Raw genomic sequence first — 55,383 nt, forward strand, 5'->3', positions numbered from 1 at the left:
ATCTTTCCGGCCCGCAGAGCCGGCGCGGCTTCGATGATCTGCGCCCGGCAGTCCATGAAGTCTCGGGCGTACAGATGCTCACCGGCAATGGCGAGTGGCTCTACCGGCCACTGAGCAATCCGGCCAATCTCCAGGTCTCGTCCTTCCAGGATTCGAACCCGCGTGGCTTCGGCCTGGTCCAGCGCGAGCGCGATCCCAACGCCTTCGTCGATGACGACCAGCGTTTCGAGCTCCGGCCCAGCGTGTGGACGGAACCGCTCGGCGAGTGGGGGCCGGGCTCGGTCCAGCTCATCGAGATTCCCAGCGAATCCGAGCTCAACGACAACATCATCAGCTATTGGCGTCCGCGCCAGCCGATCGCGGCCGGCAGCGAGACGATGGTCGCATATCGCCAAGCCTGGTGCTGGCAGCCGCCGGAGCGTCCGCCGCTCGCCATCGCCACCCGCATCCGGCAGGGCCGCGGCTCGCAGGCGCGCCGGCGCCGCTTCCTCGTCGATTTCACCGGCGACCGGCTCGGCGATCCCGCCCTCGTCGCCGCGATCCGCGCCAATGTCACGGCGACGCCGGGCACGATCCAGAATCTGCGGCTCTGGCCTTACCCCGAACGCCGGACCATGCGCGTCGCCTTCGAGGTCGACCCGGGTAGCGAGACGCTCTCGGAATTGCGCTTGGTGCTGGACGCCGGCGGCCAGCCGGTTTCGGAAACCCTGCTCAATCGGTGGACATGGTGACCGTGGACGCACTTGCCCGCCCGAGCGAGACCGAGGTCGCGACCGGCTGCCCCGTTCCGGTCGAGGCGACGCCGCCCGAAAGCCGGCTGGAGATGCCGGTGCAGTCCTTCCGCAGCTGGAAGGCTTCGGAGGGACGCAAGCCGGCTGCTCCGCAAGCCTGGCGCACGCCCTGGCTCGCGAGGGTCTTCGTCTTCGGGGGGGCCTGGGCGCTGACTGCCTATGGCGCCTGGGAAATGTACCATGTCGTGTCGGTCAGCCGCACGACCTTCCTGCAGTATGTGCTGCTCGTCCTCTTCACGGTGAACTTCTCCTGGATCGCGCTCGCCTTCACCAGCGCCATCCTCGGCTTCTTCGCTTTGCTCTTCCGGCTGGTGAAGAGCCCTCGCGCCGAGACGCTGACGCGGAAGACCGTCGTGGTCATGCCCATCTACAACGAATCGACGGCGCGGACCTTCGCGGCGGTGGCGGCGATCCGGGAATCGATCGAGGCGACGGGTCTGGGCGCCCATTTCGACTATTTCATCGTCTCGGACACCACCAATCCCGACATCTGGGTGGCCGAGGAACGGGCCTTCCTGGCGCTGCGCCAGCGCCTCGGCGCCGATGCGCGCATCTATTATCGCCATCGGCCGAAGAACCACCACCGCAAGGCCGGCAACATCGCCGATTTCGTCACACGCTGGGGCGGGCATTACGAGCACATGGTCGTGCTCGACGCCGACAGCCTGATGACCGGCACCTGCATCGTGCGCCTCGCCGCGGCGATGGAGGCCGACCCCGACGCCGGCATCATCCAGTCTCTGCCGTTGATCATCAACCGCAACACCTTCTTCGCGCGGCTGCAGCAGTTCGCGGCGCGGGTCTACGGGCCGGTGATCGCGACGGGCCTGGCGATCTGGTCCGGCCGCGACGGCAATTACTGGGGCCACAACGCGATCATCCGCACCAAGGCCTTTGCCGACCATTGCGGCCTGCCCGATCTCAAGGGCAAGCCGCCCTTCGGCGGCCATGTCCTCAGCCACGACTTCGTCGAGGCGGCGCTGATCCGGCGGGCCGGCTGGTCGGTCTACATGCTGCCCGACCTGACGGGTTCCTATGAGGAGAGCCCGCCCTCGCTGATCGACATCGCCACGCGCGACCGGCGCTGGTGCCAGGGCAATCTGCAGCATTCGCGCATCATCGGCGCCAAGGGCCTGAAGCTTTCGACCCGCCAGCACTTCGCCACCGGCATGATGGCCTATCTCGCCTCGCCCTTCTGGCTGATGCAGCTCGTGGTCGGCATCCTGATCGTGCTGCAGGTCAACTACGCCAGACCCGAATACTTCACCGAGGAGTTCAGGCTCTTCCCGGTCTGGCCGCGCTTCGACCCCGAGCGCGCGCTCAACCTCTTCGGCCTGACCATGGCGATCCTGCTGGCGCCGAAGCTGTTCGGCCTCTTGCTGACGCTGTTCGACGGCAAGCTGCGGCGCGCCTGCGGCGGCGGCATCCGCCTCATCCTGTCAGCCGTGCTGGAGATCCTGTTCTCGGCCTTCTTCGCGCCGATCATGATGGTGATCCAATCGGGCTCGGTCTTCCAGATCCTGGTCGGGCGCGACACCGGCTGGAATCCGCAGCGGCGCGACGACGGCTCGATTCCCTTCAAGGACATCGTCCGCCGGCACCGCGCCCATGTCCTGCTCGGCCTGGTCGCCGGCCTCTCGGCCTTCATGATCGCGACCTCGCTGTTCGCCTGGATGTCACCCACCATCGTCGGTCTCGTGCTGGCTATTCCGCTCTCCTGGGCCTCGGGCAACCTCGCGCTCGGCCTTTGGCTGAAGCGGCGCGGGCTGCTGATGACGCCGGAGGAAGGCGACCCGCCGGCGATCGCCCTGCGTGCCAATGCGCTGCAGGCCGAATTCGCGCAGGCCGGCTTCGACGATGCAGACGGTCTCACCGTGCTCCACGCCGACCCGATGCTGCGTGCGACCCACGAGGCAATGCTGCCGCATGCCCAGCCGCGCCGGCGCGGCGAAATCGAGCCCGACCGCGCCGTCGCGCAGGCCAAGCTGATCGACGCCGAGACGATCGCCGACGCGGCGATCTGGCTGAAGCCGAAGGAGCGCATGGTCGTGCTGCACGACCGCGCTTTGCTCGGCCTGCTGGCGAATCTGCCCCAAGGCCCGGCTCACGCCGGAGCCGAGGCGCCAGCGCGCTAGATCGCTTTCCGATCGCTGCGCCGTCATCGGTTCGGATGACTACGAGCCCGGCGGGCTCCCGCATTCTCCTCGCCATTCCAGCAAGGAGAATGTCATGCAACGCCGCCAATTTCTTCTCGGACTGCTCGGTATCGTGGCGGGCGGCGTGACGCTCACCCTGTCGCCACCCGTGCAGGCCGCAGCCGACCCGCTCGATCTCGACCGGGCCCTGGCAGCCGCCCCCGAAACCGATGCGGAATATTCGCTGCTGGTCGGGCGGCTGACGCATCGCCGGCGAGCTGGCGGCTGGTGGCGCATGCGCGTCGCCCGGGCGCGCGCCTGGGGGCGCAGGGGACGGCCGGGTCGGCGTTGATCGCGATGAGCGTCTCGACGCTCAGCCCATCTCGAAAACGATGGCGCAGCCGTACGCCGCACTCGCCGGAACGACGACGCGCGCTCCGTCCCGGTGATGAGCGATGCCGCGTTCAGCCAGGCGGGACCCGACGATATCGAGTTCTCGCACCGTGACCGCGAAGCCAGCAAAGCGGGCTTGTTCCGGCCTCGGGTCGCCGAGCATGGCCGCAGCGGCCTGCGGTGTCAGCACCTCAAGGCGCCCGCGCGGCAGCGGCAGGCGCAGGCCCGCCTCCGGCGTCGCGAAACTCGCGGCACCCGAAAAGGCGCGGAGGAAATCCGCCTGCGCAGCCGGCTCGGGCGTCACCAGGAACACGGCGGAAAGCGCGCTCGTACCGTTCTCGTGCTGCTGGAAGGCCGGGTTCCAGAAATTCTGCGGCTCGTGCTGCTGGCAGACGAAGAAGCCGCAATCCGGCGCAGCCCGATTGTCGGCGAAGGCGAGCGAGAACGCGACGCGGACTTCGCTGCCATCGGGCCGGCGCGCCTGCCGCTCGAAGAAGAAGGGCTCGAAATCGCCGATGCCCGCGCCGCGGAAGCCCTCGGCATCGCCAGTCGAATCGCGGCTCTCAAGAACCAGCATCGACATGCCCTCGCCTCGCCCCAGCGCATCGCGCACGAAGGCGCCGAACGAGAAGCTGCGCGGCGCATGCGGCGGGATCAGCGTGGCGTCGCCGACGGTGATCAATTCGAGGAAGGCGCCCGGGAACTGGACGATCCGGTTCTCGGTGCCCCAGGGATGGCGGTTGCGCGCGCCGACGCGGAAGCCGAGATCGGCGTAGAAGGCACCGGCCGCATCGAGATCAGCGACCCCGATCACCAGATGGTCGAGGCCGTGGGCGTTGGTTTCAGGCATGGTCGGACCGTAGGCTGGACGCGCTACGGCTCGATGAAATGCGGCACGAAGCGCGAGGTGTTCTTGGTGATCGGAGTCGTATCCTCGCGCACCCCCAGCCCGCAAGGCTGGGAAGCGACGAGCCAGGAGCCGAGCACCGGATAGTTGCCGTCGAAGTTCGGCAGCATCGCCATCGCCTGCAGGATGAAACCCTCGGCGCCATAGGGGCCGTCATCGCTGTCGCGCACTGCCCCGCCCTCGACCAGCGTCACATTGGCGCCCTCGCGCGAATAGAGCGGCTTGCGGACATGGTTGGCGCCGAGCTCGGCGCAACGCGGATCGTCCTCGAAAAAGGCCGGCAGAAGATTGGGATGGCCGGGCGCCATCTCCCACAGATAGGGCAGCAGCCCCTTGCTCGAGACGAGCGCCTTCCAGGGCGGCTCGACGAACTGGCAGCGCGAGCCGGCGAGCGCCGAGGCGTACTGCTCGCGGAACAGCCACTCCCAGGGATAGAGCTTGAATAGCATCTCGATCGGCAGGCTGGCGCCGTCGCAGAAGCGCCCGTCGGCGAGTAGGCCGATCTCCTCGATGAAGGTGAAGCGGGCATCGATCCCGGCCTGGCCGGCGCAGTCGATGAGATAGTCGACCGTACCCTTGTCCTCGGAACTGCCCTGCACGCAGGTGAAGTGCATGCGCTCGGGCCTGGGGTTGCGCAGCTCGCCGAAGGCCGCGATCAGGCGCTCATGCAGCGAGTTGAACTGATCGCAGCCGCGCGAGATCACGCCCCGCGCCATCGCCTGCTCGAGCCAGTCCCACTGCACCACGGACGCCTCGAACAGCGAGGTCGGCGTGTCGGCGTTGTATTCGAGCAGCTTGGCGGGGCTCTTGCCGTCATAGGCGAGGTCGAGGCGGCCATAGAGATTGCGGTCGCCGCGCTGCCAGCTGTCGCGGATCAGGCCCCATTGCGCCTCGGGGATGGCGAGCCGGCGCAGGATCGCCTCGTCCTTGAGCGCGCGCTCGACGAAGGCGAAGCAGAGGCCTTCGATCTCACTGGTCGGCGCCTCGACATCCTCCTCGATCTCCTTCAGCGAGAAGGCATAGGCGACGCTCTCGTCCCAATAGGTCTCGCCGTCGAGGGTGTGATAGGCGAAGCCGAGGCGCTCGACCTCCGCCTGCCAGTTCGGACGCGGTGTGGGGCGAAGCCGTTTCATCGGTCAGGAGGACGAGAACGAGGAGAAGGACCGCGAGGACGAACCGAATCCTCCCCGCGAGGCGACGCTCGGCGTGCTCGCCATCCCTGTCGAGGAGATGTTGCGGGCGACCATCGCCTGGCCCGAGGTCGTCGTATAGGCGCGCGAGCGGCTGCTGCTGCCGCCATAGTAGCCGCCTGAAGACGACGAGGACGAGGAACTGCGGGCCGGCTGCTCGCATTCGGGGCGACCTGAGCCGGGCTGGCGTGTGCCCGGCGGACAGGCCGAGCTGGTCGGCGGCAGAAGCGGCTGTGCCGCGCCGCCACCGGACATGAACTGGCGCGCCAGCATGATGCCGGCGAGCGCCGGGATGAAGACCTGGGCGTTGTTCCAGACGGCACTCTGGCAGCCGCTGGCGCCGAACTCCTGCTCGCAGGCGGCGCTGCTGGTGAATTTCTTGGCGTCGCGCAGATGGTTGGCCGAGGCCTCGTTGAAGCGCTGCTCGCACTGGCTGGCACTGAGCTGATTGGCGGCCCGGCAATCGGCGAGATTGTTGTAGATCAGCGAATCGTCGGTCTCGCCGCCGGAAAGCGACCAGTAGGTCGCCACCAGCACCACGCCCGCGGCGGCAAGCCCGATCTGGGTCGAGCGCTTCATCGGCCCCTCCTACAAGGTCATGCTGGCGGCGGCGAGCGTGCCGCTGAGGACCGCGATCACCGCCAGCATCGCCGCCGAGGGAATCCGGTCCTCCTCGATCTTGCGCGACAGATCGGGGATGACGATGCGGGCGAAGCCATAGGCGCCGAACTGGACGACCATGGCGATCACCGCCCAGATCACCAGGTCGGGAATGCTGGCCGCCTGCTCGATCGCCGTCTCCAATGGCACCGAAAAGCCGATCAGGTTGCCACCGAAGGCGATCGCGGCGGAGAGGTTGCCACCCCGGATCAGCGCGATCTCGTCATGAGCGGTGAGCCGCATATAGACCGCGGCGAAGCCGGCGATCAGTGCAAAACCGACGCAGAAATAAAGGATGAACGCCGGCAACCCGGCCATCGAGATCGTCATGCTGCCGCCCCTTGCATGCCATGATGGTCAAGGCGCTCACTATACGTCAGCGGCGCCGCTGCGCCAGACTGTCGCGGCGTGTGTTGTAGGCGCGCGAACGATGTCACGGAGAGCCCCATGAAGGAGAGACATGCCCAATGCTCTTGCGGGGCTCTGAGCCTGATCTGCCGCGGCGATCCAGCGCTCGTCTCGCTTTGTCATTGCCGGCAATGCCAGCGCCGCACCGGCAGCACCTACGGCATCGCCGCCTTCTTTCCGCGCTCGCAGGTCGAGATCGACGGCGAGGCGACGGCCTATCGCCGGCAAGCCGACAGCGGCTTCGACGTCACGCAGCACTTCTGCCCGCGCTGCGGCAGCACGGTCTTTTGGGAGGCTGCGCGCAAGCCCGAGATGATCGCGGTCGCGGTCGGCGCCTTCGCCGATCCGGAGTTCCCGGCGCCGGGCAAGCAGGTCTACACCCAGCATCGCCACCCTTGGGTCGCGGTGCCGATAGTGGCCCCTTCCGAACCCTCATACTGAGGAGCCGCGTAGCGGCGTCTCGAAGGCTGCTCCAGGAGGTTCCGGAGACATCTGGAGCATCCTTCGAGACGCGATCTGCGATCGCTCCTCAGGATGAGGGCTAAGAGTGCCCGCTCGTCCGTCAGACCAGGCGGCTCTGCACCACAGCCGCCTCGACGAAGCTGGCGAACAGCGGATGCGGCTCGAACGGGCGCGACTTCAGCTCCGGATGGTACTGCACGCCGATGAACCAGGGATGGTCGGGATATTCGACCGTCTCGGGCAGCAGCCCATCGGGCGAGACGCCGGAAAAGCGCAGACCCTTGGCCTCGAGCAGCTCGCGATAGCCCATATTGACCTCGTAGCGGTGGCGGTGCCGCTCGGATATCTCGGTCGAGCCGTAGATCTTGGCGATCTTGGTGTCTTCCGACAGCTTCGACTGATAAGCGCCGAGCCGCATAGTGCCGCCGAGATCACCGCCGGAGAAACGCTGCTCCAGCTCGTTGCCGCGCATCCACTCGGTCATCAGGCCGACGACGGGCTGCTCGGTCGGGCCGAACTCGGTCGAATTGGCGTCCTTGACGCCGGCGAGCGAGCGCGCCGCCTCGATCACCGCCATCTGCATGCCGAAGCAGATGCCGAAATAGGGCACCTTGCGCTGCCGGGCGAAGCTCGCCGCCTTGATCTTGCCCTCGGCCCCGCGATGGCCGAAACCGCCGGGGACCAGGATACCGTGGACATGCTCGAGGAAGGGCGCCGGGTCCTCCTTCTCGAACACCTCGGACTCGATCCAGTCGAGGTTGACCTTGACCCGGTTGGCGATGCCGCCATGGGTCAGCGCCTCGATCAGCGACTTATAGGCGTCCTTCATCCCGGTATACTTGCCGACGATGGCGATGGTGACCTCGCCTTCCGGGTTCTTGATCCGCTCGGAGATGCGCCGCCAGTTGCTGATGTCGGGCGGAGTCTTGTCGTCCATGCCGAACGCTGCGAGCACCTCGGTGTCGAGCCCCTCGGCGTGGTAGGACAGCGGCACGTCGTAGATCGAGGCGACGTCGCGTGCCTCGATCACTGCCGTCTCGCGGACATTGCAGAACAGCGCGAGCTTGCGCCGCTCCTCGACCGGGATCTCGCGATCGGTGCGGCAGAGCAGGATGTCGGGCTGGATGCCGATCGAGCGCAGCTCGGCGACCGAATGCTGCGTCGGCTTGGTCTTCAATTCGCCGGCGGTCGGGATATAGGGCAGCAGCGTCAGGTGCACGAAGATGCACTGGCCGCGTGGCAATTGCTGGCTGATCTGGCGGATCGATTCGAGGAAGGGCAGGCTCTCGATGTCGCCGACCGTGCCGCCGATCTCGACCAGCACGAAATCGTAGCCGTCATTGCCGGAGAGGACGAATTCCTTGATCGCGTTGGTGACGTGCGGGATCACCTGGATCGTGGCGCCGAGATAGTCGCCCCGGCGCTCGCGCGTCAGGATGTCCATGTAGATCCGGCCCGTGGTGATGTTGTCGCCCTTGTTGCAGGGCCGGCCGGTGAAGCGCTCGTAATGGCCGAGGTCGAGATCGGTCTCGGCGCCGTCGTCGGTGACGAAGACCTCGCCATGCTGATACGGGCTCATCGTGCCCGGATCGACATTGAGATAGGGGTCGAGCTTGCGCAGGCGGACCTTATGGCCACGCGCCTGCAGGAGAGCAGCCAGAGCCGCCGCCGCCAGGCCTTTGCCGAGCGAGGACACCACGCCGCCGGTGATGAAAACATACCGCGTCATGGGAGTTCACCTTTAACGCCTAGAGTTCGATTCGCTAAGCACGCCTGCGCAGGCCAGTCCTGTGCTCTGTGCTTGTCCACAAAAGAGAAGGGCCGGTTTCCCGGCCCCTGCCCTGTCGTCCCGGTCACCGTGTCGGTGTTCCCGGCTGAGGCGGCTGTGATCCGCCTTGGTTCTGCATCTGCCGGAGCTGATCGAGCACCCCGCCGGCATTCGGCGCCGAGGGCCCACTCGGGGCGGCCGGAGCGGTTGTGCCCGCCGGAGCCGGGGCACCGTCGATGATCGAGCGCTGCGTACGGCCATGCGTCGCCATGATCGCGAGCGCGATCGAGGTGATGAAGAACAAGCCGGCAAGGATCGCCGTGGCCCGGGTCAGCGCATTGGCCTGGCCGCGGCCGGTCATGAAACCGCCGACGCCACCGCCACCGCCGGAGCCCATGCCGAGGCCGCCGCCTTCCGAGCGCTGGAGCAGCACGACGCCGACCAGCGCGATCACGATCAGCAAGTGAATGACGATGAGAACGTTCTGCATGGCTCACGAAATGGGTATGGCGCGGGCGCCTGCCAAGATGGCGGCATCCCGCGGATCGGCGCTGCCCATAGCATGGGCTTCCCGCCCATGCCACCCGCGAATTTGATCTCCTTGATCAGATCAGGCGCAGGCGCGCGCGATCGCCAGGAAATCATCGGCCTTGAGGCTGGCGCCGCCGACGAGCGCGCCGTCGACATTGGCGACGTTCATCAATTCGGCCGCATTGCTCGGCTTGACCGAGCCGCCATAGAGCAGCCTGACGCCGGCTGCGCTCGCCTTGCCGAGGATGCGCCCGAGCTCGGCCCGGATCGCCTCGTGCATCTCGGCGACATCGGCCGCGGTCGGGGTCAGGCCGGTGCCGATCGCCCAGACCGGCTCATAGGCGACGACGAGCGAAGCCGCCGTCGCGCCGTCAGGCACCGAGCCGCGCAGTTGCTTCTTCACGATCGTCAGCGCCTTGCCGGCCTCGCGTTCGTCCTTGGTCTCGCCGACGCAGACGATCGGCGTCAGCCCCGCCGACAGCGCCGCCTCGGCCTTGGCCTTCACCCGCGCATTGCTCTCGCCATGCAGGGTGCGGCGCTCGGAATGGCCGACGATCGCATAGGTCGCGCCGGCATCGACCAGCATCGGCGCCGAGACTTCGCCGGTATAGGCGCCGCTGGCATGGGCGCTGCAATCCTGCCCGCCGGTGGCGATGCGCGAGCCGATCAGCGAAGCGCTCAGCGTAAACAGCAGCGTCGCAGGCGGGCAGATGGCGAGATCGACTGCGCGCCGCAAGGCGGCGTCGGCGCCCTTTGCGACCTCGGCCGCGATGGCGAGATCCGCCTTCAGCCCGTTCATTTTCCAGTTGCCCGCCACCAGCGGCTTGATCGTTCGCGTCACGGCTGCTCTCCAAATCTTGTCCATTCGGCTCTAGCAACGCAGTCACATGATCGCAATCGAGGCGGTTCGCAGCGATTGCCGGACGGCGTCGCTCTTCCTATAAGCGGCGCGCAGCGGCACGGCCGCGAGAGGATCGGAAAGACAGACCATGATGATGCAGGGCATCCGCAAGGCGGGGCAGAGCTTGATCGGCAAGCTCATCATCGCCGTGATGTTCGGCTTCCTGATCATCTCCTTCGCGATCTGGGGCATCGGCGACATCTTCCGCGGCTATGGCCGCAATGCCGTCGCGGTCGTCGGCAAGACCGAGATCGGCCTCGAGCAGGTCCGCACCGCCTATCAGAACGAGATCCAGCAGTTGCAGCGCCAGCAGCGCCGCCAGATCAGTCCCGATCTGGCGCGGGCGCTCGGCCTCGACCAGCGCGTGCTCTCGCGCCTCGTCACCGACGCGGCGCTCGACCAGACCGCGACGAAGATGGGCCTCGCCGTTTCCGACGAGACCGTGCGCAACATCCTGTTCGCCGATCCGAACCTGAAGAACGCCGCCGGCCAATTCGATCCCGCCCGCTTCAACGAATTGCTGCGTGCGATCGGCATGAACGAGCAGCAGTTCGTGCGCGAGCAGCGCGCCGCGACGATGCGCCAGGAGCTCGCGGAGATGGTGGTCGGCGCCGTCACTGCGCCGGCTGCGCTCCAGGAACTCGGCCACCGCCTGCGCCATGAGCAGCGCGAGATCGGCTACATCACCTTGCCCGAAAGCGCCGCCGGCGAGATCGCCGCCCCGGCCGAGGACGTGCTGCGCAAGTATTTCGACGAGCGCAAGGCCGCCTTCCGCGCCCCCGAATATCGCACCGCCAATGTCCTGGTGCTGACCGCCGCCGCCCTCGCCGATCCCGCCAAGGTCAGCGATGCCGACGCCCGCGCCCGCTATGAGCAGATCAAGACGCAGCGCTTCGGCTCGGCCGAGCGCCGCACCGTCCAGCAGATCGGCTTCCCCTCGATCGAGGAAGCCAAGGCCGCCAAGGCGAGGATCGATGCCGGCGAGACCTTCGAGGCGGTCGGCGCCAGCCGCAATGTCGCCGAGGCCGATCTGACGCTCGGTACCTTCACCCGCGAGGGCCTGTTCGACCCGGCCGTGCGCGACGCCGCCTTCGCCCTGGCGCAGGGCGCGGTCAGCGAGCCCGTGCAGGGCGGCTTCGGCGTCGTGCTGCTGCGCGTGCCGACGATCGAGGCGGCCCGGCTCAAGAGCTTCGAGGAGGTGGCCGACGAGGTCCGCCGCGACGTCGCGACGAGCCGCGCCGGCGAGCAGATGACCGAGCTGCACGACAAGATCGAGGATCAGCGCGCCTCGGCCAAGCCTCTGCCCGAGATCGCCAAGGAGTTCGGCCTCGCTTTGCGGACCTTTGGCCCAGCCGATTCTCGCCTCGGCAAGGCCGACGGCACGCAGGAGCCCACCCTTCCCGGCGGCGACGCGACGCAGCAGGCGCTCTTCCGCTCCGATATCGGCGTCGACAACGAGGCGATCCGCCTGCCGAACAATGGCGGCTATGTCTGGTTCGACGTGAGCAAGATCGATCCGCCGCGCGAGCGTAGCTTCGACGAGGTCAAGGCCGAGGTCGAAAAGCAGTGGCGCGCCGACGAGGTCGCCTCCCGTCTCTCGGCAAAGGCGCGCGAGATCGTGCAGAAGCTCGACGCCGGTGAAAAACTCGACGCGATCGCCTTCGCGCAGGGGCTCGCCTATGAGGACGCGACGCTCGGCCGCCAGGACCAGAGCGCCGCCCTGCCAGGCAATGTCGTCTCGCTGGTCTTCGGCACGCCTGCCGGCAAGGCCGGCTCGGCCGCCGTCGACAATGCCGGCCGCGTTGTCTTCCAGGTCAAGGCGGCGACGGTCAGCCCCTATGTCCGCACTACGGAGGATGCTGAGAACTTCGTGCGCCTGCTGGCCAACAGCATCAGCGAGGACCTGCTCGCCCAATATGTCGGCAAGCTGCAGAACGACCTAGGCGTCCAGGTCAACCAGGCGGCGCTGCGCAACGCCACCGGCGGCCAGAACTGAAGCAGGACGCATGGATCCGGCAGCCGATTTCGCCCGCTTCGCCGCCGCCTACGCGGCCGGCGAGCCGCAATTGCTGACGCTGTCGCTGGTCGGCGATTGCGAGACGCCGGTCGCCGCCTTCCTGAAGCTGCGCCATGCCTATAAGGGGCCGGCCTTCCTGCTCGAATCGGTCGAGGGCGGCGCCGTGCGCGGCCGCTACTCGATGATAGGGCTCGATCCGGACCTGATCTGGCGCTGCCATCGCGGAGAGGCTTCGCTGTGCCGCCTCGCGCAGGGCGAGGATTTCGTTTCCGATCCGCGCCCGGCCTTCGACTCCCTGCGCGCCTTGCTCGCCGAGAGCGCGATCCCCGATCGCGACGGCCTGCCGCCGATGGCGGCCGGCGTCTTCGGTTATCTCGGCTACGACATGGTGCGCCTGATGGAGCGCCTGCCGCAGCCCAAGGCGACTGGTCCAGGCGTGCCCGACGCCATCCTGACCCGGCCGACTTTGATGGTCGTGTTCGATTCGATCCGCGACGAGATCACGGTGGTGACGCCTGTACGCCCGCAAGCCGGCGTGCCTGCACGCGCCGCCCATGAGCGGGCGCAGGAGCGGCTCGATGCCGTCGTGCGGGCGCTGGAAGGTTCCCTGCCTGACGAGGCCGGCATCGATATCGCCGCCATTCCTCATCCGGAATCGACCTCGAACACCAGCGAGGCCGAATTCCACGCCATGGTGGCGCGGGCGCAGGAATATGTCCGCGCCGGCGACATCTTCCAGGTCGTGCTGTCGCAGCGCTTCGAGGCGCCGTTCGAATTGCCGCCCTTCGCGCTCTACCGCGCGCTGCGGCGGATCAACCCCGCGCCCTTCCTCTGCTATCTCGATTTCGAGGCTTTCCAGATCGTCTGCTCCAGCCCCGAGATCCTGGTCCGGCTGCGCGACGGCAAGGTCACGATCCGGCCGATCGCCGGCACAAGGCCGCGCGGCGCGACGCCTGCCGCCGACGCCGCCCTTGCCGACGAATTGCTGGCCGATCCGAAGGAGCGAGCCGAGCATCTGATGCTGCTCGACCTCGGCCGCAACGATGTCGGCCGGGTCGCGGAGATCGGCAGCGTCAGCGTCACCGATTCCTTCTTCATCGAGCGCTACAGCCAGGTGATGCACATCGTCTCGAACGTCGAGGGACGCATCTCCGGCGAGCATGACGCACTCTCCGCCCTCGCCGCCGGCTTCCCGGCCGGCACCGTCTCCGGCGCGCCCAAGGTGCGCGCCATGGAGATCATCGACGAGCTCGAAAAGGACGGGCGCGGCGCCTATGGCGGCTGCATCGGCTATTTCGGCGCCAATGGCGAGATGGACACCTGCATCGTCCTGCGCACGGCGGTCGTCCAGGACGGCCGCATGCAAGTCCAGGCCGGCGCCGGCATCGTCTATGATTCGAATCCGGCCTCCGAGCAGCTCGAATGCATCAACAAGGCGAAAGCCCTGTTCAAGGCAGCCGAAGAAGCTGTGCGCTTCGCGGCGCGCAGCCGGCGAGGACAGTGATACGGCAGCGTTCGTTCGCATGCGCGCTTCCCGCAGACGCATGCTCACTCACTTGCGCGGTGTGTTTTGGCCCGCGCATATTGCCGGTAGTCGAGAGCGCCGCTCCCTAGCCCTTGGGTTGCTTCGGACGGCCACTCAGCAATCACAACCGGCCCTGCCCGCTGGCGCGGATGCCTGACGTGGGCAGACAGGGCCCGGCGACAAATGGAGAGGAAACCATGCGTTTGCGCGCAACCATGATCGGCAGCAGTCTTGCCCTGGCGCTTCTCGCCGGAACGGCCGCCCTGGCGCAGCAGGCCCAGAAGGTGACGGTGGCGGTCACCGCCATCGTCGAGCATCCGGCGCTCGATGCCGCCCGCGACGGCGTCAAGAAGGCGCTGGAGGAGGCCGGCTACAAGGACGGCGCCAATCTCACCTTCCGCTATGAATCGGCGCAGGGCTCCCCGGCGACGGCGGCGCAGATCGCCCAGAAATTCGCCGGCGAGAACCCGAACGTGATCGTCGCGATCGCGACACCCTCCGCCCAGGCGGTGGTCACGGCGACACAGACGATTCCGGTGGTCTTCACCGCCGTGACCGACCCGGTTGCCGCCCAGATCGTCAAGGACAAGCAGGCGCCGGGTGGCAACGTCACCGGCATCTCCGACTTCTCGCCGCTGGAAGCCCAGTTCGATCTGATCAAGGAACTGGTCCCCGCGGCCAAGAAGATCGGCGTCGTCTTCAATCCCGGCGATGCCAACAGCGTCGCGCTGCTCAACGCGGTCAAGGCGCTGGCGCCGGCCCGCAGCCTGCAGATCGTCGAGGCCTCGGCCGGCCGCACCGCCGACGTCTCGGCCGCGGCGCAGAGCCTGGTCGGCAAGGTCGATGCGATCTACCTGCCGACCGACAACACCATCATCTCGGCGCTCGGCACGGTGCTGGCCGTCGGCACAGACAACAAGCTGCCGATCTTCACAGGCGACACCGAGTCGGTCCAGAAGGGCTCGGTCGCCTCGATCGGCTTCGACTATTTCCAGGTCGGCCTGGAGACCGGCGCCGTCGTGGCTCGGGTCCTCAAAGGCGAGAAGCCCGGTACGATCCCGGTCAAGAACGCCAGCGGCAGCAACCTCGTCATCAACGCCAAGGCCGCCGCGGCCATGGGCGTGACGATCCCGGCCGCCGTGCAGGCCCGCGCCAAGCAGGTGATCAACTGACCTGAAGCCGCGGCGGCGTCCTGCGCCGCCGCGACCGGCCGCCTACCCATTCCAGAACAGAACAAGGGCGACCGATGAGTCTCATCGCCACCCTGGGCGCCATCGAGATCGGACTGGTGTTCGCTCTCGTGGCGCTCGGCGTCTACATCACCTTCCGCGTCCTCGACTTCCCCGACCTGACGGTCGACGGCACCTTGCCGCTCGGCGCGGCCGTCGCGGCGGCGATGATCGCGGGCGGGGTCAATCCGCTTTTCGCGACGCTGGCGGCGATCGTCGCCGGCTGCCTTGCAGGCAGCGTCACCGCCTGGCTCAACATCCGCTTCGCGATCCTGCATCTCCTCGCCGGCATCCTGACGATGACGGCGCTGTTCTCGATCAATCTCAGGGTAATGGGCGTGCCCAATATCCCGCTGATGAACCGGCCGACGGTGATCGACTTCTTCGCCTGGCTGAACCCGCTGATCGCCGCCACCGGCCTGCCCGGCCGCCCGACGCTGCGCGTACTGGCGCTGCTGATCATCGTCACGGTGATCGCCGCCCTGATCGCGCGCTTCCTCAAGACCGAGTTCGGCCTGGCGATGCGCGCCACCGGCGCCAATCCGCGCATGGCGCGGGCGCAGGGCATCCGCACCGACATGCACGTCTATGTCGGCGTCGCCCTCTCGAACGGCCTCGTCGCGCTCGCCGGGGCGTTGTTCGCGCAGACGGCAGGCTTCGCCGATGTCAGCATCGGCACCGGCACCATCATCGCCGGCCTTGCCGCCGTCATCCTCGGCGAGACGATCTTCCGCACCAAGTCGATCGTCGTCGCGATCTTCTCCTGCCTGATCGGCGCCATCGCCTACCGGCTCGCCATCGCGCTCGCGCTCAACGCCGGCTGGCTCGGCCTGCGCGCCTCCGACCTCAACCTCGTCACCGCAGTGTTGGTCGGCATCGCGCTGATGCTGCCTGGCGTCGCCAATCCGCTGCGCAGCCTGTTCAAGCGGAGCGCGCCATGATCAGCGTCCGGGATGTCCACGTCACCTTCGGGCGCGGCACGCCGCTTGAGAACCGGGCTCTGCGCGGGCTCGATCTGACGGTGGCCGATGGCGAGTTCATCACCGTCATCGGCTCGAATGGCGCCGGCAAGTCGACGCTGCTCAACGTTCTCAGCGGCGACGCAAGGGCCGAGCGCGGCACGGTCGAGGTCGACGGCATCGATGTGACGCGCTGGCCGACCCCGAAGCGCGCCAGCCTGATCGCCCGCGTCTTCCAGGACCCGATGGCCGGCACCTGCGAGCGCCTGACGATCGAAGAGAACATGGCGCTGGCCCAGGCGCGCGGCCGCGCCCGCGGCCTCGGCGCGGCGCTCGACCGTTCCCGCCGATCCCTGTTCCGCGACAAGCTCTCGATGCTCGGGCTCGGGCTGGAGAACCGCCTCGGCGATTCGATGGGCCTGCTGTCGGGCGGTCAGCGCCAGGCGGTCAGCCTGCTGATGTCGACGCTGGCGGGCACCAAGACCCTGCTGCTCGACGAGCACACGGCGGCGCTCGATCCGCGCACCGCTGCTTTCGTGCTCGATTTGACCCGGCGCATCGTCGACGAACAGAAGCTGACCGCCCTGATGGTCACCCATTCGATGCGCGACGCGCTCGACCATGGCAGCCGCACCGTGATGCTGCACGAGGGCAAGGTCGTCTTCGACATCGCGGGCGAGCGTCGCAGGGCGATGGACGTTCCCGACCTGCTGCGTCTGTTCAAACAGGTGCGCGGCGAGGAGCTCTCGGATGACAGCCTGCTGCTGAGCTGAGTTCTACGGGCTGTAGAGTGTGGTGACTTCGCACGGAACCACTCTCGTCATCCTGGGCGAGCGAAGCTCGTCCCGGGATCCATCGTAGAGCTGCGGAGCCCTCCGATGGATCCCGGAGCTGCGCCGCTTCGCGGCTTGTCCAGGATGACGGTGTTGGTTCCCAGTAAAATCCCGGGACCCTAGGCCCGAATCTTCACATTCCGCGCCAGGAAGTCGATGAAGGCGCGCATCCGCGCCGGCACGAAGCCACCCTGCCCGAGATAGACGGCGTGGATGACTTCGATGTCACCGGGGTTGAAGTCGTCGAGCACCGTGACGAGCCGCCCCGCGGCGACCTCGGACTGGGTATGAAAGCGCCCCAGCCGCGCCAGGCCAACTCCGGCGACGGCGAGCTGGCGGGCGATCTCGCCATCGCCGACCTGGGTGTTGCCGACCGCGGCGATCGAGATCAGCGCGCCGTCGACCCGAAACGGCCAGCCCTCGACCGACCTAGCGAAGTTGAAGCCGATCAGATTGTGCTTCGCCAGATCGGCCGGCGTTTTCGGCTCGCCATGGCGGGCGAGATAACCGGGCGAGGCGACGACAGCGACGCCGCTCTCGCCGATCTTGCGTGCCATCAGTTGGTTGCCGCGCAGAGGCCCCGGCGCGACCCGGATCGCGATATCGGCCCGCTCCTCGATCAGATCGACAACCTGGTCGGTGAAGACGAGATCGACCGAGAGCTCGGGATGCTCGGCGAGGAAAGCCGGCAGCAGCGGCAGCAGAATTTGGTTGCCGAAGGCGACATTGGCATTGACCCGCACCCGCCCGCGCGGCGCCCGCCCGGCCGCCGCCTCGCACTCGGCTTCGGCGATGTCGGAGAGGATCGTTACGCAACGCTGGTGGAAGGCTTGCCCCTCCGCCGTCAGTTGCAGCTTGCGTGTCGAGCGATTGATCAGCCGGGCGCCGAGCCTAGCCTCCAACCGCGTGACCAGCTTGCTGACGGCCGACGGCGTCATGCCGAAGAGCTTGGCCGCGGCGGAGAAGCCGCCGCGCTCGACCACGGCCGCGAACACTTCCATCTCGCCGGAGCGGTTGCTGAGCAGGGCTGCCATGGTGAACTCAAGTCACAAGTGATGTTACCGACAGCATCCTAGTTCAAATCACCGCATTGCACCATCTGGCTGGGACCCGTTTCCTTGCGTAGTGCGCGGAGCCTCCCATGCCCATTGCCGTCTATGCCCTCACCGCCGGTGCCTTCGGCATCGGCACCACCGAATTCGTCATTATGGGCCTATTGCTGCAGGTTGCCGCCGATCTGCAGGTCTCGGTCGCGATGACCGGCCTGCTGATTTCCGGCTATGCCCTCGGCGTCTTCGTCGGCGCGCCGGTGCTGACCCTCGCCACCCGCAAGCTGCCGCGCAAGCAGGTTCTGATCCTGCTGATGGCGATCTTCACCCTCGGCAACATCGCCTGTGCGCTCGCCCCGAGTTACGGCCTGCTCATGGCGGCCCGCATCGTCACCTCGCTGGCCCACGGCACCTTCTTCGGCGTCGGCTCGGTGGTCGCGACCAGCCTCGTCCCCGAGGACAAGAAGGCTTCCGCGATCGCCGTGATGTTCACCGGCCTCACCATCGCAACCCTGCTCGGCGTGCCCGCCGGCGCCTGGCTCGGCCTGCATTTCGGCTGGCGCGCCACCTTCTGGACCATCGCCGTGATCGGCATCATCGCCATGCTGGTGCTCGCTCGCCTCGTCCCGGCCGACAAGGGCAAGGTCGAGGTTCCTCCGCTGCGCCAGGAGCTCGCGACCCTCGCCGATCCGCAGGTGCTGCTCGGCCTCGCCATGACCGTGCTCGGCTTCGGCGGCGTCTTCGCGGTCTTCACCTATATCCAGCCGATCCTGGTCGAGATCACCGGCTTCTCGCAGGAGGCGGTGTCACCAATCCTGCTGCTCTTCGGCCTCGGCCTGATCGTCGGCAACATGCTCGGCGGCAAGCTCGCCGACCGCAATCTGCCCGTCGCGCTGCTCGCGACCACGGCGACTCTCGCCATCGTGCTCTTCGCGATGACCGCGACGCTGCGCAATCCCATCGCGGTCACGATCTTCGTCGGCCTGATCGGAGCGGCCGCTTTCGCCACCGTCGCGCCCTTGCAGATGCGCGTGCTCGACAAGGCCGGACCGGCCGGGCGCAATCTTGCCTCCAGCCTCAACATTGCCGCCTTCAACCTCGGCAATGCCTTCGGCGCCTGGCTTGGTGGCATCACCATCGATCATGGGCCCGGGCTCGGCGCCGTGACCTGGGTCGCTGCCTTGGTGCCGCTGGCGAGCCTGGTGCTGGCAGTGATCAGCCTGCGCCTCGACAAGCGCCCGCAAACGGCATTGCAGACCGCGCCCGCATCCTGCCCGCAGTGAATACCGTCAGAGACTTAGGATAAGGAACTCGACCATGGAATACAGATATCTCGGCCGCTCCGGCCTCAAGGTTCCCGCCCTCAGCTTCGGCGCCGGCACCTTCGGCGGCCAGGGCCCGCTCTTCAGCGCCTGGGGCACCAGCGATGCCAAGGAAGCGACCCGCCTTATCGACATCTGCCTCGAAGCCGGCCTCAACCTGTTTGACACTGCCGACGTCTATTCGAACGGCGCTTCCGAGGAGATTCTCGGCGCGGCGATCAAGGGGCGGCGCGACAAGGTCCTGGTCTCGACCAAGATGAGCTTGCCTATGGGCGACGGCCCCAATGAGGCCGGCTCATCGCGCAGCCGGCTGATCGACGGCACCGAGGCCGCGCTGCGCCGGCTCGGCAGCGATCATATCGACCTGCTTCAGCTCCATGCTTTCGACGCCTTCACGCCGATCGAGGAGGTGCTGTCGACGCTCGATGCACTGGTCCGCGCCGGCAAGATCCGCCAGGTCGGCGTCTCCAACTTCGCCGGCTGGCAATTGATGAAGTCGCTGGCGCTGGCCGAGAAGCACGGCTTCCCGCGCTATGTCGCCCATCAGGTCTATTATTCGCTTGTCGGCCGCGACTACGAGTTCGACCTGATGCCGCTCGGCCTCGACCAGGGCGTCGGCGCCCTCGTCTGGAGCCCACTCGGCTGGGGCCGCCTCACCGGCAAGATCCGGCGCGGACAGAAGCTGCCCGAGGGCAGCCGCCTGCACCAGACCGCCGATTTCGGCCCGCCGGTCGACGACGAGAAGCTCTACGACATCGTCGACGTGCTTGATGCGCTCGCCGAGGAAACCGGCAGGACCGTTCCGCAGATCGCGATCAACTGGCTGCTGCAGCGCCCGACCGTCGCCTCGGTGATCATCGGCGCCCGCAACGAGCAGCAACTGCGCGACAATCTCGGCGCCATCGGCTGGGCCCTGACGCCGGAGCAGATCGCAAGGCTGGACAAGGCCAGCGCGACGGTGCCGCCCTACCCGGCCTTCCCCTATCATCGCCAGGAGGGCTTCGCCCGGCTCAACCCGCCGGTGGTGTGAAGGCAAGACCAAACAGTTTTCTCAGCCCTCATCCTGAGGAGCGATCGCAAGATCGCGTCTCGAAGGATGCTTCAGGAGGCTCCGGAACCATCTGGAGCATCCTTCGAGACGCCGCTGCGCGGCTCCTCAGGATGAGGGCTGAGGGAGCGGACGCAGTTGCGTCCGCACAACACGTCGACGGCTTGATTTTTTTCGCGCGGCCTTGTCGGCTGCCGGCCCGGCCGAACGTCCTTGGCCTGAACCGGAGCGCCGCGCATGCACTACGCCATCCTTTGCTATCATTCCGAAGAGGTCGTCACGGCCTGGACGAAGGAGCAGAACGAGGAGGTCATGGGCCGCCTCGAGAAGATCCGCCAGCGCATCGCCAAGGAGGGCAAACTTGGCCCAGTGGCGCGCCTGCTGCCGACAACGGCTGCGACGACGCTGCGCAAGGACCGCGATCCGCCGCTGATCATCGACGGCCCCTTCGCCGAGACCAAGGAGCAGTTCCTCGGCTTCTACATCGTCGACGTCGCCGATCTCGACGAGGCGCTCGGCATCGCCCGGGAGCTCGGCGAGGCCAATCCGGGCGGCGCCTTCGAGGTCCGTCCGCTCGCCGTCTACTATCCGGCCGGAGTCTGATCATGGCCGAGATCGCCTGGATCCATGCGGCGCTGACCTCGGCGCGCCCTCAGGCGATCAGCGCCCTGCTGCGCTATTTCCGCGATCTCGACATCGCCGAGGAGGCCTATCAGGAGGCTTGCCTCAGGGCGCTCCGGACCTGGCCGCAGAACGGCCCGCCGCGCGATCCCGCCGCCTGGCTGATCTTCGTCGGCCGCAATGTCGCGCTCGACCAGGTCAGGCGGCAGAAGAAACAGGAAGCCCTGCCGGACGAGGACCGGCTCTCCGATCTCGGCGATGCCGAGAGCGAGGTCGCCGAGCGGCTCGACGGCGGCCATTACCGCGACGATATCCTGCGCCTGCTGTTCATCTGCTGCCATCCCGATCTGCCGGCGACGCAGCAGGTCGCCCTCGCCCTGCGCATCGTCTCGGGCCTCAGCGTCAAGCAGATCGCCCGCGCCTTCCTCGTCGGCGAGAGCGCGATGGAGCAGCGCATCACCCGCGCCAAGGCCCGCGTCGCCGCTGCCCACGTCCCGTTCGAGACGCCCGGCCCGGTCGAACGAGCCGAGCGCCTCGCTGCGGTTGCGGCGATGCTCTACCTCGTCTTCAACGAGGGCTACTCGGCAAGCGGCGCCGAGAGCGACCGCCGCCGCCCTTTCAGCGAGGAGGCGATCAGGCTGACGCGGCTGCTGCTGCGCCTGTTCCAGACCGAGCCGGAGATCATGGGGCTGCTGGCGCTGATGCTGCTCCAGCATGCCCGCGCTGCGGCGCGGCTCGCTGCCGACGGCCAGATCATTCTGCTCGATGACCAGGACCGGACGCTCTGGGACCGCGAAATGACCGCCGAGGGCCTGGCGCTGGTCGACAAGGCGATGCGCCATCGCAAGCCGGGCCCTTACCAGATCCAGGCGGCGATCGCCGGCGTCCACAGTCGCGCAAAGCGGCCGGAGGAGACCGACTGGGCGCAGATCGACATCCTTTACGCCACGCTGGAGCATATCCAGCCCTCTCCGGTCATCACGCTCAACCGCGCCGTCGCCATCGCCAAGCTGCGTGGGCCCGAAGCTGCGCTCGCCATAGTCGAACCGCTGGAACAGCAGCTCTCGGGGTATTTCTACTTCTTCGGCTTCAAGGGCTGGTTGCTGATGCAGCTCGGCCGCGACCGCGAGGCGCGAACGACCTTCGACCGGGCCATTGCGCTGGCCGGCTCGGCCAGCGAAGCCGCCCATATCCGCCAGCATATCGACCGGCTGATGCGCGAGAGCGGGCAGGTCGCAAACGGCTGACGCCGGAGACGGATCGTTGCTGAAGATTTTTTGAGGCGCGGTGTCGGCACCGCACCCGCTCCTTCGTCCTTGTCTCAAAGGGGCGACGAGCGAATGACAGCAGCTGAACAAGGCCGCGGCCAAAAACTCGTCGATGACAACCGCTTGCTCCAGAATCCTGAATTTCAGGATCGGAAGCGGCCAGTGCAGCGAGGAGACCGACCATGACGCAGACCACCGTCAGCAAGGAAGACTGGATCGCCGCCCGCAAGGCCCTGCTCGTCAAGGAGAAGGCGCTGACCCGCCAGCGCGATGCGATCGCCGCCGAGCGCCGCGCTCTCCCGCGCATCCGGATCGAGAAGGAATATGTCTTCGATACGCCAACCGGGAAGCAGACGCTCGCCGACCTCTTCCGCGGCCGCAGCCAGCTCATCGTCAAGCATTTCATGCTGGCGCCCGGCCAGATCGAGGGTTGCGTCGGCTGCTCCTTCGAGTCGGATCATGTCGATGGCATGCTCAGGCATCTCGAACGGCACGACGTCGCCTATGTCGCGGTGGCGCGCGCGCCGCTCGCCGAGATCGAGGCCTACAAGACCCGCATGGGCTGGCGCTTCCACTGGGTCTCTTCCCATGACAGCGACTTCAACTACGATTTCGACGTCTCCTACACGCCGGAGCAGCTCGCCAACGCCTTCTACAATTTCGAGACGATCGCCTCGCCTCTGGAAGACCTGTCCGGCCATACCGTCTTCGAGAAAGACGGCGACGGCGCGATCTACCAGACCTACTCGACCTTTGGCCGCGGCGCCGAGGAAGTACTGGGCACCTACATGTATCTCGACCTGACGCCGAAGGGCCGCAACGAGACCGGTCCGGCCGGCAACCTCACCGACTGGGTCCGCCCGCACGACCGCTACGACACGCCCGGCAAGACCGACATGACCGGCCGCTGGCGCCAGGAGCCGTCGGCGTCCTGCTGCCACGCTCCGGCGACGGGTTGAGACACGGCGCGAAAAAAATTCCGGTGCCATGTCGGATCGCGGAAGGCGCCAGCGTCCTTGCAGCAGATGGGCTGACCAGTGGCCCGAGACGCCTGCTACAGGAGGAAACCATGCTCACCTATCTCGCCATCGCCATTCTCGCTTTGATCGCCGGCGTCCTCATTGTCGCCGCACGCAAGCCCGATGTTTTCCAGGTCAGCCGTTCCGCGACGATCCGGGCGACGCCCGAGCGCATCTTCGCCCTGCTCGCGGACTTCCAGGAATGGGGTGCCTGGTCGCCCTATGAGAAGAAGGACCCGGCGATGAAGCGCAGCTTCAAGGGCGGAACCTCCGGCGTCGGCGCCGTCTACGCCTTCGACGGCAACAAGCAGGCCGGCACCGGCGAGCTCGCCATCGTCGAGGTCCAGGCGCCGGTGAAGCTCGCCGTCACGCTCGACATGACCAAGCCGATGGCCTGCCACAACCTGATCACCTTCTCCCTCGCCCCGGCTGAAGGCGGCACGCTGGTGACCTGGCACATGCAGGGCGCCTGCCCGTTCATCGGCAAGATCATGGGCACGGTCTTCAACATGGACCGCATGGTCGGCGACGATTTCGAGAAGGGCCTCGCCGCCCTCAAGCAGGCGACAGAACGGCCGCAGCTGGTTGCTGCCGCCGCCTGACCGCGGCGCATTCGACTGTCCACCCCAGAGAAGCAAAGCCAAGGAGGAAGAACCATGAGCAACGCAGCAGAACTCGACAAGCCGCAGGCCGGCGACCTCTCCGGCTGCATGCCGTCCAAGCCCCAGGCGGAGCATGACTGGCTCCTCCAGCTCGTCGGCGAATGGACCTATGAAAGCGAGTGCATGATGGGTCCGGACCAGCCGCCGATGAAGTCTTCAGGCACGCAGTCCTACTCGTCGATCGGCGAGCTCTGGCTCGTCGGTGACGGCACCGGCTGCATGCCCGATGGCAGCCCGGCGAAGACCCGGATCACGCTCGGCTACGATCCGCTCAAGGAACGCTATGTCGGCTCCTTCATCGGCTCGATGATGAGCGGTCAGTGGGTCTACTCCGGCACCCGCAGCGCCGACGGCAAAGTGCTGACCCTCGATACCGAAGGCCCCGACTTCACCAAGCCTGGCCAGACGGCGGCCTATCAGGACATCGTCGAGGTCAAGAGCCCGGACCATCACATCCTGTCCTCGCGCGCCAAGGGCGAGGATGGCCAGTGGGTCCAGTTCATGACGGCGCATTATCGCCGGGTGAAGTGACGGCCGAGCGCCGGCACAATTGACGACAACCGAGGGCGCGGAGCAACCAGCTCCGCGCCCTCGCGCTTGACCGGGGCGCGCGTTCGGGGGCATGTGCAGCCCTGAGAAACTGGGTGGGAACGGCCTAGACGCGATGCGCATCCTGCTGATCGATAATTACGACAGCTTCACCTGGAACCTGGTCCACCTGATCGGTGGGCTCGGGGCCAAGGTCGACGTGCGCCGCAACGATACGCTGTCGGTCAGCGAAGCGCTCACCGGCGACCATGACGCGATCGTGCTCTCGCCCGGCCCCTGCACCCCGAACGAAGCCGGCATCTGCCTCGATCTCGTGCGCGAAGGTGCGGATAAAAAGCCAATCTTCGGCGTCTGCCTCGGCTTGCAGACCATCGGCCAGGTCTTCGGCGGCGAAGTGGTGCGCGCACCTTTGCCGATGCACGGCAAGGTCTCGACCATCACCCACCGCGCCCGCGGCCTGTTCCACGGCATCAACGGCCCGCTCGAGGCGACGCGCTATCACTCGCTGGTCGTCCGCAGGGAAAGCTGCCCGCCAGAACTGTCGATCGAAGCCGAATCCGGCGACGGCATGATCATGGCGCTGTCGCATCGCGACCTGCCGATCCATGGCGTGCAGTTCCATCCCGAGAGCATCGCCTCGGAGCATGGCGCGACGATCCTGCGCAATTTCCTCGATCTCGCCGAGCGATGGTCGCGCCAGAACGCCAAAGCCGCCCTTTCCGCGACAGCCTGATCGATCGAGTTCCCATGGACGACTTCAAACCCTTCATCGCCAAGGTCGCGACCGGCGCCTCGCTGTCGCGCGAGGAGGCCCGCGACGCCTTCGAATCCATGCTCTCCGGCGAGGTCACGAACGCGCAGGCCGCCGCCTTCCTGATGGCGCTGCGCGTGCGCGGCGAGACCACCGAGGAGATCGCCGGCGCCGTCTCCGCCATGCGCGCCCGCATGCTCACCGTCGAGGCACCGGTCGACGCCATCGACATCGTCGGCACGGGCGGTGACGCCTCCGGTTCCTACAATGTCTCGACGCTGGCCTCGATCATCGTCGCGGCCTGCGGCGTGCCGGTCGCCAAGCACGGCAACCGCGCGGCGTCCTCGCGCTCCGGCGCCGCCGATGTCCTGACAGCGCTTGGCGTCAAGGTCGGGCTGGAGCCCGCCGCCACCGAGCGCTGCATCGCACAGGCCGGCGTCGGCTTCATGTTCGCGCCGACCCACCACGCCTCGATGCGCCATGTCGCGCCGGTGCGCACCGAGCTCGGCACCCGCACCATCTTCAACCTGCTCGGCCCGCTCTCGAATCCGGCCGGCGTCAAGCAGCAGCTGATCGGCGCCTTCTCGGAGACCTGGCTGGAGCCGATGGTCAAGGTGCTGCAGTCGCTCGGCTCGAAAACGGTCTGGGCCGTGCACGGCTCGGACGGGCTCGACGAGATTACCACCACCGGCCCGACCCGCGTCGTCGCGCTGAAGGACGGCAGGATCGAGAGCTTCAACATCGCGCCGGAGGATGTCGGCATCACCCGCGCCCGGCCCGAGGATCTGCGCGGCGGCGAGCCGGCGCAGAACGCACAGGCGTTGCAGGACGTGCTCGGCGGGGCGAAAAGCGCCTTCCGCGACATCGCCGCCTTCAATGCCGCCGCTGCGCTCGTCGTCGCCGGCAAGGCGGCTGCGCTCGGCGAGGGGCTGGCGCAGGCCTATGCTGTGCTGGACAATGGCAAGGCCAAGGCGGCGCTCGCGACCCTGGTCGCCAGCTCCAATGCGTGAGGCTGCCCATGTCCGATATCCTCAGGCGGATCGAGGCCTATAAGCGCGAGGAAATCGCGGCGGCGCGCGCCGCCGTGCCGCAGGCCGAGATCGAGAAGCGCGCCGCGGCGATGCCGGCGCCGCGCGACTTCGTCGGCGCCCTCGAAGCCAAGCATAGCGCCGGCGGCCCAGCGCTGATTGCCGAGATCAAGAAGGCCTCGCCGTCCAAGGGCCTGATCCGCGCCGATTTCGACCCTCCGGCGCTAGCGAAAGCCTATGCCGAAGGCGGCGCCGCCTGCCTCTCGGTGCTGACCGACACGCCGTCCTTCCAAGGCCGGCCGGAATATCTCGCCGAAGCGCGTGCCGCCTCCGGCTTGCCCGGCCTGCGCAAGGACTTCATGTTCGAGCCGTACCAGGTCTTCGAAGCCAGAAGCTGGGGCGCCGACTGCATCCTGATCATCATGGCCAGCGTCGATGACGCGGCAGCGCGCGAACTCGTCGCCACCGCAAAGGCGCTGGGCATGGCGGCGCTGGCCGAGGTCCATGACGAAGCCGAGCTGGACCGTGCGTTGACGCTCGACACCCGCCTCGTCGGCATCAACAACCGCGATCTGCGCAGTTTCGAGCTCAACCTCGCCGTCACCGAGCGCTTGGCGCCGCGCGTGCCGAAGGATCGCCTGCTCGTCGGCGAGAGCGGCATCTTCACCCATGCCGACATCGCCCGCCTGCAGGCCTGCGGCGTCAACACCTTCCTGGTCGGCGAGAGCCTGATGCGCCAAGCGGACGTCACCGCAGCCACGCGCGAGCTTCTGACTGGCAGCACCACCGAGGCGGCGGCGTGAGCCGCCTTACCCATCTCGACCACAAGGGCGAAGCCCATATGGTCGATGTCGGCGACAAGGCCGAGACCATCCGCACGGCAATCGCCGAAGGCCATGTAGTGATGCAGGCGGAAACGCTGGCGATCGTCCGCGATGGCGAGGCCAAGAAGGGCGACGTGCTCGGCACCGCGCGTCTCGCCGGCATCATGGCGGCCAAGCGCGCCCATGAACTGATCCCGCTCTGCCATCCGCTGCTGCTCTCGAAGATCGCCGTCGACCTTTCGATTGACGAAACGCTGCCCGGCGTGCGCGTCCGTGCCGAGGTCAAGCTCACCGGCAAGACCGGAGTCGAGATGGAGGCACTGACCGCCGTCAGCGTCGCCTGCCTCACCGTCTACGACATGGTGAAGGCGGTCGATCGCGCCATGCATATCGAAGGCGTCCGACTCGTGCATAAATCCGGCGGCAAGTCCGGAACCTATGAGATCGCAGAGCCATCGGCATGAGCCTCACTCCCGTTCCCGTCGCGCTCAAGGCACTGCTCGACAGCGTGCCCGGCCCGACACAAGCCGAGAGGCTGCCGCTGGCACAATGTGCCGGCCGCGTGCTGGCTGAGGATGTCGCCGCGCTCCGGACCCAACCGCCCTTCGCCAATTCGGCCATGGACGGCTATGCCGCCCGCGCCGCCGATCTGGAACCGGGCAAGGAGCTGAAGGTCGTCGGCGAATCCGCCGCCGGCCGCGGCTTTCCCGGCCCTGTCGGCCCAGGCGAGACGGTGCGCATCTTCACCGGCGCCCCGATCCCCGACGGTGCCGATGCGATCCTGATCCAGGAGCACGCCGAGGGCGTCGGCGGCCCGGTCATCCGCGTCACCAAGCCGGCGAACAAGGGGCAGTTCATCCGCCCGGCCGGTCTCGATTTTCAGGCCGGCGAGATCCTGCTGCAGGCCGGGCGCCGGCTCGACAGCGCCGCGCTCGGCCTCGCTGCCGCCGCTGGTCATCCGACTCTTTCGGTCCGCCGCAAGCCGCTGGTCGCCATCCTCGCCACCGGCGACGAACTCGTCCTGCCGGGCGAGCCGGTCGGCCCCGATCAGATCGTCGCCTCCAACAGCTTCGCCCTCGCCGCTCTGATCGAGCAGGCCGGCGGCACGGCGCTCGACCTCGGCATCGCCCGCGACAACCATCCCGATCTCGCAGCCAAGATCGAGGCGGCACGCGCGGCCGGGTCCGACGTGCTGATCACCCTCGGCGGCGCCTCGGTCGGCGAGCACGATCTCGTCCAGGCGGCGCTGAAGGCGCAGGGCATGGCGCTCGGCTTCTGGAAGATCGCGATGCGCCCGGGCAAGCCGATGATGATGGGCCGGCTCGGGCCGATGGTCGCGCTCGGCCTGCCCGGCAACCCGGTCTCTTCGATCGTGTGCGGGCATCTCTTCGCGATGCCGTTGGTCGAGGCTCTGCTCGGCATCGCCGATCCCGAGCGCGATCGTAGCGAACCCGCCATCCTCGCGGCCGATCTGCCGGCCAATGACGAACGCCAGGATTATCTGCGCGCCACGGTCGAGACGGCCGATGGCGAGCGGCGCGTCAGACCCTTCGCCAAGCAGGATTCCTCGATGCTGGCGAACCTGTCGCGCGCCGAGGCGCTGGTGATCCGCCCGGTCTTTGCCGAAGCGGCCAAGGCTGGCGATCCCTGCCGCATCATCCGGCTGCGCTGATCCGTTCACCTTAGGGCAGGAAGCGCCTTGCGGAACACAAGGCGAACGCGTATGGTGTTCGTGCTTTGTTTCGATTCTAGCCCGAGAGGCGAGCGGCGCGACCATGCTGACACGCAAACAGTTCGAACTGCTTCGCTTCATCCATGAGCGCTTGCGCGAATCCGGCGTGCCCCCCTCCTTCGACGAGATGAAGGATGCGCTCGACCTGCGCTCCAAATCCGGCATCCACCGATTGATCATGGCGCTCGAGGAGCGTGGCTTCATTCGCCGGCTGCCGAACCGGGCACGCGCCCTCGAAGTCATCAAGATGCCGGATGGCATCGGCGGGCCACAGGCCCAGCGCGGCCGCTTCAGCCCCTCGGTCGTCCAGGGCGGTCTCGGCCAGACATCGCCTGTCGCGGCACCGACGGCCAACCTGACGAAACCGCGTCCACCGGCCGCCGAGGAGAATGGGCGTTCCACCGTCTCCATCCCGGTCATGGGCCGTATCGCTGCGGGCACGCCGATCTCGGCGATCCAGGATCGCAGCCATAGCGTCTCGATGCCGGCAGACATGCTCGGCGGCGGCGAGCATTACGCGCTCGAGGTCCGCGGCGATTCGATGATCGAAGCCGGTATCCTCGACGGCGACACGGTCGTGATCCGCAAGCAGGACACCGCCAATACCGGCGACATCATCGTCGCCCTGATCGATGACGAGGAAGCGACGCTGAAGCGCTTGCGCAAGCGCGGCTCCTCGATCGCGCTCGAAGCCGCCAATCCGGCTTATGAGACGCGCGTGCTCGGGCCTGACCGGGTCAAGATCCAGGGTCGGCTGGTCAATCTGATGCGGCGTTACTGAAGGGCCTCGGCTTCCAGTGCCGACTCCGCAGCCGCGGGGGCCGGCGCAGGAGCGGGTTCTGGCGCCGGCCTCGGTTCCGGTCGCGCGCGGGTCCATGGACGCAGGCGTGAGACGTCGTCGGCCGTATAGGCGCGCCAGCCGCCGCGAGCCGTGTGATACGCGGTCGCGCCGTCGCGGATGAGCGCGCTGCGGTCGATCAGGCGGGCAGCGCAAGAGGCCGTCCAGTAGAGTGACGTCACTACGAGATCGGCGCGCTGGCAGTCTTCGACCAGGGCGATGCGGTCGCGCGTATAGGCAACCGAGCGGCCATCCGGCAGGCGGATCACGCAGCCGCGCGCATCGCAGACGGCCCCCTCGCGCAAGGCGGCATCGTCTGGCGAGCGGGAATCGCCGTCGGCATGCAGCCATCGCGTCAGTACGAAGCGGCTCGGCTTTCCGGCCAGCACCATCTTCCCTTCCGGTCCGCGCACCAGCACGCCCGAGCCGTCGCGCTCGATCAGAATGTCCGGCCGTGATGGAGCCGAGGCCAGCGCCAGCCCGCCGACCAATGGCAGGGCTGCGAGAAGGCGCAGCGCCGTCGTCCACAAGGTCAGCCAGAGCAACGACAGCGAGAACAGGATCAGGGCGAGTGAGCCGAAGGCCGGCAGCACCAGCGTCGAGCGGTCGATGCCGGCAACCCAATGGGCGAGTTGGAGCACGAGGCCCGAGGCCCAGCCCATCAGCGCCCAGGCCGGCCAGTCGAGCCCGAACGGATAGGCGAGCACGCCGAAGACCGCAGCCGGCATCACGATCAGCGAGACGAACGGCAGCGCCAGCGCATTGCCGAGCAGGCCGAACGGATTGAAGGTCTGGAAATGGAAGACGCCATAGGGCGCCGTCGCCGCGGTCGCGACCATGGTCGTGGTCAGGATGCCGACAGCCGAGAGCCAGAGCGGTCGCAGCGGCCAGGGCCAGGAGGCCGCAGCGGCATCCGGCGCCCGCTCCTGCCAGCGCTCGGCGAAGGCGATCAGCGCCGCCACGGCCCCGAACGACATCTGGAAGCTCGGGCCGAGCAGCGCCTCCGGCTCGCGCAGCAGCACGATGATCGCGGCGAGCGCGAGATTACGCATGGAGAGCGCCGGACGGTCGACCAGGATCGCGCCGAGCATCACCAACGTCATGATCAGAGAGCGCACGGTCGCGACCTCGGCGCCGGAGAAGACGCAATAGCCTGTGGCACCGAGCATGGCGGCGAGCGCCGCGAGCTTCTTCACCGGCCAGTACAGCGCCGCCGTCTGTGATAGCGCCAGCAGCGCCCGCACCAGCCAGAAGATCGTGCCAGCGGCGAGAACCATGTGCAGGCCGGAGATCGAAACGATGTGGTAGATGCCGGCGGCGCGCAGGTCGTTATTGGTCTCCTCGCTGATCAGCCCGCGCTTGCCGGTGACCAGCGCCGCCGCCATCGCGCCTGCCTGCCCGCCGCCGCTGGTGGCAATGCGCTCGGTCAATGCGTTGCGGGCTTGGTCTATCGCGACCGCCAAAGCGAGCCGGCGCGGCATCGGGATCGGCGCCGGCGCGAGTGTGATCTTGCCGGCGATGTTGCCCACCGCGCCGATGCCTTGAAAGAAGGCGTCGCGGGCGAAATCATAGCCGCCGGGGCGCGCCGGGCCGGGCGGCGGCAGCAGGCGTGCAGTCGCGCTGATATGGTCGCCCGGCTTCAGCGTCGTCACCGGCGTGGTGACGCGCACGCGGCGCGGCCTCTGCCCGGGTTCGACGCCCGGCAGGTCGGTGACCTGAATGACGATGCGCACGCCCTTTTCGCGCTGCTCGAGCGTCTCGACGAAGCCGGTGAGCTTGCCGACATGATTTCGTGCGAGCGCTGGCGCGGCGATGCCTGCCGTCCGCCAGGTCGCGGCGGCGAAGCCGGCAAAGGCTGCCGCCGCGGCGATGCAGATCGCCATGGCTGCCCGCCGCTGCCGCATCAGCAGCGCGGCAAGTGCGCACAGCACCAGCCCTGCCAAAGGTGCGGCCAGACCAGGCTCGCGATCGGCGAGGAAATAGAGCAGCACGCCGGCGCCCATGCAGACCGGCAACCAGTTGAACAGGCGGCGGCGCTCGATCTCGGTTTCGATCGCCCTGCGGAAGGGGTCGCCCCAATCGGGCAGCGAGGCGGATAGCGGCCGGGCAAAATGGGCGATGCGCCGCAAGCGCGCAGGCAGAGCCAGCACGCCCACCCTGCTACGGCGCTGTTCTGGCCCGTAGGAGAGCATCCGTCCCCCCGTCGCGGCCGCGCGCTGATCGCGCCCCCTCCCCGCAGGAGGCTCTTAACGGCAGCCGGCAAGCCATGTTACAGCGGCGGCGCCGGATGTCAGCCCCGGCCGGGGCTCGTATCGAAATTGCCCTCGCCTTTTGCTTACCCGTTCCGCCGGAGCCTCCTTTCATGAGTGACACGGTCGTCACGCGCTTCGCGCCGTCGCCAACCGGATTCCTGCACATCGGCGGCGCCCGTACCGCGCTGTTCAATTGGCTCTATGCCCGCCGTCATGGTGGCAAGATGCTGCTGCGCATCGAGGACACCGATCGCGAACGCTCGACCGAGGGCGCCATTGCCGCGATCCTCGACGGCCTGGCCTGGCTCGGCCTCGATTGGGACGGGCAGACCGTTTACCAGTTCCAGCGCGCCGCCCGCCATCGCGAGGTCGCCGAGCAGATGCTCGCGGCCGGCAAGGCCTATTACTGCTATGCGACGCCGCAGGAACTCGAGGAGATGCGCGAGAAGGCGCGCGCCGAGGGCAAGCCGCTGCGCTATGACGGGCGCTGGCGCGATCGCGATCCGGCGACCGCGCCGGAAGGCGTCAAGCCGGTGATCCGGCTCAGGGCCGAGCAGACCGGCGAGACCGTGGTCGAGGACGAGGTCCAGGGCCGTGTCGTCTGGCAGAACGAGAATCTCGACGATCTCGTGCTGCTGCGCTCCGATGGCAATCCGACCTATATGCTTGCCGTCGTGGTCGACGATCACGACATGGGCGTCACTCACATCATCCGCGGCGACGACCACCTGACCAACGCCGCCCGGCAGACGCAGATCTACCAGGCGCTCGGCTGGAAGGTTCCCAGCATGTCGCACATCCCGCTGATCCACGGGGCGGACGGTGCCAAGCTGTCGAAACGCCATGGCGCGCTCGGCGTCGATGCCTATCGCTCGATGGGCTACCTGCCGATTGCGCTGCGCAACTATCTGCTCCGCCTCGGCTGGAGCCATGGCGACCAGGAGATCTTCTCTCCCGAGGAGATGGTCTCGCTGTTCAACCTCTCCTCGATCGGGCGCTCTCCGGCCCGTTTCGACTACGCCAAGCTCGAGAACCTCAACGGGCTCTATATGCGCCAGTCCGGGGATCACGAATTGATGACCGCGCTGAAGGCGATCTGGTCTGAGATCGGCCCGCCGCGCGGCATTGGTACGCAGCCCACTCCGGAGCTGGAGACCAAGCTGATGGCGGCAATGCCCGGCCTGAAGGAGCGTGCCAAGACACTGATCGAGCTGATCGACAGCGCCTCCTATCTCTATGCCCAGCGCCCGCTGGCGCTCGAGCCCAAGGCCGCCGCCCTGCTCGACGAAGCGGCGCGCCAGCGCATGCCTAAGCTGGCGCAGAAGCTCTCGGCCGTCGCCGATTGGACGCCGCCGCCGCTGGAGAGCGCGATCCGGGATTTCGCCGAAGAGAGCGGCGTCAAGCTCGGCCAGGTCGCGCAGCCCCTGCGCGCGGCTCTGACCGGCAAGACCACTTCGCCCGGCCTGTTCGATGTGATGGCCGTGCTCGGCCGCGACGAGGTGCTGGCACGCCTTGCCGACGCGGCCTGACGCGTCAGAAAGGCTAATGACCGCTCGGTTGAACCCCTGGCGGAATTGGTCTAGCAACGCGCTGCGGACCGGCGGCTCCCGCTGCCGGTCCGGCATAAAAAATGCTTCAAAATCAGTCTGATGAACTCTGCCCTCCTGGACGCCCGACATTCCCGTCATGGCGCCGTCATCGTGGGCCGTTCGGATGACGTCGGAACGCGACACGCAGCCGGCGCTTCCGTTCGACCGGGAACATGACTGAAGAACGAGCCTGAAAGGATCGGACCCATGAGCGGAAATACCAGCCAGTTGGCTGTCGAGGGCAAAACCGTCGACATGCCGGTCAAAACGGGTTCGATCGGGCCGTCGGTCATCGACATCAGCAAGCTCTACGGCCAGACCGGGATGTTCACCTACGACCCCGGCTTCACTTCGACGGCGAGCTGCGAGTCGCAGATCACCTATATCGACGGCGACGAGGGCGTCCTGCTCTATCGCGGCTATCCGATCGAGCAGCTCGCCGAGCACGGCGACTTCCTCGAGACCTGCTACCTGCTGCTCTACGGCGAGCTGCCGACGGCGGCGCAGAAGGCGGATTTCGACTATCGCGTCACGCGCCACACCATGGTGCACGAGCAGATGGCCCGCTTCTTCCAGGGCTTCCGCCGCGACGCCCACCCGATGGCGGTTCTGGTCGCCTCGGTCGGCGCCATGTCGGCCTTCTATCACGACTCGACCGACATCTCCGATCCGCAGCAGCGCATGATCGCCTCGATGCGGATGATCGCGAAGATGCCGACACTGGCGGCGATGGCCTACAAGTACACGATCGGCCAGCCCTTCGTGTATCCGCTCAACTCGCTGGACTACACCTCGAACTTCCTGCGCATGTGCTTTGCCGTGCCGGCCGAGGAGTACAAGGTCAACCCGGTGCTCTCGCGGGCGCTCGACCGGATCTTCATCCTCCACGCCGACCATGAGCAGAATGCCTCGACCTCGACGGTCCGGCTCGCCGGCTCCTCGGGCGCCAACCCCTTCGCCTGCATCGCGGCCGGCGTCGCCTGCCTCTGGGGCCCGGCGCATGGCGGCGCCAACGAGGCCGCGCTGAAGATGCTCGAGGAGATCGGCAGCGTCGACAACATCCCGAAATACATCGCCAAGGCCAAGGACAAGAACGATCCGTTCCGCCTGATGGGCTTTGGTCACCGGGTCTACAAGAACTACGATCCGCGCGCCAAGATCATGCAGAAGACCACGCATGAGGTCCTGGCCGAGCTCGGCATCAAGGACGATCCGCTGCTCGACGTCGCGATGGAGCTCGAGCGCATCGCCCTGCATGACGAGTACTTCATCGAGAAGAAGCTCTACCCGAACATCGATTTCTATTCGGGCATCACCCTCAAGGCGATGGGCTTCCCGACCTCGATGTTCACCGCTCTGTTCGCGCTGGCGCGCAGCATCGGCTGGATCGCGCAGTGGAAGGAGATGATCGAGGATCCGTCCCAGCGCATCGGCCGTCCGCGTCAGCTCTACACCGGCGCGCCGAAGCGCGACTACACTCCGATCGGCCGCCGCTGAACAGCACCGGCCCGAAGACGATGGAGGCCGCGACGGAACCCGTCGCGGCCTTTATTGTTTCCATCGATTAATGCATCAAACGCAGATGACCATTGCGCCGGACGCGCTACAGTCGCCGACCCACAATAAAGGTTCACCACTCATGTCGAATGCCGAAGGTCTCAGCCGCCGGGGATTCCTCGCCGGCGCCTCCGCCCTGCCCTTCGTCGGTGCGGCCGGGTCCGTCGCCGCCCAGGCTACCTTCCCGACGCGGCCGATCTCGCTGATCGTGCCCTTCGCCGCCGGCGGCTCGACCGACATCGTCGCGCGCCTCGTCGGCCAGAAGATGGGCGAGCTGCTCGGCCAGTCCATCGTGATCGACAACCGTGCCGGCGCCGGCGGCAATATCGGCTCGACCGCCGTCGCACGCTCCCAGCCGGATGGTTACACCCTGCTTCTGGGCACGATTTCGACCCATGCGTTGAACCCTGCGATCCTGAAGACCGTGACCTTCGACGCGGTCAAGGACTTCACGCCGATCTCGTTGCTGGCTGTGGTGCCGAACGTCATGGTCGTGCATCCGAGCTTTCCGGCCAAGACGGTGCCTGAGGTGCTGAAGCTGCTGAAGGACAATCCCGGCAAGTATTCCTACGCCTCGTCCGGTGTCGGCACGCCGCTGCATCTGTCCGGCGAGCTGTTCAAGTCGCTCGGCGGCGTCAGCATGAACCATGTGCCCTACCGCGGCGCCGGCCCGGCATTGAACGACGTCGTCGCCGGCGCGGTGCCGATCATGTTCGACAACCTGCCTTCCTCGGCCCAGTTCATCCGCAGCGGCCAATTGCGCGCTATCGGTGTCACCACCAAGGAACGCGTCTCCTCCTTCCCGGACCTGCCGACCATCGCCGAAGGCGGGCTCGCCGGCTACGAGACCTATACCTGGAATGCGCTGTTCGGCCCGGCCAACATGCCGCGCCCAGTGGTCGACAAGATCAACAGCGCCGCCAACGCCTCGCTCAAGGACGCCAATGTGAAGCAGCGTCTGGAGGACGTCAGCGCCGTGATCGTCGGCTCGACGCCGGAAGCTTTGGGCGAGCACGTCAAGGCCGAGCTGGCGAAATGGGGCCCGATCGCCAAGGCCTCGGGCGCCGTCGTCGAATAAGCCGCCGTCAGCCGCCTGTCGGCTTGCGAACGAGGGCGAGCGCCGCATCGACGGCGTTCGCCGCCGGGCTCGGCCCGGCGTTGCGCATGTTCTGTTCGACCAGGACAAAGCCGTCGAGCTGGCGCTGGCGGGCCGGGCCATCGCGGGTCGCAGCCAGAAGCGCATTGGCCAAAGCCTGCGGCGAGGCGTCGTCCTGGATGAACTCCGGCACCACGCTCTCGCCGATGATCAGATTGGGCAGGATCACGCTCGGCAGCTTGATCAGGCGTCGCGCCAGCGCGGCCTCCCAGCCGGCTCCGCGATAGGCCGCGACCGTCGGCACCAGCGCCAGCGCCAGCTCGAGCGTCACCGTGCCCGAAGCTGCCAAGGCTGCCCTCGCCTCACGAAAGGCCGCGAGCTTGGCCGCATCGCCGGTCACGATCTCCGGCTTGACGCGCCAATCGGCTGTGAGCTGCGTCACCGCCTCCACCAATCGCGGCACTGCCGGAAGCACGAAGCGCGCTCGCGGCAAATGGTCGGCAACGAGCGCCACCGCCTCACCGAAGGGCGGCAGCAGATGCCGAATCTCCGAACGCCGGCTGCCGGGCAGCACCAGAATGGTCGGTGCCTCGGCGTCGTTGCGCCGCGCCGCCTCGCTCGGCCCTGGTCGATAGTCCTGCAGCCGCTCGATGAGGGGGTGGCCGACATAGACGGTCTGCGGCCCGCCGAGCCGCTCCAGCGCCGCCGGCTCGAAGGGCAATAGCGCCAGGATCCGGTCGACATGCGGCTTCATCCGCCGAGCCCGGCCTTGTCGCCAGGCCCAGACACTCGGGCAGACCCAATGCGCGGTCGGCACGGTCGGCGCGAGCCGCCGGACCTTCTTCGCGACGCGAAGGCTGAAATCAGGCGCGTCGATGGTGAGCAGCAGATCCGGGGCGAAGGCCGCAGCAGCCCGCGCCGCATCCGACATCCGGCGCAGCAGCAGCGGCAGGCGCGCCACCACCGGACCGAACCCCATCACGGCGATGTCCTCCTGCGGGAAGACGCTGTGCAGCCCCTCGGCGATCAACGCCTCACCGCCGACGCCTGACAGCTCCAGCGGTCGATCGCCCAGCACCTCGCGCAGCCGCGCCACGAAGCGTGCGCCGAGCGCATCGCCCGAGGCCTCGCCGGCAATGACGAACAGCCTGAACGGGCGGGTCACGCCACGCCCTCGACGAACAGGCCCGATGTGTCCGCCAATGTCGCCAGCCGCTCGCGATCGCCGATCAGGACACTGCCCGCCTTGACCGCGATGCCGGCAAGACCGGCCGCCGCCACGCGCGCCACCGTATCCGGGCCGATCGCCGGCATGTCGACTCTGAGATCCTGTCCGAGCTTGGGCGCCTTGACGAGGACGCCGTCGCCCTTGCCGAGCTTCAGGCGTCCGGTCTGAACGAGGCCGGCGACGCGATCGATCATCGCATCGGTGCCTTCGGCCGCCTCGACGGCGACAACGCGATGATCGGCGACGATCGCCGCTTGCCCCATGTCGAAGGGTGAGAGCGCTGCGAGCAGGTTGAAACCGGTGGCGATCGCCTCGCGCGCGGCGGCGGACGGCTTGTGGCGTCCCAACGCTCCGACGGAAGCAACGAGATCGGGCGCGATGTCGGCCGGTCCGAGCACGCGCAGCCCCTGGCCTTCGAAGAAGCTGACGACGCCACGCAGCAGATGGTCATCGCCGCCCTGGAAGGCGCGTGCGAAATGCGGCAGGTATTTCAGGGTCGACAGTTCCGGCGCGAGCGAGCCGAAGCTCGGCCGCGGCAGGGCGCCGACCATGACGATCTCGTCGACCTGGCGCCGCTTGATCTCATCGAGAAAACGCCCGAGCTGGCCGAGCCGGTATTCCTTGGCGTCGTAGGCTGCATAGTCGGCCGGGTCGCCTGCGCCGGTGAGCACGGCGACATAGACGCTTGCGCCCTGTGCTGCAGCCGCTCCGGCCACCCGCAACGGAAACTCGCCGCGGCCGGCCAGGACGGCAAGGCGCCGCCCCTGCGGCCGGCCAGTATCGGCCGGCCCTTTGCTCACCGCTCTGGCGCGTTGACGTCGCGCGGCACCGAAATCCCCCGGTCGCCGCCGGCCCGGATGAAATCGAGGATCTCGTGAATCAAGGGATGCTCCGCGAACTCGGCGGCGACGTCCTCGACCCGCTCGGAGAGCGTGCCTTCGTCGGCGAAGAGCAGGCGATAGGCGCGGCGAAGCTCGTGGATCTGCTCGCGCGAGAAACCGCGGCGCTTGAGGCCGACGAGATTGAGGCCGGCGAGATGAGCCGGATTGTCACGGACCATCCCGAACGGGATGACGTCGAGCAGGACACCGGAGCCGCCGCCGATGAAGGCGTGATCGCCGATACGGACGAACTGCTGAAGCCCGGTGCCGCCACTGACGATGACGAAATCGCCAACGGTGACATGGCCGGCGCACATGACGTTGTTCGAGAAGATGACGTTGTTGCCGATCACGCTGTCATGGCCGACATGCGAGTTGGCCAGGAACAGGCCACGGTCGCCGATGACGGTCTTCATGCCGCCGCCTTCGGTGCCCGGATTCATCGTCACGCCTTCGCGGATCACGCAGTCGGCGCCGATCGCCAGCGTCGACGGCTCGCCCTTGTACTTCAGGTCCTGCGGCGGGTGGCCGATCGAGGCGAAGGGGTAGATCTTGGTGCGCGGGCCGATCGTCGTGCGGCCGGCGACGACGACATGGCTGATCAGCTCGACGCCGTCGCCGAGGGCGACATCGGGACCAACGGTGCAGAACGGGCCGATCTTGACGCCCGCCCCCAGCTTGGCAGCCGGGTCGACGATCGCCATCGGGTGGATCGAAGTGCTCATGGCAGAATCCTGCATCTCGCCGGAAAGCGGGGCGTGCATTGCGATCCCTCGCTCACACGACCATCGCCGAGAGCTCGGCCTCGGCGACGAGCACGCCGTCGACCCTGGCCTCGCCGCGGTAGAACCAGATGTTGCGTTTGTGCGCCAGCTTGGTGAGGTGGAAGCGCAGCGTATCGCCCGGCACGACGGGCTTGCGGAACTTCGCCTTGTCGATCGTGGTGAACAGCACGGTCGTGACCGCAAGATCGTCGCTACCGCGCGCACTGACGACGAGTACACCCGCGGTCTGCGCCATCGCCTCGATCATCAGAACGCCAGGGAAGACCGGGCGACCGGGAAAATGCCCGGTGAACTGCGGCTCGTTGAACGTGACGTTCTTGATGCCGACCCCGGACGCGTCCCCGTCGATCTCGACGACCTTGTCGACCAGAAGGAACGGATAGCGATGCGGAATGCAGGCCATGATCTTCTGGATATCGGCCACGCCGAGCGCTTTCGTCGCATCCGTCATCGTGTCGTTTCTCCTCGGACGCCCGCGCCCCGCACGGACATTCGCCACCACCTGTCTTGAAAAGCTGCTTTTGCCGGAAGCCGGCGCGAGATCAAGCGTTTTCGCCGCCGCCCGGCCCTTTGCCGCGCTTGGCGGCGAGTTGCTTGAGCAAGGCGGCCTCACGCGCCCAGCTCAGGGCTGGCTGCGCCGGATAGCCGCCATAGCGCGCGCCGCGTGGAACGTCGCCTGCGACACCGCTCTGGGCCGCGATCTGCGCGCCCATGCCGATTGTCAGATGGCCCGCCAACCCCGCCTGCCCGCCGAGCACGGCGAAATCCTCGAGCGTGCTGGACCCGGCCATGCCGACCTGGCCGCAGATGACGCAATGGCGGCCGATCACGCAGTTATGGCCGATCTGGACGAGGTTATCGATCTTGGTGCCCTCGCCGATGACCGTGTCGCGGCTGGCGCCGCGGTCGATCGTCGTATTTGCGCCAATCTCGACATCGTCCTGGATGATGACGCGGCCGACCTGCGGCACCTTCATGTGCCCCTTCGGACCCATGGCGAAGCCGAACCCGTCCTGGCCGATACGCACACCGGGATGGATGATGACGCGATTGCCGATCAAGGCCGCCTGCAGCGTCGAGCCGGCGCCAACCGCGCATTGCCGCCCGATCCGGACCTGCGGGCCGATGACGGCGTTCGGCCCGATCACCGTGCCGGCGCCGATCTCCGCGCCCGGCCCGATCACCGCTCCCGGGTCGACCGTGACATCGGCTTCGAGCCGCGCCGTCGCATGCACGAAGGCGCCCGGAGCGACGCCGGCCGAGCCGAACATCGAGCCAGGCCGCAGCACCTGCGGGTAGAAGGTCGACAGTAGCTTGGCAAGGGCATGGTAGGGCGCGGGAGTGACCAGCGCGACAGTGCCAGCCGGCACACGTTCGGCGAAGCGTGGCGAGACGAAGCAGAGCCCCGCCGAGGTACCAGCCAGCGCTGCAACGTATTTCGGGTTGTCCATATAGGCAGCATCGCCACCGCCGGCCGTTTCGAGCGGGGCGACGCCCTCGATCCGGCGTGCCGGATCGGCACCTTCCGGCAACGCGATGCCCGACAAGGAAGCGACCTCGCTGAAGGACAGCGAGGTCGCGATCGGAAAGAAACTGGGTTCTGCCATTAGCTGGTCCGTTGCGGGGCGCTGATGCGCCCCACAGGTCAGAAGCGGGTGCCGCCCGAGAAGCGGAAGGCCTGGGTGCGGTCGCCGCCGTACTTGCCGGTGATCCCGGTGCGCGGATCGGTGCCGATCTGGCCGTCGTCCTTCGTCAGCGCATAGGCATAGTCGAAGCGGATCGGGCCGAGCGGCGACTGCCAGAGCAAGCTCACGCCGACGGACGAGCGCAGCACGTTCTTGTCGCGCACGCAGGCGATATTGTTCTGGTAAGGCACGCCATAGGTCTGGTCGATCGCGACGTTGAACTGGCGCGCCTCGCTGCCCGCCGGGCAAGCGAAGCCGCCGACCTTGCGGCCGCCGTCATAGTTGAACAGCGTACCGGCGTCGGCAAAGACCGCCCCCTTCAGGCCGAGATCACGCGGCAGACCGAAGATCGGGAACTGCACTTCGAGCGAGCCACCGAAATAGGTGGTGCCGCCCAGCGCGTTCGCGGTCGGGTCGTTCGAGACGTCGCGCGGGCCGATGCCGGAGGGCGCGAAGCCACGCACCAGGGTCGGTCCGAGGAAGTAGTGGTCGATCATGCGCAGATCGCCACTGGTGGCCTGGACGTGACCGCCCTGGAGCCGGGCGATACCGACGAAGTCCTCGAGGAACTCCTTGTAGTAGCGCGCATCGGCGCTGACGCGCAGGAACTTCGAATCGCCGCCCAGACCGGCGAACTCCGGCTTCAGCTCGGCGATGAAGCCGTTGCGTGGGTTCTGGTAGTTGTCGAGCGAGTTGTAGTTGAAGTTCAGGCCGACCAGCGAGGTCAGCGTCGTGCCCTGGGCTTCCTTGACCGCGACCGTCGCCTCGCCGTTCGTCAAGCAGTTGAAGGCCTGCGTAGCCGGCGTCGCGCCCGGCGTTCCGGGCGTGATACCGGCCTGCGGCAGGCTGCAGTCGTTGTAGGGCTGCGAGAAGGTGTTCGGGATCTTGATCTCGGTCGAATAGATCGAGTAGCGCGGCGTGATCGAGAACTCTTCCGTGATCGGGAAGGAGAAGCGCACCTGGCCGCCGGTCACCCGGCTCTCGAAGTAACCGATATTGGTGTTGTCGTTGAACTTCGAGAACAGGTCGAAGCCCGCCGCGATCCGATGGCCGAGGAAGTACGGCTCGGTGAACGAGAAGTCGATGCCCTGGGTCCGCTGGCCGAGGGTGCCGGCGATACGGACGAACTGGCCGCGGCCGAGGAAGTTCGACTCGGACAGCGAAACCTCGCCGATGATGCCGTCCGAGGTCGAGTAGCCACCCGCGACCGAGAACGAGCCGGTCGCCTTGTCCTCGACGTCGATGTTGACGACCACGCGATCGGGCGCGCTGCCCGGCTCGTTGGTGATGCGGACCTTGTTGAAGAAGCCGAGATTGTTCAGACGGCGCTCGGCACGATCGACGAAGACCTTGTTATAGGCGTCGCCTTCGCCGAGATCGAGCTCGCGGCGGACGACATAGTCGCGCGTGCGGGTGTTGCCGCGCACATTGATGCGCTCGACATAGACCCGCGGGCCTTCCTCGACGACATAGGTGATGCCGATCTGCTGGCCGGCCGCATCGCGCTCGCCGCGCGGGCGGACCTGGGCGAAGGCATAGCCGCGCTTCGCCACCTCGGTGGTCAGGGTGACCAGCGAGCGCTCGACGGCCTCGGCGTTGTAGGTGTCGCCGGCGGAGGTGTTGACGAGCGACTGCAGGGCAGCCGGATCGACGTCGCGCAGCCGGGAATCGACCGCGACATTGCCGACCTTGTATTGCGGACCTTCATCGACGGCGACGTCGACGACCCAGCCGCCGGCAGCGTCGTCGAAGCGCGCATCGCTCGAGACGATGCGGAAGTCGGCATAGCCGTTCTTCAGGTAATAGCGGCGAATCAGCTCGAGATCGGAGTTGATCCGGTCCGGATCGTAGACGTCGGACGTCTTGATCCAGCTCAGGAAGTTCGACTCGGTGGAGGTCATCAGCCCGCGCAGGCGCGACGAGGAATAGGCGCCGTTGCCGCTGAAGTTGATCGACTTGATGCCGGTCTTGCCGCTCTCCACGATGGTGAAGACGACGTCGGAGCGACCGTTCGGCAGCGGCTGGATACGGCCGCTGATCGTAGCGAGGCCGTAACCGGCGCGACGATAGACTTCCTTGAGACGCTCGACGTCGGCGTCGATGAGCTGCTGGCTCAGCGGACCACGCGCCTTCGACTGAACCTGACCGAGCAGCACATCGCCCTTCAGGCGACGGTTACCCTCGAAGGCGACGCGGTTGATCGTGTCGTTCTCCTGGACGGAGACGACGGTCTGCGCCCCGCGGCGGCTGACCTGAACGTTGGAGAACAGGCCCGTCGCCATGAGATTCTGGCGAATCTCCTGCGGGTTGCCCGAACCCTGCCCTGTCACATACGAGCGGATCGTCTCCGCATCGACACGACGGTTTCCTTGGACAACCACGGACTGCGCGAACACCACGCTACCGCTGACGGCCACCATGACGGCCGCAAGTCCGACTGATCGAGAGAGCCGCATGCGCAAGGACCGGCTCTGAAGCGTCGACGTCATCGGGTCGCCTATTCCATTCTTTGGGTCACCCCCCCGCAAGCGGGGAACCCCGCTACAGGCGAGGCTCGGCGACATTGAAGACCAAACGCTTCTACAAAGTTTCCTGCGGGGTGCAAACCGCCATTGTCGTTAACAAAAGATTTTTGCGGAGGTCGTTGCCGGGAGGTCACGCGCACCCTTCGGAAAAGCGGCCCGGCCCAGGAAAACAGGCCATAAAAAGCCACAATCCGAAGGAGCAGGCAGGCTTTGACAGCAGCTGCGTCAGCCTGGTGCAATCTGGTTTGCCCCGGACTGACAGCTGGAAGGATCAGAGCAGCGAGCGAACGTGAACGAGGTCGTTCCAGGTCACGAACAGCATCAGCATCAGGACGAGCCCTAGTCCCACCCGGAACCCGATTTCCTGCGCACGCTCGCTCAACGGTTTCCCGCGCAGCGCCTCGATCGCATAGAACAGCAGATGTCCGCCATCGAGCATCGGTACCGGGAACAGGTTCATCAGCCCGATCGAGACCGAGAGCAGCGCCGCCAGATTGATCAGCGCCAGCATCCCGCCGCTGGAGGCGACCATGCCCGAGGCCTGGGCGATGCGGATCGGCCCTGAAAGCTGGTCGGTCGATTCCTTGCCGTTGATCAGCTTGGCGATGTAGTCATAGGTCCGTTCGACCACGAACCAGGTCTCGTGCATGCCGAGCAGCACGGATTCGCCCAGGCCAAAGTGCTGGACAGTCCAGTCCGTGGGCTTCGCCGAAGCCTGCACGCCGATGATTCCGAGCCGCTGCTTGCCCAATGGCGAGGAGGTCTCGACCAGATCGGGCGTCACCGAGACCACGACGTCGGCCCCGCCGCGCTCGACAGTCACGGGAAAAGTCTCGCCCGGACGGATCGAGATCGCCCGTTGCAGATCGGAGAAGCTCCTGACCTCGCGACCGTCGACCTGGCGGATCAGGTCGCCTGATTGCAGGCCGGCGCGCGCCGCGGCCCCGCCGACCGTGACGTTGTCGACGCGCGGTGCCAGGACCGGCTTGCCGAGGAAATAGGCCGTCCCGCCGAAGATCAGAATCGCGAGCAGGAAATTCGCGATCGGCCCGGCGGCGACGATCGCCGCCCTTTCCCCGATCGACTGGGCGGGGAAGGAGCGTTCGCGCTCCTCGCGGCTCATGCCAGAGAGCGCGTCGCCGTCGGGCGAGCTCGCGGCATCGCCGTCACCCGAGAATTTGACGTAGCCGCCGAGCGGAATCAGCGCGAAGCGCCAGCGCGTGCCGTGCCGGTCGTTGAAGCCGAACAGCTCGCGTCCGAATCCGATCGAGAACGTCTTCACGTCGACGCCGCACCAGCGCCCGACCAGGAAATGGCCGAGCTCGTGCACGAACACGACGAGGGTGAGGACGAACAGAAACGGCAGCAGATAGCCCAGCAGGAAGCTCGCCGTGTGCCAGACTGATCCGACGATATCCATAAAACTCTCCCGACTTCAGTCACTAAGTGACAGTGAAGCGCCCTCCGGACAAGAGCATGCGGGTCCGGTTTCTCGCATCTTGGTCAACGGCGAGGGCTTCAGCCACATCGACGGGAGCCGACGGCTGCGCCCCGGCAGCCTGCTCGCAGACAGCTTCGACCAGTGCCGGAATCGCGGGAAAGGCGATCCGCCTGTTCAGAAAGGCGTCGACGGCGACTTCATTCGCAGCGTTCAGCACGGCTGGCATCGCGCCGCCCTCGGCGAGGGCCGCCATGGCCAGGCGCAACGCCGGGAACCGGGTGAGATCGGGCCGCTCGAATGCGAGCGGACCGGTCGCGACAAGATCGAGGAAGCGGCTTTGCGGCGCGTCGAGCCGGCCGTCGATCCCAAGGCAATGGGCGGCCGCGACGCGCATGTCCGGCACCGCCATGCCGGCGCTGACCGAACCGTCGCGGAAGGTGACGAGGCCGTGCACGATCTGTTGGGGATGGACCAGCACCTCGAGCCGGTCGACCCCGAGCCCAAACAGGAACGAGGCCTCGATCAGCTCGAGCCCCTTGTTCATCATGCTCGCGGAGTCGATCGTGATCTTGGCGCCCATCGCATAATTTGGATGGGCCAGCGCCTGCTCCGGCGTAGCGGCGGCGATCGCCTCGGCCGACCAGGTCCGGAAAGGCCCGCCCGAGGCGGTGAGCGTCATCGTCCGGATCGCCGAGATCGGCTCGGCGCCCAGTACCTGGAACAACGCATTATGCTCGGAATCGAGAGGCAGGATGCGGGCGCCAACGGCGCCTGCCCGCGCCATCACCGCAGCGCCTGCGCAGACCAGGCTTTCCTTGTTGGCGAGCGCGACGACGCGCCCCGGTTTCAGCGCCGCGAAGGTCGCCTCCAGCCCGGCCGCTCCCGAAATGGCGCTGACCACGATGTCGCTGTCGCGCGAAACTGCTTCGAGCACCGCGTCCCGGCCCGCGCCGTGGCGGATGCCGCTGCCGGCGAGCGCCTCGGCGAGCTCCCCGCCCTGCCCCTCATCTGCGATCGCCGCGAAACTGGCCCCGGTCTCGCGGGCGATCTGCGCCAGACCCACCGAATCGCGCCCAGAGACGACCGCAGCAACCGCGAGCAGCTCGGGGTTCTCCGCGATGATGGCGCGTGTCGAGCGGCCGATGGAGCCGGTGGCTCCCAATATGGTGACGGTGCGGCGCATCGAAAATCAGTGTCCCAGACGCGCCAGATAAAGCAGCAGGCCGGCGAAGACCAGCACCGCCCAATAGCCGTCGAGCCGGTCGAGGAAGCCGCCATGGCCAGGAATCAGCTGGCTCGAATCCTTGGCGCCGAACCGCCGCTTGATCGACGATTCGAACAGATCGCCCGCCTGGCTCGCTGCCGAAGCGGCGAGCGAGACGGCGAGCACCGGCCAGAGCCCCGATGGCAGCCCCGGGAAGAAGAACGCCCAGACGGCGGTGCCGCACAGGGTTCCAGCCAGGGCACCACCGAGCGCGCCCGACCAGGTCTTCTTCGGGCTGACCTTCGGCAGCAACTTCGGCCCGCCCAGCGCCCGCCCGGTGAAATAGGCGGCGATGTCGGTGAACCAGACCACGGCGAAGGTCCAGATGATCAGGGCGAGCCCCATCCCCAGGGTCTCGCGCAGAGCCGGCGTCACCAGCGCAAAGCAGAGCGCATAGGCGACGCCGCAGGCTTCGAGCACGCGCTGTTTGCTGGCCTGGACCGTGACGATCGCGCCGATCAGCCCGGCGAGGGCCGCGACGCCCGCGAGCGCCGCGCCGCTCAGCGGCAGGAAACCGAGTGCGAGTCCGGCCAATCCGACGCCGATCCCGCCTGCGACGGCATTCCGGCGGCTGACCATGGCGAACCATTCATAGGCGACGACGCCGGCAACGGCGGTCCAGATCAGGCGGAAGGGCCAGCCGCCGAGCAGGGTGACACCCAGGATGACCACGGCGAGCACCAGCGCCGAGATGACCCGCAGGCGAAGCTCGGATGCGCCCGCGCCGGCGCCGCCGACATTCACGCGACCCCCATTTTGGCTGCGGCCGGCTGGCCGACACCGCCATAGCGACGCTCGCGGCGATGGAATTCGGCCAGCGCATCTTCCAGCGCCTTGCGGTCGAAATCAGGCCAGAGCACCGGCGTGAAGATGAACTCGGCGTAAGCGGCCTGCCAGAGCAGGAAATTCGAGATACGGGTCTCGCCCGAGGTCCGGATCACCAGGTCCGGGTCGGGCAACTCGCCGGTATCGAGATGCGAGGACAGCATCGTCTCGTCGATCGCCTCGGGCTGGATCCGGCCGGCGGCGGCCTCCTGCGCCAGGCGCTTGGCCACGCGCGTGATCTCGTCGCGCGAGCCGTAATTGAAGGCGACGACCAAAGTGAGGCCGGTATTGCCTTCCGTCATCGCCTCGGCCCGCTCGACGAGCGCGCGCAGATCGGGCGCGAGGTCATGGCGGCTGCCGATGATGCGCACGCGCACGCCGGCTTCATTGAGCTCGGCAAGGTCGTTCTCGACGAAACGGCGCAGCAGCCCCATCAGGAAGGAGACCTCGGCCATCGGCCGACGCCAGTTCTCGGTCGAGAAGGAATAGAGTGTCAGGACGCGGATGCCGAGATCGGCGGCATTGCGGACGGTACGCCGCAGGGCCTCCAGCCCGCGCCGGTGCCCCTCCTGCCGCGGCAGGCCACGCATCTGCGCCCAGCGGCCATTGCCGTCCATGATGATGGCGACATGGGCGGGAACTGCCGGGCGCGCGCCGTCTGACATCAAATGCCTCTTCTGGGCCAAACATTCATGCGTCGATGATACAGGACGGCGCCACGTCACGCACTTTAGACGTGCAGGATTTCCTTTTCCTTCGCGGCGAGCGCCTGGTCGATCTCGCCGATATGCTTGTCCGTCGCCTTCTGGACCAGGTCGGTCTGCTTGGTGACGTCGTCCTTGGGCATATGCCCGTCCTTCTCCAGCTTCTTGATCAGGTCCATGCCGTCGCGGCGCACATGCCGGACGGCCACCTTGGCGTCTTCGGCGTATTTGTGCGCGACCTTGACCATTTCCTTGCGACGCTGCTCGTTGAGCTCAGGAATGCGGATGCGCAGCACCTGTCCCTCGGTCTGGGGATTGAGGCCGAGATCGGATTCGCGGATCGCCTTCTCGACCGCCTGGACCATGCTGCGATCCCAGACCTGCACGGAGAGCAGGCGCGGCTCGGGGACGCTGACGGTGGCAAGCTGGCTCAGCGGCGTGCGGGCGCCATAGGCCTCGACAGTGATCGGATCGAGCACATTGGCCGAGGCGCGGCCGGTGCGAAGCGAAGCCAGGTCGCTCTTGAACTTCTGCACGCCGCCGTCCATGCGGCGATTGAGATCGGCGAGATCGAAAGTGGTCTGGGCCATCGTCTTCAAAACCTTGTCGAAACCGGCTGGATGAAGCCGGAAATGCGCGCGACCATGGCGAGCGCCCGCCCCAGGGTCAAGGATTTATCCGTCAACAGCATGATCGTCGGCAGTCCCGCGAGAGGAAGCGGGTCGCCATCGCCGATACGAGGACCGTCGGGCCGGCCGACGCTGGCCAAGCCCGGGAGCGCTTCCTAGCTCAGTACAGTGGCGATGCAAACCGCTCACCACGATCTCAGGAGGATTGCCATGCCCCGGCTGAGCCGCATCGTCGAAACCGCGCTCTATGTCGACGACCTCGACCGCGCCGCAGCCTTCTACGAGGGAAAGCTCGGGCTCTCGTCCATGCTCAGGACCAGAACGCTCTATGCCTACGATGTCGGCGGCCAGAACGTCCTGCTGCTGTTCCGGCGCGGCGCCTCCTTGGAGACGCAGGCCTCTGAACGTGGCAGCATCCCGCCGCATGACGGCCAGGGCCCGCTGCACATCTGCTTTGCCGTCGACGCCGACGAGCTGGCCTCATGGGAGGCGCAGCTCGGACAGCACGGCGTGGAGATCGAAGGCCGCATGCGCTGGAATCGCGGCGGCCAGAGCATTTATTTCCGCGATCCCGATGGCCATCTGCTCGAGATCATGACCCCTGGCAACTGGCCGAACTATTGACGATCGCGCTTGGAAGCAGCCTGAAAACTCAGCCCTCATCCTGAGGAGCCGCGGCACGCGGCGTCTCGAAGGATGCTCCAGGAGGCTCCGGAGACGCGCCCCCCCTGCGGAGCGCTCCTCAGGATGAGGGCTGGTGGGAGCACCGATTGTGATTAGGGCGTGACGTAGGTCGCCCTGCCCTCGCCGCGCAGCACGGCCGCGAGCATGCCGGGCTCGGCGATCGAGAAGACCACGATGGTCAGCGCCGCATCCCGCGCCAGGGCGAAGGCGGCAGTGTCCATCACCTTGAGGTCGCGCTTGATCGCATCCTCATGGGTCAGCGTGTCGTAGCGGGTCGCGCTCGGATCCTTCTTCGGATCGGCCGAGTAGACGCCATCGACCTGCGTCGCCTTGAGCAGGTGGCTGCAGTCGAGTTCGGCGGCGCGCAGGGCAGCGCCGGTGTCGGTAGTGAAATAGGGATTGCCGGTGCCACCGCCGAGGATAACGACCTTGCCGTTGCTGAGATGGTCGAGCGCGCGCTTGCGGGCATAGCTCTCGCAGAGCGAAGGCATCGGCACCGCCGACATGGCGCGCGCCGGGGCGCCCGCGCTCTCGATCGCATGCTCGAGGGCGAGCGCGTTCATCACCGTTCCGAGCATGCCGATCGAATCGGCACTGGTGCGGTCGAGGCCCTTGGTGAGCCCCTGGACGCCGCGGAAGAAATTGCCGCCGCCGACCACGATGCCGATCTCGACGCCCTCGCGCGAAGCATGGGCGATGTCGGCGGCCAGGGCCGTCAACGTGGCGCCGTCGAGGCCGGATCCCTGAGGCCCTGCAAGGGCTTCGCCGGAGAGCTTCACGAGAACGCGTTTAGGTCTCATCGGGGCTCTCCACTGCTTGCGCCACATCACCGGCCTCGCCCGATTCGGCGGGGCGGCCTTCTCTACTTACAAAAAAGGCCGCGCGAGGCGCGGCCTTTCTGTGTCCTATCAACGGGCTTGTCAGCCCGTGGTGCCGCCGGCCGCCGCAACCTCGGCGGCGAAGTCGGTCTCTTCCTTCTCGATGCCCTCGCCAAGCGCGAAGCGGGCAAAGCCCGTGATCTTGAGCGGACCGCCGACCTTGCCTTCGGCCTCCTTCAGCACCTGGGCCACCGACTTCGAACCGTCATGGATGTAGGCCTGCTCGAGCAGGCAATACTCCTTGGCGTAGCTCTTGAGGCCGCTCTCGATGATCTTGGCTAGGACGTGCTCGGGCTTGCCGGCGTTCTTCTCGGCCAGGATGCCCTTCTCGCGCTCCAGCACCGCCGGGTCGACCGAAGCGAGGTCGAGCGCGACCGGGTTGGTCGCGGCGATGTGCATAGCGAGCTGGCGGCCGAGGCCGGCGAGCTCATCGCCCTTGCCGCTGGTCTCGAGGCCGACGATCACGCCGATCTTGCCGAGGCCGTCGGCGATCGCGCCATGGACATAGGAGCCGATCACGCCCGAAGCGACCGAGACCTGCGCGACGCGGCGCAGCGTCATGTTCTCGCCGATGGTGGCGATGGCGTTGGCGATCGCGTCGGCGACGGTGCCGCCGCCCGGATAGTGATGGGCGGCCAGCGCCTCGACGTCGCCGCCGCGCTCGAGCGAGACATCGGCGATGGTGCGGGCGAGCGCCTGGAATTCGAGGTTGCGGGCAACGAAGTCGGTCTCGGAGTTGACCTCGACCACGACGCCGCTATGGCCGCGCACGGCCACGGCGACGAGGCCCTCGGCAGCGACGCGGCCGGCCTTCTTGGCGGCCTTGGACAGGCCCTTGGCGCGCAGCCAGTCGATGGCGGCTTCCATGTTGCCGTCGGTGGCCGAAAGAGCGGCCTTGCAGTCCATCATGCCCGCGCCGGTCTTGTCGCGGAGTTCCTTCACCATGCCGGCGGTGATCGCAGCCATTTGCGTCGTCCTTGCTATCTGGCGGCATCGCCCGGTGGCGTGCCGCAACCCTAAAATCCAGTCCCCATTGGCAAACGCCGACGGCCCGTTTCCGGCGTCGGCGCTGCTTGGGCTCAATCAGGTATCGAAGTGCGACGCGCCGATGACGCGCCGCACTTCGGAAGATCAGGCGTCGGCGAGATCGCGGGCCTGGGCAACCCAGCCCTGGCTCTCGATGCGGCCGGCGAGCTTCAGATCGTGATCGACCTTGGTGACATCCGCCGGGCTCATGGCAGCAAGCTGCCAGAAGTGGAAGATGCCGCCATCATTGAGCTTCTGCACGATCTCCGGGCCCATGCCCGAGAGCTTCATGAAGTCGTCTGGCGCGCCACGCGGCGCGGTCAGCAGCTCGAAAGCCAGAGCCTGGCCTTCAGCAGCAACCGGCTCGGCGATCGCGGTCTCGACGACCGGGGCCTCGGCGGCACCGAGATTGATGCCGCTGTCGCCCGAGGCGCGCGAGATACCGTCGATGGCCGAACGGGCGATCAGGTCGCAATAGAGCTGGATGGCGCGGCCGGCGTCGTCATTGGCCGGGACCGGGAAGGTGATGCCGTCCGGATCCGAGTTCGAGTCGACGATGGCGGCGACCGGGATGCCGAGGCGCTGAGCCTCCTTGATCGCCAGCTGCTCCTTGTTGGTGTCGATCACGAAGATCATGTCGGGCGTGCCGCCCATGTCCTTGATGCCGCCGAGCGCCTTCTCGAGCTTGTCGCGCTCGCGCGCCAGCATCAGGCGCTCCTTCTTGGTCAGGCCGGTGCCGCCGCCGGAGAGCAGCTCGTCGACCTTGCGCAGGCGCTGGATCGAGGCCGAGATGGTCTTCCAGTTGGTCAGCATGCCGCCGAGCCAGCGGGAGTTGACATAGTACTGGGCCGAACGCTTCGCCGCATCGGCGATGGCGTCCTGCGCCTGGCGCTTGGTGCCGACGAAGAGGACGCGGCCACCGCGAGCGACGGTGTCGCTGACCGCCTGCAGGGCGCGCGACAGCATCGGCACCGACTGCGACAGGTCGAGGATGTGGATGTTGTTGCGCGTCCCGTAGATGAACGGCGACATCTTCGGGTTCCAGCGGTGAGCCTGGTGGCCGAAGTGGGCGCCGGCCTCGAGCAGCTGACGCATGGAGAAATCAGGCAGAGCCATGGTATTCTTGTCCTTCCGGTTGAGCCTCTGGGGAGCGAATGAGCCGGCCATGAACTGGCCAGTCACCGGAACGCCTCGGTGTCGAGGTGATGCTTCCCATGTGGAATGAGGCGCGCCATACACGCGATGGCGCGCGAATGCAAGGCTTGAGGCCGGCTCGTCAGAGCGAACCGACCTCGTAGGCGACCTCATAGGCGCCCGGCACCGCCTTCTCCAGCAGCGGGCGCACACGCGCCAGATGGCTGATGAAGCGCTCGTCGCGGGCAAAGCGCAGCGCAGCCTCCTCGCTCTCGAACATCGTCACCAGGATGACGTCGCGATCCTCGCGCGAGCGGAACAATCGCCCGCCGACCAACCCATCGACCTTGCCGCGCACGGCCTGATGCTGGGCGAGCTGCAGTTCCATGAACTCGGCGAAACGCTCCGGCTTCGGGGTGATGACGCTGATGTTGACGACCGGCTGGTTAGGCATGCCCGGCTCCTTAACTGAGTGGAGCCGGGTCGATACGGCCTCGACCAAGGTTGAGGTCAAGCCATGCCCTGCCAGATGCTGGCAGGAGCTGTCTTCGCCGGTCTCATTTCGGCAGCGAGGCCGCTGCCTTCAGGACGACATCGCCGATCTGCTTGCAATAGGCCGCTGCGGTGCCGCCCTGCGCCTTGGCGATCGTTTCGAGCTCCTGGGTCACGCCCATCATGGCGATCGTGCCCTTCTTGCCCGCAGCCTCGGCCGTATCACCGGCGCTCTTGTCGGCCGGCGGCGGAATCAGGGCCAGCACCTTGCGCTGCACTTCGACGACGTCGGCGCCGACATGGCCCTTCTCGGCGCAGTAGCTGAGGATGCCGAGCTGATTGCGGCCGGCCTGATAGGCGGTCGCGAGCTGGTCGGCCTGGCTTTGAGCGAAAGCCTGGCCACCGGACAGAGCCGCCAACACGGCAATAGCGCTGAAACGTTTGAAGGAAAGCAGCATGACAATCTCTCTCAAGTTGAACGCATCCGCAGATGCACGCCCCGCTTCCCCGGCGCCAGAATAGCCTCCCCGCCGGTTGCGGCAAACAGGCTCGGACGCAGCGAAAGCGAGCCGCCCTTGCGAAAGTCTGAGGTCCTTTCGCCGGAAGCGGACCTCACGACACGACGCGCGCCAGTGTCCGGCATCGCGTTGTCAAAGCGTTCATGCCGGCTTGTTAGGACACCCGCGAGTCGACTTGGATGACTGCGGCGTGTTGCTCGATCTGAGGACAATCTATCTGGCGGGCGCGCTCACCGCCGTGCTTCTCGGCTTGGTCCAGCTTGCCGCCTATGCGACCGGCCGTTTCGAGCGCTGGCCGCTCTGGTGGGGGCTGAGCAACATCCTGATCGGCCTCGGCCTGATCGGTGTGGGATTGCGGGGCACCATCCCGGACATCGTCTCGATCCCGCTCGCCAACACCGTCAGCTGGGTCGGCTATCTGCTCGTCCTGTTCGGGGTCAGGAGCTTCGCCGGGCGTCCGGCACGCCTGCCGCTCTACCTGCTGGCGGTCGCGACCATGACCACCCTGCTCTTCCTGTGGAACGGACCGGACGGCTTCGCCAGGCGGGTCGTGCTCGTCTCCGTCCTGATCATGACCTGCGACGTACTCCTCGTCCGCGAGGGCCTGCTCCTGTGGCGGCGCGAGCGGCTGGTCTCCGGCGTGATCCTCGCGGCCCTGTTCGCGCCGACGGTCGTGCTGTTTGCGTTCCGTGGCTGTCTTGCCGCAACCGGGCAGCTCGGCACGGAACTGTTCCCGACCAGCGACGACAGCAATCCGTGGCTCGCCGCCACCGGCACCGCTTTCGTGCTCCTGCGCAGCGGCGCGCTATTGCTGCTCGCCGCCGAGCGCAGCCGCAACACGCTGGTCACGATCGCCCAGCACGATTCCCTCACCGGTGCGATGAACCGCGGCGGCCTGGAGCGCGCCATGGCCCTGATCGCGGCGGATGCCGGCAAGCGGCCCGGTCGACTGACCCTGCTGCTGATCGATATCGACCATTTCAAGATCTTCAACGACACGCATGGCCACGCTGCGGGCGACCGAATCCTACAGCTCTTCGCCGAGGCGGCTCGCAGCGAACTGCGCGCCAGCGACATCCTGGCGCGTCATGGCGGCGACGAGTTCGTCGCCATCCTCCCGCACATGGCCACGAAGGACGCAGTGCGCGTCGCCAATCGTATCCGGACTGCTTTCGGTCGCGCACTCGCCGACTGGGACGGCATGGCTCTCCAGCCAACGCTCAGCATCGGCGTCGCCGAGGGGGACGCGGCCGGCGATGAGCTGGAGACCTTGCTGGAGCATGCCGACGAGGCGCTCTATCGCTCGAAGCGTCTCGGCAGAGACCGGGTTCAGGTGCAGATCCGCGCCCTGGCGCGGTGAAGCGATTTTAGCCGCTCAGATCGGCGAGCCGCGCTCGCCCGACGCCGAGCGCCGCCATCTCCGCCCAGGCCCGGTCGAGCGAGCCGTCGAGATCGATGGCGCGGCAGGCCTCCTCGATGACAACTGTCTCGAAGCCGTGGCGGGCCGCATCCTGCGCCGTCCAGTTCACGCAGAAGTCGGTGGCGAGGCCGACGACTAGGACACGGGCGATGCCGCGCTCCTTGAGATAGCCGCCGAGCCCGGTCGGCGTGGTTCGGTCGGCCTCGACGAAGCCCGAATAGCTGTCGACATCGCGGCGACAGCCCTTGCGGATCACCGCTTGCGCCATGTCAAGGTCGAGAGCGGGATGGAAGGCCGCGCCTTCGCTGCCCCACACGCAATGCTCCGGCCAGAGCACCTGTGTGCCATAGGGCATGGCAACCGTCTCGAACGGCCCCTTGCCGGGATGGCTCGAGGCGAAGGAGGAATGCCCGGCCGGGTGCCAGTCCTGCGTCAGGACGACAATTCCGAAACGCTTGCCGAGCTCGTTGACGAGCGGGACGATCTCGTCGCCGCCAGCGACCGCCAGGCTGCCGCCGGGGCAGAAATCGTTCTGGACGTCGACGACGATCAGTGCAGTCCGGGCGTCGATCACAGACCTTTCCTCACAAGGTAGCTGTCCGCGTCATCCGCGTGATGCCCTTGCGGGCGGCGAACATGCGACCATAGACGTCGCCGGCAAGATCGGGCCGGTAGCAGCGCTGTTCGAGCAGCGGATCCCAGATGTGCTCGACCGTGTCGATCAGCTCGAAATCAGCTTTAAGACGCGCCTCCAATTGCAGGCGATTCTTGCGATTCTGGTATTCGAGCAGCACCAGCGAGGTCTTCGACAGGTCGAGATGGTCGAGCACATCACCCTCGCCGCCCTCGATGTCGATCTTGACGATGTCGGCCGACGGGAGGCTCGCCGGATCGACCACCGCGACCTCGTAGCGCTCGACCATGGCATCGGCCACGAAGGTGTCGCCGGCATAGGAGGCGAGGCCCGATTCACCATCGCCGGCAAAGCGGCTGAGGAAAGTCGCCGTCGTCTGGCCACCCGGAAACAGCGCCGCATTGACCGTGACGATGTCGCGGCGGCGACCCGTGTTGCGCTTCAGCAGCTCATAGGTGCCGGGATGCGGCTCGTACGAGGTCACGGTGCTGCCCGGCCAGCGCGCGCTCGCCCAGAGCGCGAACGAACCGACATTGGCGCCGATGTCGAGGATGTCGAGGCCGACACCGTCGAAGCCGCATTCGTACTCGCCTTCGAGCACGTCCTTGATCGCCCAATGCATCGCATCGGGCACGGCGAGGCTCATCGGAATGCGCGCGACGTATTGCTTCATTCTCACCCCCAGGCATCACCAGCCATCTCCGCAGCCGGCTTCG

The 55,383-nt window shown here is 67.2% G+C and carries 55 protein-coding genes (1 of these 55 cut by a window edge); 27 read left to right on the forward strand and 28 right to left on the reverse strand.

Annotated elements, in window-relative coordinates; translation table 11 throughout:
- The 3 genes from ACQKLX_RS01050 to ACQKLX_RS01060 form a co-directional block, all read left to right on the forward strand.
- Positions 1–731 carry the end of an OpgD/OpgG family glucan biosynthesis protein gene (locus ACQKLX_RS01050; RefSeq protein ID WP_427358687.1) on the forward strand. Its footprint begins 802 nt before the window's first position, so 731 of the gene's 1,533 nt are visible here — the last part of the coding sequence; its start codon lies beyond the left edge, outside the window; it ends in the stop codon at positions 729–731.
- On the forward strand, positions 725–2,926 hold the full coding sequence (gene mdoH, locus ACQKLX_RS01055; protein WP_427358688.1) for a glucans biosynthesis glucosyltransferase MdoH: 2,202 nt from the start codon (positions 725–727) through the stop codon (positions 2,924–2,926). Before ACQKLX_RS01050 ends, mdoH begins: the two co-directional genes overlap by 7 nt.
- Positions 2,927–3,020: 94 nt before the next feature.
- Positions 3,021–3,278, forward strand: a complete 258-nt coding sequence (locus ACQKLX_RS01060; protein ID WP_427358689.1) for a hypothetical protein — start codon at positions 3,021–3,023, stop codon at positions 3,276–3,278.
- Positions 3,279–3,299: 21 nt separating this feature from the next.
- Here the strand turns inward: ACQKLX_RS01060 and ACQKLX_RS01065 are convergent, their stop codons facing one another.
- Genes ACQKLX_RS01065 through ACQKLX_RS01080 form a run of 4 tightly spaced genes read right to left on the reverse strand, consistent with a single transcriptional unit; the run spans position 3,300 to position 6,406 of the window.
- Positions 3,300–4,169: a VOC family protein gene (locus ACQKLX_RS01065; RefSeq protein ID WP_427358691.1), complete on the reverse strand. Its 870-nt coding sequence runs from the start codon at positions 4,167–4,169 to the stop codon at positions 3,300–3,302.
- A 23-nt stretch (positions 4,170–4,192) separates the two neighbouring features.
- A complete protein-coding gene (locus ACQKLX_RS01070) occupies positions 4,193–5,359 on the reverse strand; it encodes a glutathionylspermidine synthase family protein (protein ID WP_427358692.1) in 1,167 nt (388 codons plus the stop codon).
- A gap of 3 nt (positions 5,360–5,362) precedes the next feature.
- Positions 5,363–5,995 carry a DUF1190 domain-containing protein gene (locus tag ACQKLX_RS01075; RefSeq protein ID WP_427358694.1) on the reverse strand — a complete coding sequence of 211 codons (633 nt, stop codon included), beginning with the start codon at positions 5,993–5,995 and terminating at the stop codon, positions 5,363–5,365.
- 9 nt (positions 5,996–6,004) lie between these two features.
- On the reverse strand, positions 6,005–6,406 hold the full coding sequence (locus ACQKLX_RS01080) for a DUF350 domain-containing protein (RefSeq protein ID WP_427358696.1): 402 nt from the start codon (positions 6,404–6,406) through the stop codon (positions 6,005–6,007).
- A gap of 117 nt (positions 6,407–6,523) precedes the next feature.
- Here ACQKLX_RS01080 and ACQKLX_RS01085 point away from each other — a divergent pair, with 117 nt between their 5' ends.
- A complete protein-coding gene (locus ACQKLX_RS01085) occupies positions 6,524–6,925 on the forward strand; it encodes a GFA family protein (RefSeq protein WP_427358697.1) in 402 nt (133 codons plus the stop codon).
- A gap of 121 nt (positions 6,926–7,046) precedes the next feature.
- On the opposite strand, the gene ACQKLX_RS01090 is transcribed toward ACQKLX_RS01085, so the two are convergent.
- The 3 genes from ACQKLX_RS01090 to tpiA all read right to left on the reverse strand — a co-directional run bounded on the left by ACQKLX_RS01090 (position 7,047) and on the right by tpiA (position 10,086).
- On the reverse strand, positions 7,047–8,675 hold the full coding sequence (locus ACQKLX_RS01090) for a CTP synthase (RefSeq protein ID WP_427358699.1): 1,629 nt from the start codon (positions 8,673–8,675) through the stop codon (positions 7,047–7,049).
- Between the two features lie 124 nt (positions 8,676–8,799).
- A complete protein-coding gene (gene secG, locus ACQKLX_RS01095; RefSeq protein ID WP_427358700.1) occupies positions 8,800–9,204 on the reverse strand; it encodes a preprotein translocase subunit SecG in 405 nt (134 codons plus the stop codon).
- 120 nt (positions 9,205–9,324) lie between these two features.
- A complete protein-coding gene (tpiA, locus tag ACQKLX_RS01100) occupies positions 9,325–10,086 on the reverse strand; it encodes a triose-phosphate isomerase (protein ID WP_427358702.1) in 762 nt (253 codons plus the stop codon).
- A 148-nt stretch (positions 10,087–10,234) separates the two neighbouring features.
- On the opposite strand from tpiA, the gene ACQKLX_RS01105 reads away from it, so the two are divergent.
- From ACQKLX_RS01105 to ACQKLX_RS01125, 5 genes are all read left to right on the forward strand, one after another.
- On the forward strand, positions 10,235–12,142 hold the full coding sequence (locus tag ACQKLX_RS01105) for a peptidylprolyl isomerase (protein WP_427358704.1): 1,908 nt from the start codon (positions 10,235–10,237) through the stop codon (positions 12,140–12,142).
- A 10-nt stretch (positions 12,143–12,152) separates the two neighbouring features.
- Positions 12,153–13,667, forward strand: a complete 1,515-nt coding sequence (trpE, locus tag ACQKLX_RS01110) for an anthranilate synthase component I (RefSeq protein WP_427358706.1) — start codon at positions 12,153–12,155, stop codon at positions 13,665–13,667.
- Positions 13,668–13,885: 218 nt separating this feature from the next.
- Positions 13,886–14,860, forward strand: a complete 975-nt coding sequence (locus tag ACQKLX_RS01115) for an ABC transporter substrate-binding protein (RefSeq protein ID WP_427358707.1) — start codon at positions 13,886–13,888, stop codon at positions 14,858–14,860.
- Between the two features lie 74 nt (positions 14,861–14,934).
- A complete protein-coding gene (locus ACQKLX_RS01120; RefSeq protein WP_427358708.1) occupies positions 14,935–15,858 on the forward strand; it encodes an ABC transporter permease in 924 nt (307 codons plus the stop codon).
- Positions 15,855–16,649 carry an ABC transporter ATP-binding protein gene (locus ACQKLX_RS01125; RefSeq protein WP_427358709.1) on the forward strand — a complete coding sequence of 265 codons (795 nt, stop codon included), beginning with the start codon at positions 15,855–15,857 and terminating at the stop codon, positions 16,647–16,649. Before ACQKLX_RS01120 ends, ACQKLX_RS01125 begins: the two co-directional genes overlap by 4 nt.
- A 179-nt stretch (positions 16,650–16,828) precedes the next feature.
- Here the strand turns inward: ACQKLX_RS01125 and ACQKLX_RS01130 are convergent, their stop codons facing one another.
- Positions 16,829–17,743, reverse strand: a complete 915-nt coding sequence (locus ACQKLX_RS01130) for a LysR family transcriptional regulator (RefSeq protein WP_427358711.1) — start codon at positions 17,741–17,743, stop codon at positions 16,829–16,831.
- Between the two features lie 107 nt (positions 17,744–17,850).
- Here ACQKLX_RS01130 and ACQKLX_RS01135 point away from each other — a divergent pair, with 107 nt between their 5' ends.
- The 13 genes from ACQKLX_RS01135 (at position 17,851) to lexA (ending at position 29,363) form a co-directional block, all read left to right on the forward strand.
- Positions 17,851–19,041, forward strand: a complete 1,191-nt coding sequence (locus ACQKLX_RS01135) for an MFS transporter (protein WP_427358713.1) — start codon at positions 17,851–17,853, stop codon at positions 19,039–19,041.
- Positions 19,042–19,075: 34 nt separating this feature from the next.
- A complete protein-coding gene (locus tag ACQKLX_RS01140; protein ID WP_427358715.1) occupies positions 19,076–20,110 on the forward strand; it encodes an aldo/keto reductase in 1,035 nt (344 codons plus the stop codon).
- 255 nt (positions 20,111–20,365) lie between these two features.
- Positions 20,366–20,731, forward strand: a complete 366-nt coding sequence (locus tag ACQKLX_RS01145) for a YciI family protein (RefSeq protein WP_326873614.1) — start codon at positions 20,366–20,368, stop codon at positions 20,729–20,731.
- Between the two features lie 2 nt (positions 20,732–20,733).
- Complete coding sequence (locus tag ACQKLX_RS01150; protein ID WP_427358717.1) at positions 20,734–21,996, forward strand: RNA polymerase sigma factor; 1,263 nt, start codon at positions 20,734–20,736, stop codon at positions 21,994–21,996.
- Positions 21,997–22,199: 203 nt separating this feature from the next.
- The gene (locus ACQKLX_RS01155) at positions 22,200–22,976 is read left to right on the forward strand and encodes a DUF899 domain-containing protein (RefSeq protein WP_427358719.1); all 777 of its coding nucleotides are present in this window, start codon (positions 22,200–22,202) and stop codon (positions 22,974–22,976) included.
- 110 nt (positions 22,977–23,086) lie between these two features.
- The gene (locus tag ACQKLX_RS01160) at positions 23,087–23,638 is read left to right on the forward strand and encodes an SRPBCC family protein (RefSeq protein WP_427358721.1); all 552 of its coding nucleotides are present in this window, start codon (positions 23,087–23,089) and stop codon (positions 23,636–23,638) included.
- A gap of 54 nt (positions 23,639–23,692) precedes the next feature.
- Positions 23,693–24,229 carry a DUF1579 domain-containing protein gene (locus ACQKLX_RS01165; RefSeq protein ID WP_427358723.1) on the forward strand — a complete coding sequence of 179 codons (537 nt, stop codon included), beginning with the start codon at positions 23,693–23,695 and terminating at the stop codon, positions 24,227–24,229.
- 133 nt (positions 24,230–24,362) lie between these two features.
- Positions 24,363–24,980 (forward strand): anthranilate synthase component II, encoded by a 618-nt coding sequence (locus ACQKLX_RS01170; protein WP_427358725.1) that lies wholly within the window; start codon positions 24,363–24,365, stop codon positions 24,978–24,980.
- 14 nt (positions 24,981–24,994) lie between these two features.
- The gene (trpD, locus tag ACQKLX_RS01175) at positions 24,995–26,008 is read left to right on the forward strand and encodes an anthranilate phosphoribosyltransferase (RefSeq protein WP_427358727.1); all 1,014 of its coding nucleotides are present in this window, start codon (positions 24,995–24,997) and stop codon (positions 26,006–26,008) included.
- A gap of 8 nt (positions 26,009–26,016) precedes the next feature.
- Entirely contained in the window at positions 26,017–26,829 is an 813-nt protein-coding gene (gene trpC / locus ACQKLX_RS01180; protein ID WP_427358729.1) for an indole-3-glycerol phosphate synthase TrpC, read from the forward strand.
- The gene (gene moaC / locus ACQKLX_RS01185) at positions 26,826–27,314 is read left to right on the forward strand and encodes a cyclic pyranopterin monophosphate synthase MoaC (protein ID WP_427358731.1); all 489 of its coding nucleotides are present in this window, start codon (positions 26,826–26,828) and stop codon (positions 27,312–27,314) included. The genes trpC and moaC overlap by 4 nt, the downstream gene beginning before the upstream one ends.
- Positions 27,311–28,522 carry a molybdopterin molybdotransferase MoeA gene (locus ACQKLX_RS01190; protein ID WP_427358733.1) on the forward strand — a complete coding sequence of 404 codons (1,212 nt, stop codon included), beginning with the start codon at positions 27,311–27,313 and terminating at the stop codon, positions 28,520–28,522. The genes moaC and ACQKLX_RS01190 overlap by 4 nt, the downstream gene beginning before the upstream one ends.
- Positions 28,523–28,625: 103 nt before the next feature.
- Positions 28,626–29,363: a transcriptional repressor LexA gene (gene lexA / locus ACQKLX_RS01195; protein ID WP_427358735.1), complete on the forward strand. Its 738-nt coding sequence runs from the start codon at positions 28,626–28,628 to the stop codon at positions 29,361–29,363.
- Here the strand turns inward: lexA and ACQKLX_RS01200 are convergent.
- Positions 29,357–31,570, reverse strand: coding sequence for a ComEC/Rec2 family competence protein (locus ACQKLX_RS01200; protein WP_427358737.1), 2,214 nt, complete (start codon positions 31,568–31,570; stop codon positions 29,357–29,359). The two genes, lexA and ACQKLX_RS01200, sit on opposite strands and share 7 nt — an antisense overlap.
- 212 nt (positions 31,571–31,782) lie before the next feature.
- On the opposite strand from ACQKLX_RS01200, the gene gltX reads away from it, so the two are divergent.
- The 3 genes from gltX (at position 31,783) to ACQKLX_RS01215 (ending at position 35,896) form a co-directional block, all read left to right on the forward strand.
- The gene (gene gltX, locus ACQKLX_RS01205; RefSeq protein WP_427358739.1) at positions 31,783–33,201 is read left to right on the forward strand and encodes a glutamate--tRNA ligase; all 1,419 of its coding nucleotides are present in this window, start codon (positions 31,783–31,785) and stop codon (positions 33,199–33,201) included.
- Positions 33,202–33,468: 267 nt separating this feature from the next.
- Positions 33,469–34,758, forward strand: a complete 1,290-nt coding sequence (gltA, locus tag ACQKLX_RS01210; RefSeq protein ID WP_427358740.1) for a citrate synthase — start codon at positions 33,469–33,471, stop codon at positions 34,756–34,758.
- A gap of 142 nt (positions 34,759–34,900) precedes the next feature.
- On the forward strand, positions 34,901–35,896 hold the full coding sequence (locus ACQKLX_RS01215) for a Bug family tripartite tricarboxylate transporter substrate binding protein (protein ID WP_427358742.1): 996 nt from the start codon (positions 34,901–34,903) through the stop codon (positions 35,894–35,896).
- A 7-nt stretch (positions 35,897–35,903) separates the two neighbouring features.
- Here the strand turns inward: ACQKLX_RS01215 and lpxB are convergent, their stop codons facing one another.
- The 12 genes from lpxB to ACQKLX_RS01275 form a co-directional block, all read right to left on the reverse strand.
- A complete protein-coding gene (gene lpxB / locus ACQKLX_RS01220) occupies positions 35,904–37,079 on the reverse strand; it encodes a lipid-A-disaccharide synthase (RefSeq protein ID WP_427358744.1) in 1,176 nt (391 codons plus the stop codon).
- Positions 37,076–37,942, reverse strand: a complete 867-nt coding sequence (locus ACQKLX_RS01225; RefSeq protein WP_427358745.1) for an LpxI family protein — start codon at positions 37,940–37,942, stop codon at positions 37,076–37,078. The genes lpxB and ACQKLX_RS01225 overlap by 4 nt, the downstream gene beginning before the upstream one ends.
- Positions 37,939–38,748, reverse strand: coding sequence for an acyl-ACP--UDP-N-acetylglucosamine O-acyltransferase (gene lpxA / locus ACQKLX_RS01230; RefSeq protein WP_427358746.1), 810 nt, complete (start codon positions 38,746–38,748; stop codon positions 37,939–37,941). The genes ACQKLX_RS01225 and lpxA overlap by 4 nt, the downstream gene beginning before the upstream one ends.
- 52 nt (positions 38,749–38,800) lie before the next feature.
- Positions 38,801–39,259 carry a 3-hydroxyacyl-ACP dehydratase FabZ gene (fabZ, locus tag ACQKLX_RS01235; RefSeq protein ID WP_427358748.1) on the reverse strand — a complete coding sequence of 153 codons (459 nt, stop codon included), beginning with the start codon at positions 39,257–39,259 and terminating at the stop codon, positions 38,801–38,803.
- A 91-nt stretch (positions 39,260–39,350) separates the two neighbouring features.
- Positions 39,351–40,415, reverse strand: coding sequence for a UDP-3-O-(3-hydroxymyristoyl)glucosamine N-acyltransferase (lpxD, locus tag ACQKLX_RS01240; RefSeq protein ID WP_427358750.1), 1,065 nt, complete (start codon positions 40,413–40,415; stop codon positions 39,351–39,353).
- A 38-nt stretch (positions 40,416–40,453) separates the two neighbouring features.
- A complete protein-coding gene (bamA, locus tag ACQKLX_RS01245) occupies positions 40,454–42,982 on the reverse strand; it encodes an outer membrane protein assembly factor BamA (protein ID WP_427358751.1) in 2,529 nt (842 codons plus the stop codon).
- A 307-nt stretch (positions 42,983–43,289) separates the two neighbouring features.
- Positions 43,290–44,438, reverse strand: coding sequence for an RIP metalloprotease RseP (gene rseP / locus ACQKLX_RS01250; RefSeq protein WP_427358753.1), 1,149 nt, complete (start codon positions 44,436–44,438; stop codon positions 43,290–43,292).
- A 22-nt stretch (positions 44,439–44,460) separates the two neighbouring features.
- Positions 44,461–45,642 carry a 1-deoxy-D-xylulose-5-phosphate reductoisomerase gene (gene dxr / locus ACQKLX_RS01255; protein WP_427358755.1) on the reverse strand — a complete coding sequence of 394 codons (1,182 nt, stop codon included), beginning with the start codon at positions 45,640–45,642 and terminating at the stop codon, positions 44,461–44,463.
- Between the two features lie 6 nt (positions 45,643–45,648).
- Positions 45,649–46,467 carry a phosphatidate cytidylyltransferase gene (locus tag ACQKLX_RS01260; protein WP_427358756.1) on the reverse strand — a complete coding sequence of 273 codons (819 nt, stop codon included), beginning with the start codon at positions 46,465–46,467 and terminating at the stop codon, positions 45,649–45,651.
- Positions 46,464–47,213 (reverse strand): isoprenyl transferase, encoded by a 750-nt coding sequence (locus ACQKLX_RS01265; protein ID WP_427358758.1) that lies wholly within the window; start codon positions 47,211–47,213, stop codon positions 46,464–46,466. The genes ACQKLX_RS01260 and ACQKLX_RS01265 overlap by 4 nt, the downstream gene beginning before the upstream one ends.
- A 65-nt stretch (positions 47,214–47,278) precedes the next feature.
- Complete coding sequence (gene frr / locus ACQKLX_RS01270; RefSeq protein ID WP_092154115.1) at positions 47,279–47,842, reverse strand: ribosome recycling factor; 564 nt, start codon at positions 47,840–47,842, stop codon at positions 47,279–47,281.
- 5 nt (positions 47,843–47,847) lie between these two features.
- Positions 47,848–48,021, reverse strand: coding sequence for a hypothetical protein (locus tag ACQKLX_RS01275; protein WP_427358760.1), 174 nt, complete (start codon positions 48,019–48,021; stop codon positions 47,848–47,850).
- Positions 48,022–48,091: 70 nt separating this feature from the next.
- On the opposite strand from ACQKLX_RS01275, the gene ACQKLX_RS01280 reads away from it, so the two are divergent.
- A complete protein-coding gene (locus ACQKLX_RS01280; RefSeq protein WP_427358762.1) occupies positions 48,092–48,505 on the forward strand; it encodes a VOC family protein in 414 nt (137 codons plus the stop codon).
- 152 nt (positions 48,506–48,657) lie between these two features.
- Here ACQKLX_RS01280 and pyrH read toward each other — a convergent pair whose 3' ends face one another.
- From pyrH to ACQKLX_RS01305, 5 genes are all read right to left on the reverse strand, one after another.
- Positions 48,658–49,365 carry a UMP kinase gene (gene pyrH, locus ACQKLX_RS01285; RefSeq protein ID WP_137880911.1) on the reverse strand — a complete coding sequence of 236 codons (708 nt, stop codon included), beginning with the start codon at positions 49,363–49,365 and terminating at the stop codon, positions 48,658–48,660.
- A 120-nt stretch (positions 49,366–49,485) separates the two neighbouring features.
- Positions 49,486–50,409, reverse strand: coding sequence for a translation elongation factor Ts (gene tsf, locus ACQKLX_RS01290; RefSeq protein WP_427358765.1), 924 nt, complete (start codon positions 50,407–50,409; stop codon positions 49,486–49,488).
- Positions 50,410–50,574: 165 nt separating this feature from the next.
- Positions 50,575–51,585 (reverse strand): 30S ribosomal protein S2, encoded by a 1,011-nt coding sequence (locus tag ACQKLX_RS01295; protein WP_427358767.1) that lies wholly within the window; start codon positions 51,583–51,585, stop codon positions 50,575–50,577.
- A 160-nt stretch (positions 51,586–51,745) separates the two neighbouring features.
- Complete coding sequence (locus tag ACQKLX_RS01300) at positions 51,746–52,057, reverse strand: putative quinol monooxygenase (protein ID WP_427358769.1); 312 nt, start codon at positions 52,055–52,057, stop codon at positions 51,746–51,748.
- Between the two features lie 103 nt (positions 52,058–52,160).
- Entirely contained in the window at positions 52,161–52,553 is a 393-nt protein-coding gene (locus ACQKLX_RS01305) for a pore-forming ESAT-6 family protein (RefSeq protein WP_427358771.1), read from the reverse strand.
- A gap of 250 nt (positions 52,554–52,803) precedes the next feature.
- On the opposite strand from ACQKLX_RS01305, the gene ACQKLX_RS01310 reads away from it, so the two are divergent.
- Positions 52,804–53,973, forward strand: coding sequence for a GGDEF domain-containing protein (locus ACQKLX_RS01310; RefSeq protein WP_427358773.1), 1,170 nt, complete (start codon positions 52,804–52,806; stop codon positions 53,971–53,973).
- Between the two features lie 7 nt (positions 53,974–53,980).
- Here ACQKLX_RS01310 and pncA read toward each other — a convergent pair whose 3' ends face one another.
- Together pncA and ACQKLX_RS01320 are read right to left on the reverse strand one after the other, a co-directional pair.
- Complete coding sequence (gene pncA, locus ACQKLX_RS01315) at positions 53,981–54,607, reverse strand: bifunctional nicotinamidase/pyrazinamidase (RefSeq protein WP_427358775.1); 627 nt, start codon at positions 54,605–54,607, stop codon at positions 53,981–53,983.
- Between the two features lie 10 nt (positions 54,608–54,617).
- Positions 54,618–55,340 (reverse strand): FkbM family methyltransferase, encoded by a 723-nt coding sequence (locus tag ACQKLX_RS01320; RefSeq protein ID WP_427358777.1) that lies wholly within the window; start codon positions 55,338–55,340, stop codon positions 54,618–54,620.
- Positions 55,341–55,383: the final 43 nt, after the last annotated feature.

This window comes from Allobosea sp. NPDC003192 (assembly GCF_050275675.1).
Taxonomy (GTDB): Bacteria; Pseudomonadota; Alphaproteobacteria; order Rhizobiales; family Beijerinckiaceae; genus Allobosea.

Bases quoted from the DNA above. Each gene is read 5' to 3' on its own strand.
- bamA (WP_427358751.1), bottom strand. From the start codon at position 42,982: ATGACGTCGACGCTTCAGAGCCGGTCCTTGCGCATGCGGCTCTCTCGA.
- dxr (WP_427358755.1), bottom strand. From the start codon at position 45,642: ATGCGCCGCACCGTCACCATATTGGGAGCCACCGGCTCCATCGGCCGC.
- ACQKLX_RS01130 (WP_427358711.1), bottom strand. From the start codon at position 17,743: ATGGCAGCCCTGCTCAGCAACCGCTCCGGCGAGATGGAAGTGTTCGCG.
- ACQKLX_RS01090 (WP_427358699.1), bottom strand. From the start codon at position 8,675: ATGACGCGGTATGTTTTCATCACCGGCGGCGTGGTGTCCTCGCTCGGC.
- frr (WP_092154115.1), bottom strand. From the start codon at position 47,842: ATGGCCCAGACCACTTTCGATCTCGCCGATCTCAATCGCCGCATGGAC.
- ACQKLX_RS01115 (WP_427358707.1), top strand. From the start codon at position 13,886: ATGCGTTTGCGCGCAACCATGATCGGCAGCAGTCTTGCCCTGGCGCTT.
- secG (WP_427358700.1), bottom strand. From the start codon at position 9,204: ATGCAGAACGTTCTCATCGTCATTCACTTGCTGATCGTGATCGCGCTG.
- ACQKLX_RS01265 (WP_427358758.1), bottom strand. From the start codon at position 47,213: ATGTCAGACGGCGCGCGCCCGGCAGTTCCCGCCCATGTCGCCATCATC.
- ACQKLX_RS01280 (WP_427358762.1), top strand. From the start codon at position 48,092: ATGCCCCGGCTGAGCCGCATCGTCGAAACCGCGCTCTATGTCGACGAC.
- lexA (WP_427358735.1), top strand. From the start codon at position 28,626: ATGCTGACACGCAAACAGTTCGAACTGCTTCGCTTCATCCATGAGCGC.
- ACQKLX_RS01165 (WP_427358723.1), top strand. From the start codon at position 23,693: ATGAGCAACGCAGCAGAACTCGACAAGCCGCAGGCCGGCGACCTCTCC.
- mdoH (WP_427358688.1), top strand. From the start codon at position 725: ATGGTGACCGTGGACGCACTTGCCCGCCCGAGCGAGACCGAGGTCGCG.
- ACQKLX_RS01070 (WP_427358692.1), bottom strand. From the start codon at position 5,359: ATGAAACGGCTTCGCCCCACACCGCGTCCGAACTGGCAGGCGGAGGTC.
- ACQKLX_RS01105 (WP_427358704.1), top strand. From the start codon at position 10,235: ATGATGATGCAGGGCATCCGCAAGGCGGGGCAGAGCTTGATCGGCAAG.
- ACQKLX_RS01160 (WP_427358721.1), top strand. From the start codon at position 23,087: ATGCTCACCTATCTCGCCATCGCCATTCTCGCTTTGATCGCCGGCGTC.
- ACQKLX_RS01150 (WP_427358717.1), top strand. From the start codon at position 20,734: ATGGCCGAGATCGCCTGGATCCATGCGGCGCTGACCTCGGCGCGCCCT.
- ACQKLX_RS01140 (WP_427358715.1), top strand. From the start codon at position 19,076: ATGGAATACAGATATCTCGGCCGCTCCGGCCTCAAGGTTCCCGCCCTC.
- ACQKLX_RS01215 (WP_427358742.1), top strand. From the start codon at position 34,901: ATGTCGAATGCCGAAGGTCTCAGCCGCCGGGGATTCCTCGCCGGCGCC.
- ACQKLX_RS01155 (WP_427358719.1), top strand. From the start codon at position 22,200: ATGACGCAGACCACCGTCAGCAAGGAAGACTGGATCGCCGCCCGCAAG.
- ACQKLX_RS01190 (WP_427358733.1), top strand. From the start codon at position 27,311: ATGAGCCTCACTCCCGTTCCCGTCGCGCTCAAGGCACTGCTCGACAGC.
- ACQKLX_RS01060 (WP_427358689.1), top strand. From the start codon at position 3,021: ATGCAACGCCGCCAATTTCTTCTCGGACTGCTCGGTATCGTGGCGGGC.
- ACQKLX_RS01170 (WP_427358725.1), top strand. From the start codon at position 24,363: ATGCGCATCCTGCTGATCGATAATTACGACAGCTTCACCTGGAACCTG.
- ACQKLX_RS01145 (WP_326873614.1), top strand. From the start codon at position 20,366: ATGCACTACGCCATCCTTTGCTATCATTCCGAAGAGGTCGTCACGGCC.
- rseP (WP_427358753.1), bottom strand. From the start codon at position 44,438: ATGGATATCGTCGGATCAGTCTGGCACACGGCGAGCTTCCTGCTGGGC.
- ACQKLX_RS01085 (WP_427358697.1), top strand. From the start codon at position 6,524: ATGAAGGAGAGACATGCCCAATGCTCTTGCGGGGCTCTGAGCCTGATC.
- pyrH (WP_137880911.1), bottom strand. From the start codon at position 49,365: ATGAGACCTAAACGCGTTCTCGTGAAGCTCTCCGGCGAAGCCCTTGCA.
- ACQKLX_RS01300 (WP_427358769.1), bottom strand. From the start codon at position 52,057: ATGCCTAACCAGCCGGTCGTCAACATCAGCGTCATCACCCCGAAGCCG.
- ACQKLX_RS01305 (WP_427358771.1), bottom strand. From the start codon at position 52,553: ATGCTGCTTTCCTTCAAACGTTTCAGCGCTATTGCCGTGTTGGCGGCT.
- ACQKLX_RS01320 (WP_427358777.1), bottom strand. From the start codon at position 55,340: ATGAAGCAATACGTCGCGCGCATTCCGATGAGCCTCGCCGTGCCCGAT.
- tsf (WP_427358765.1), bottom strand. From the start codon at position 50,409: ATGGCTGCGATCACCGCCGGCATGGTGAAGGAACTCCGCGACAAGACC.
- gltX (WP_427358739.1), top strand. From the start codon at position 31,783: ATGAGTGACACGGTCGTCACGCGCTTCGCGCCGTCGCCAACCGGATTC.
- lpxA (WP_427358746.1), bottom strand. From the start codon at position 38,748: ATGAGCACTTCGATCCACCCGATGGCGATCGTCGACCCGGCTGCCAAG.
- ACQKLX_RS01065 (WP_427358691.1), bottom strand. From the start codon at position 4,169: ATGCCTGAAACCAACGCCCACGGCCTCGACCATCTGGTGATCGGGGTC.
- lpxD (WP_427358750.1), bottom strand. From the start codon at position 40,415: ATGGCAGAACCCAGTTTCTTTCCGATCGCGACCTCGCTGTCCTTCAGC.
- ACQKLX_RS01135 (WP_427358713.1), top strand. From the start codon at position 17,851: ATGCCCATTGCCGTCTATGCCCTCACCGCCGGTGCCTTCGGCATCGGC.
- trpD (WP_427358727.1), top strand. From the start codon at position 24,995: ATGGACGACTTCAAACCCTTCATCGCCAAGGTCGCGACCGGCGCCTCG.
- gltA (WP_427358740.1), top strand. From the start codon at position 33,469: ATGAGCGGAAATACCAGCCAGTTGGCTGTCGAGGGCAAAACCGTCGAC.
- trpE (WP_427358706.1), top strand. From the start codon at position 12,153: ATGGATCCGGCAGCCGATTTCGCCCGCTTCGCCGCCGCCTACGCGGCC.
- ACQKLX_RS01125 (WP_427358709.1), top strand. From the start codon at position 15,855: ATGATCAGCGTCCGGGATGTCCACGTCACCTTCGGGCGCGGCACGCCG.
- ACQKLX_RS01295 (WP_427358767.1), bottom strand. From the start codon at position 51,585: ATGGCTCTGCCTGATTTCTCCATGCGTCAGCTGCTCGAGGCCGGCGCC.
- ACQKLX_RS01080 (WP_427358696.1), bottom strand. From the start codon at position 6,406: ATGACGATCTCGATGGCCGGGTTGCCGGCGTTCATCCTTTATTTCTGC.
- ACQKLX_RS01120 (WP_427358708.1), top strand. From the start codon at position 14,935: ATGAGTCTCATCGCCACCCTGGGCGCCATCGAGATCGGACTGGTGTTC.
- ACQKLX_RS01075 (WP_427358694.1), bottom strand. From the start codon at position 5,995: ATGAAGCGCTCGACCCAGATCGGGCTTGCCGCCGCGGGCGTGGTGCTG.
- fabZ (WP_427358748.1), bottom strand. From the start codon at position 39,259: ATGACGGATGCGACGAAAGCGCTCGGCGTGGCCGATATCCAGAAGATC.
- trpC (WP_427358729.1), top strand. From the start codon at position 26,017: ATGTCCGATATCCTCAGGCGGATCGAGGCCTATAAGCGCGAGGAAATC.